The organism is Halochromatium salexigens (assembly GCF_016653295.1).
Taxonomy (GTDB): domain Bacteria; phylum Pseudomonadota; class Gammaproteobacteria; order Chromatiales; family Chromatiaceae; genus Lamprobacter; species Lamprobacter salexigens.
On sequence record NZ_NHSF01000016.1, the window covers coordinates 1 to 45524 of the forward strand.

General features: G+C 64.1%; 36 protein-coding genes and 2 pseudogenes. 18 read left to right on the plus strand and 20 right to left on the minus strand.

The genetic code is table 11. The features are described 5' to 3' along the window. From CCR82_RS02680 to CCR82_RS02695, 4 genes and pseudogenes are all read right to left on the minus strand, one after another. Positions 1-477 (minus strand): annotated as a pseudogene (locus CCR82_RS02680) (hypothetical protein); the annotation flags it as partial. A 2-nt stretch (positions 478-479) separates the two neighbouring features. Continuing rightward, on the minus strand, positions 480-2897 hold the full coding sequence (gene mrcB, locus CCR82_RS02685; RefSeq protein WP_338073086.1) for a penicillin-binding protein 1B: 2418 nt from the start codon (positions 2895-2897) through the stop codon (positions 480-482). Positions 2898-2943: 46 nt separating this feature from the next. Then, positions 2944-3759, minus strand: coding sequence for an ABC transporter permease (locus CCR82_RS02690; RefSeq protein WP_201243855.1), 816 nt, complete (start codon positions 3757-3759; stop codon positions 2944-2946). 32 nt (positions 3760-3791) lie between these two features. Then, entirely contained in the window at positions 3792-4718 is a 927-nt protein-coding gene (locus CCR82_RS02695; protein ID WP_201243820.1) for an ABC transporter ATP-binding protein, read from the minus strand. Positions 4719-4814: 96 nt separating this feature from the next. Here CCR82_RS02695 and CCR82_RS02700 point away from each other — a divergent pair, with 96 nt between their 5' ends. The 6 genes and pseudogenes from CCR82_RS02700 to CCR82_RS02725 all read left to right on the plus strand — a co-directional run. Then, positions 4815-5297, plus strand: coding sequence for a hypothetical protein (locus CCR82_RS02700; protein ID WP_201243821.1), 483 nt, complete (start codon positions 4815-4817; stop codon positions 5295-5297). A gap of 65 nt (positions 5298-5362) precedes the next feature. Next, a complete protein-coding gene (locus CCR82_RS02705) occupies positions 5363-5956 on the plus strand; it encodes an Hsp20/alpha crystallin family protein (RefSeq protein ID WP_201243822.1) in 594 nt (197 codons plus the stop codon). A gap of 25 nt (positions 5957-5981) precedes the next feature. After that, positions 5982-7304 carry a tRNA (N(6)-L-threonylcarbamoyladenosine(37)-C(2))-methylthiotransferase MtaB gene (gene mtaB / locus CCR82_RS02710; RefSeq protein WP_201243823.1) on the plus strand — a complete coding sequence of 441 codons (1323 nt, stop codon included), beginning with the start codon at positions 5982-5984 and terminating at the stop codon, positions 7302-7304. A gap of 20 nt (positions 7305-7324) precedes the next feature. Then, the gene (locus CCR82_RS02715) at positions 7325-8359 is read left to right on the plus strand and encodes a sodium:calcium antiporter (RefSeq protein WP_201243824.1); all 1035 of its coding nucleotides are present in this window, start codon (positions 7325-7327) and stop codon (positions 8357-8359) included. A 136-nt stretch (positions 8360-8495) separates the two neighbouring features. Continuing rightward, positions 8496-10613: a VTT domain-containing protein gene (locus tag CCR82_RS02720; RefSeq protein WP_242513204.1), complete on the plus strand. Its 2118-nt coding sequence runs from the start codon at positions 8496-8498 to the stop codon at positions 10611-10613. Further along, positions 10606-11289, plus strand: a pseudogene (locus tag CCR82_RS02725) (endonuclease/exonuclease/phosphatase family protein); the annotation flags it as partial. The gene CCR82_RS02720 and the pseudogene CCR82_RS02725, both read left to right, overlap by 8 nt. Here CCR82_RS02725 and CCR82_RS02730 read toward each other — a convergent pair. The 3 genes from CCR82_RS02730 to CCR82_RS02740 form a co-directional block, all read right to left on the minus strand. After that, positions 11227-14610, minus strand: a complete 3384-nt coding sequence (locus CCR82_RS02730; protein ID WP_338073087.1) for an efflux RND transporter permease subunit — start codon at positions 14608-14610, stop codon at positions 11227-11229. The pseudogene CCR82_RS02725 and the gene CCR82_RS02730 sit on opposite strands and share 63 nt — an antisense overlap. Continuing rightward, complete coding sequence (locus CCR82_RS02735; RefSeq protein WP_201243827.1) at positions 14607-15695, minus strand: efflux RND transporter periplasmic adaptor subunit; 1089 nt, start codon at positions 15693-15695, stop codon at positions 14607-14609. The genes CCR82_RS02730 and CCR82_RS02735 overlap by 4 nt, the downstream gene beginning before the upstream one ends. Positions 15696-15960: 265 nt before the next feature. Beyond that, entirely contained in the window at positions 15961-17673 is a 1713-nt protein-coding gene (locus tag CCR82_RS02740) for a coiled-coil domain-containing protein (RefSeq protein WP_201243828.1), read from the minus strand. Between the two features lie 98 nt (positions 17674-17771). Between CCR82_RS02740 and CCR82_RS02745 the strand changes: the two genes are divergently transcribed. After that, positions 17772-18470: a DUF502 domain-containing protein gene (locus CCR82_RS02745; RefSeq protein ID WP_201243829.1), complete on the plus strand. Its 699-nt coding sequence runs from the start codon at positions 17772-17774 to the stop codon at positions 18468-18470. A 42-nt stretch (positions 18471-18512) separates the two neighbouring features. Here the strand turns inward: CCR82_RS02745 and CCR82_RS02750 are convergent, their stop codons facing one another. The 3 genes from CCR82_RS02750 to CCR82_RS02760 form a co-directional block, all read right to left on the minus strand. Then, positions 18513-19238, minus strand: a complete 726-nt coding sequence (locus CCR82_RS02750) for an aminodeoxychorismate lyase (protein ID WP_201243830.1) — start codon at positions 19236-19238, stop codon at positions 18513-18515. Between the two features lie 96 nt (positions 19239-19334). Beyond that, positions 19335-20618 carry an alpha-amylase family glycosyl hydrolase gene (locus CCR82_RS02755; RefSeq protein WP_201243831.1) on the minus strand — a complete coding sequence of 428 codons (1284 nt, stop codon included), beginning with the start codon at positions 20616-20618 and terminating at the stop codon, positions 19335-19337. Continuing rightward, positions 20615-20812 carry a hypothetical protein gene (locus CCR82_RS02760; RefSeq protein ID WP_201243832.1) on the minus strand — a complete coding sequence of 66 codons (198 nt, stop codon included), beginning with the start codon at positions 20810-20812 and terminating at the stop codon, positions 20615-20617. The genes CCR82_RS02755 and CCR82_RS02760 overlap by 4 nt, the downstream gene beginning before the upstream one ends. A gap of 136 nt (positions 20813-20948) precedes the next feature. Here CCR82_RS02760 and CCR82_RS02765 point away from each other — a divergent pair, with 136 nt between their 5' ends. Genes CCR82_RS02765 through CCR82_RS02790 form a run of 6 tightly spaced genes read left to right on the plus strand, consistent with a single transcriptional unit; the run spans position 20949 to position 29655 of the window. Next, positions 20949-22073: an FIST signal transduction protein gene (locus CCR82_RS02765; protein ID WP_201243833.1), complete on the plus strand. Its 1125-nt coding sequence runs from the start codon at positions 20949-20951 to the stop codon at positions 22071-22073. A gap of 4 nt (positions 22074-22077) precedes the next feature. Next, positions 22078-24177 (plus strand): putative bifunctional diguanylate cyclase/phosphodiesterase, encoded by a 2100-nt coding sequence (locus CCR82_RS02770; protein WP_201243834.1) that lies wholly within the window; start codon positions 22078-22080, stop codon positions 24175-24177. Next, complete coding sequence (locus CCR82_RS02775) at positions 24174-26918, plus strand: response regulator (protein ID WP_201243835.1); 2745 nt, start codon at positions 24174-24176, stop codon at positions 26916-26918. Before CCR82_RS02770 ends, CCR82_RS02775 begins: the two co-directional genes overlap by 4 nt. Then, entirely contained in the window at positions 26918-28150 is a 1233-nt protein-coding gene (locus CCR82_RS02780) for an EAL and HDOD domain-containing protein (protein ID WP_201243836.1), read from the plus strand. Before CCR82_RS02775 ends, CCR82_RS02780 begins: the two co-directional genes overlap by 1 nt. Before the next feature lie 21 nt (positions 28151-28171). Further along, complete coding sequence (locus CCR82_RS02785) at positions 28172-28465, plus strand: antibiotic biosynthesis monooxygenase (protein ID WP_201243837.1); 294 nt, start codon at positions 28172-28174, stop codon at positions 28463-28465. Further along, positions 28465-29655, plus strand: a complete 1191-nt coding sequence (locus CCR82_RS02790; RefSeq protein WP_201243838.1) for an iron-containing alcohol dehydrogenase — start codon at positions 28465-28467, stop codon at positions 29653-29655. Before CCR82_RS02785 ends, CCR82_RS02790 begins: the two co-directional genes overlap by 1 nt. Positions 29656-29718: 63 nt before the next feature. Here the strand turns inward: CCR82_RS02790 and CCR82_RS02795 are convergent, their stop codons facing one another. From CCR82_RS02795 to CCR82_RS02825, 7 genes are all read right to left on the minus strand, one after another. Beyond that, positions 29719-30117, minus strand: coding sequence for a response regulator (locus CCR82_RS02795; RefSeq protein ID WP_201243839.1), 399 nt, complete (start codon positions 30115-30117; stop codon positions 29719-29721). A gap of 10 nt (positions 30118-30127) precedes the next feature. Then, on the minus strand, positions 30128-30856 hold the full coding sequence (locus tag CCR82_RS19050; RefSeq protein WP_201243840.1) for an Hpt domain-containing protein: 729 nt from the start codon (positions 30854-30856) through the stop codon (positions 30128-30130). Positions 30857-30872: 16 nt separating this feature from the next. Then, positions 30873-31256, minus strand: coding sequence for a type II toxin-antitoxin system VapC family toxin (locus tag CCR82_RS02805; protein ID WP_201243841.1), 384 nt, complete (start codon positions 31254-31256; stop codon positions 30873-30875). Further along, complete coding sequence (locus CCR82_RS02810) at positions 31253-31468, minus strand: DUF2281 domain-containing protein (RefSeq protein ID WP_201243842.1); 216 nt, start codon at positions 31466-31468, stop codon at positions 31253-31255. Before CCR82_RS02810 ends, CCR82_RS02805 begins: the two co-directional genes overlap by 4 nt. 85 nt (positions 31469-31553) lie before the next feature. Beyond that, on the minus strand, positions 31554-33545 hold the full coding sequence (gene glgA, locus CCR82_RS02815) for a glycogen synthase (RefSeq protein ID WP_201243843.1): 1992 nt from the start codon (positions 33543-33545) through the stop codon (positions 31554-31556). Between the two features lie 91 nt (positions 33546-33636). Then, positions 33637-35910 (minus strand): 1,4-alpha-glucan branching protein GlgB, encoded by a 2274-nt coding sequence (glgB, locus tag CCR82_RS02820; RefSeq protein ID WP_201243844.1) that lies wholly within the window; start codon positions 35908-35910, stop codon positions 33637-33639. Between the two features lie 46 nt (positions 35911-35956). Further along, a complete protein-coding gene (locus tag CCR82_RS02825; RefSeq protein WP_201243845.1) occupies positions 35957-36391 on the minus strand; it encodes a BLUF domain-containing protein in 435 nt (144 codons plus the stop codon). A gap of 154 nt (positions 36392-36545) precedes the next feature. On the opposite strand from CCR82_RS02825, the gene CCR82_RS02830 reads away from it, so the two are divergent. Then, on the plus strand, positions 36546-37241 hold the full coding sequence (locus tag CCR82_RS02830; protein WP_201243846.1) for a cytochrome b/b6 domain-containing protein: 696 nt from the start codon (positions 36546-36548) through the stop codon (positions 37239-37241). Between the two features lie 90 nt (positions 37242-37331). Here the strand turns inward: CCR82_RS02830 and CCR82_RS02835 are convergent, their stop codons facing one another. Continuing rightward, entirely contained in the window at positions 37332-37799 is a 468-nt protein-coding gene (locus CCR82_RS02835; RefSeq protein WP_201243847.1) for a c-type cytochrome, read from the minus strand. A gap of 329 nt (positions 37800-38128) precedes the next feature. Between CCR82_RS02835 and CCR82_RS02840 the strand changes: the two genes are divergently transcribed. The 3 genes from CCR82_RS02840 (at position 38129) to hcp (ending at position 42274) form a co-directional block, all read left to right on the plus strand. After that, positions 38129-40174 (plus strand): methyl-accepting chemotaxis protein, encoded by a 2046-nt coding sequence (locus tag CCR82_RS02840; protein WP_201243848.1) that lies wholly within the window; start codon positions 38129-38131, stop codon positions 40172-40174. Between the two features lie 10 nt (positions 40175-40184). Then, positions 40185-40454: a class I SAM-dependent methyltransferase gene (locus CCR82_RS02845; protein ID WP_201243849.1), complete on the plus strand. Its 270-nt coding sequence runs from the start codon at positions 40185-40187 to the stop codon at positions 40452-40454. Between the two features lie 191 nt (positions 40455-40645). Continuing rightward, a complete protein-coding gene (gene hcp / locus CCR82_RS02850; RefSeq protein ID WP_201243850.1) occupies positions 40646-42274 on the plus strand; it encodes a hydroxylamine reductase in 1629 nt (542 codons plus the stop codon). Between the two features lie 104 nt (positions 42275-42378). Here hcp and CCR82_RS02855 read toward each other — a convergent pair whose 3' ends face one another. Both CCR82_RS02855 and CCR82_RS02860 read right to left on the minus strand, forming a co-directional pair. Further along, entirely contained in the window at positions 42379-42621 is a 243-nt protein-coding gene (locus tag CCR82_RS02855; protein WP_201243851.1) for a protein-disulfide reductase DsbD family protein, read from the minus strand. After that, entirely contained in the window at positions 42590-44836 is a 2247-nt protein-coding gene (locus tag CCR82_RS02860; protein WP_201243852.1) for a thioredoxin domain-containing protein, read from the minus strand. The genes CCR82_RS02855 and CCR82_RS02860 overlap by 32 nt, the downstream gene beginning before the upstream one ends. A gap of 212 nt (positions 44837-45048) precedes the next feature. On the opposite strand from CCR82_RS02860, the gene CCR82_RS02865 reads away from it, so the two are divergent. Beyond that, positions 45049-45402 carry a type I restriction-modification system subunit M N-terminal domain-containing protein gene (locus tag CCR82_RS02865; RefSeq protein ID WP_201243853.1) on the plus strand — a complete coding sequence of 118 codons (354 nt, stop codon included), beginning with the start codon at positions 45049-45051 and terminating at the stop codon, positions 45400-45402. Positions 45403-45524 lie beyond the last annotated feature (122 nt).

Sequence of the window (45524 nt, forward strand, 5' to 3'; positions counted from 1 at the left end):
CTCGGGGGCGGGTGGGGCGCTCGCCTCGGTGGCGCCCTGTGTCGGCGGTGTCGTCTCGCGCGGTGCCGGTCGTGCGGTCCGCTCAGCCGGGCGGCTGGGCTGGGCTGGCGCGCGCTCGGGCGCGCGAGCCGGGTCCTGGCTCGGCTCGCGTGCGGCTTGCGCGGGCTCGGCTGGCTGTGGCGGGCGCGCTTGGTCTTGGGACGCGGGCGCGGCTTCGGATGGAGCGGCGGCGTCGCCGTTGGTCGTGGCCTCGGCGCCAGGCTGCGCGTCATTGATCTGCTCGGGTGGGGTATAGGCATAGACGCGCGTCGGTTCCGGCGCGGGGGGCGCTTCGGGCTGCGTCTCGATCGGCACCGGCTCGACGCGGGGGGCGGAGTGGCTCTCGACGATGGGTGCCGGTGGTCCGCTGCGTTCCATCGACGAACAGGCGCTGAGGGCGAGCGCGAGGAGCGTGAGCACAGAAAGAGGCTTGTACATGGTCAGTTGCCGTAGAAATCGCTCATGAAGGGACTGGTATTGCGCGGCTCTTGGCGCTCGCGCGGTGGCGGCGGTGCAGGTTGGGGTTGCGTGTCTTGCCTGTCCTGCGGGCGTTTTGGCGCCGCATCGTCACCGCGAGGTTCGCTGTCGCTGTCGCCGCCACCGCCACAGGTGGTGGCACCGGCATGGCCGCGACTGAAGGGGATGTCGCGCTGCCCGCAGGCATCGGCCAGTTCGATCGAATTCGGGATCTCATCGCTCAGCGGTTGGCTGTCGATCTCGGCCATGATGTCGCCCCAGACGCGCAAGGCCCCACTGGAGCCGGTCAGGCCCATCGGCTTGTTGTCATCGCGCCCGACCCAGACCACGGCCACCCGGTCACTGCTGAAGCCGGCGAACCAGCTATCGCGCATCTCGTTGGTGGTGCCGGTCTTGCCGGCGACCTGCATGCCCTCGGGCAGGCGCTGCTTGAGCCAGGTGGCGGTGCCTTCCTCGACCACCTTGCGCATCGCCCATTGGGTGAGATACGCCGCATCGCTGCTCACGACCGGCTCGACTGCGAGCGGATACCGGTTGAGCGGCTGTCCGTCGGCATTGAGCACCTCGCGAATCGCGCGCAGCGGGGCACGAAAGCCACCGGCGGCGATGCTCTGGTAGACCTGCGCCAGCTCGATCGGTGGCAGCGAAACCGAGCCGAGCAACATCGAGGGCACCACCTGGATCGGACGCACCGCGCCGAGACGCTTGAGCATGCTCGCCACCTCGTCGATGCCGACCTGCAGCCCTAGGTTGATCGTCGCTAGGTTGTACGACTTGGCCAGGGCCCGATAGAGCGGCACGTTGCCGTGGACGCGGCGATTATAATTCTGCGGCGTCCACAGCTGCGTGCCCACGCGCAGGCTGATCGGCCGATCGGCGATGGGGGTGAGCAGCGAGAAGCGCTCCGGCCGCGCCAAGGCGGTGAGATAGATGACGGGCTTGATCGCCGAGCCGACCGAACGCACGGCATCCAGCGCGCGGTTGAAACCGGCGTAGTCGGTCTTGCGTCCGCCCACCAGCGCCAGCACCTCGCCCTGCGAGACCGAGGTCACCACGGCCGCCGTCTCCAGGGTTCCGGCGGGCAACCCGCGCTGAGCATCGAGCTTGGGCATGCGCTCACCGATGGCGGCCTCGGTCTGGGTCTGCATCAAGGGGTCGAGGGTGGTGAAGATGCGCAGTCCCTCGGAGCGCAGATCGGCGTCGCGATAGTCGCGTTGCAACTGACGGCGCACCAGTTGGATGAACGCGGGATAGTCACCGGACGGCCGGGCGCCGCCCTCCTCGATGCCGAGCGGAGCGGCCTTGGCGGCCTCGGCCTCCTCGGCACTGATGACCTGATGGTAGGCCATCAGATCGATGACCAGGTTGCGGCGCTCGGTGGCCTTCTCGGGATGGCGGCGCGGGTTGTATTCGCCCGGCCCCTTGAGCACCGCGACCAACAGGGCGACCTGGGGCACGCCGAGTTCATCGAGGTCGCGGTCGAAATAGAAGCGGCTGGCGAGCCCAAAGCCGTGGATGCCGCGGCTGCCGTCCTGGCCGAGATAGACCTCGTTGGCATAAGCGGTGAGGATTTCTTCCTTGGAGTAGCGGCGATCGAGCAGCACCGCCATGTAGGCCTCCTTGGCCTTGCGCTCGAGGGTGCGCTCCTGGGTCAGATAGAAGTTCTTGACCAATTGCTGGGTCAGGGTGCTCGCGCCCTGCACCGTGCGCCCGGCCAGCAGGTTCTCGTAGGCGGCGCGCAGGATGCCCTTGGGGTCGATGCCGTGATGCTGATAGAAGCGGCGATCCTCGACCGCGAGCAGGGTCTTGATCAGCATCGGGGGGAGCTGTTGGCGGCTCAGCAGGACCCGGTCTTCATTGTGCGTGGGGTAGATGCTGGCGATCAGCGCCGGGTCGAGCCGCACCAGGGCGAGGTCACGGCCGTTGTCGCCCGAGCGCATATCGGTGACGAGGCCATCGGCGATGCGTATCGCGATCCGCTGCTCGGGCTCGGCGCCATCCCAGAAGCGAAACGCCCGCGTGCGGACCAGGATGCGGTCATCGTCGACATCAAAGCTGCCGGCGCGCTCGACCTCGGCCGAGCGACGGTACTTGAGCCGCTCGAGTTCGCCGATCAGCGCCTCCCGCGTGATCGGACGCCCGACATAGAGTTCCAAGGGACGGGCATAGACGCGCGCCGGGAGCGCCCAGCGCTGGCCCTCGAATTTCTCCCGCACGACTTCGTCGAGCTGCACGCCATAGAGCGCGAGCGCCAAGCCGCCCGCGATGAGCATGAGCAACAGGCCGCTGAACACGAAGCCGAGAAACAGGCCAAGCCCAGAGCGGCGCCGCGCTGGGCGGCGACGTTTCTTGGCGGGAGCGGTGATGTTGGGGTTGGCCACGAGGCGTGATTCCTAGGGCAGGTGCGCGCTGCGTCTGCTGCGCAGTTCAATGTTTGATGCCGACGCCGCGCTGCAGCAGGCTCAGACTGTAAACGCCGAGGGCGACGATGAAAAGCGCGATGATCGAGAAGGCGATGCCGAGCGGGATGTCGCTGACACCGAGCAGGCCGTAGCGGAAGGCATTGATCATGTAGAGGATGGGGTTGGCGAGCGAGAGCGTCTGCCAAGGCTCGGGGAGCAAGTCGATCGAATAGAACACCCCGCCCAGATAGGTCAATGGGGCCAGCACGAAGGTGGGGACGATCGAGATGTCATCGAAGCTGTTGGCATAGACCGCGTTGATGAAGCCGCCGAGCGCGAACAGGATCGCGGTGAGCAACAGGATCAATAGGGTCACGGCCAGATTGTGAATACTTAAGCTGGTGAAGAAGGCGGCGACGATCATCACCACGATGCCGACCGTCAGCCCACGCGCGACGCCACCCGAGACATAGCCGGCGAGGATGATCCAGTTCGGGGCCGGTGACACCAACAGCTCCTCGATATAGCGCGAGAACTTACTGCTGTAGAACGAGGAGACGACATTGCTGTAGGCGTTGGTGATCACCGCCATCAGCACCAGGCCGGGGACGATGAAATCGATGTAGGGCAAGCCCTCCATCGGGCCGATGCGATCGCCGATCAGGCGCCCGAAGATGACGAAATAGAGCGTCGTGGTGATCGCCGAGGGCAGGATGGTCTGCACCCAGATGCGCGAGAAGCGCATCACCTCCTTGCTGAACAGGGTCATGAAGGTGATGCGGTAGCGGCGCCAGCGGTTGCCCTCGACCAGCGGGGCTTGCGCTTGCCGGGGATCTTGCATGGACTGTTGGTCGGGATTCTGTCTGATCTTGCTCATCGTGCCGCCTCGCGTCCTGCGTCGACGCGATCGAGAAAGAGCTTCTCGAGTCGGTTCTGTTTGTTGCGCAGGCTGAGCACTTCGATGCCGTGGTGCGAGAGGGCCTCGAACAGGCCGTTGAGGGTATGCTCGCGATCGATCTGCACCTCGAGCGTGCTCTCGTCGATGTGCTCGATCATGAACGCGCCGAGATCGGGCAACTGGCCAAGGCGCCCCTTGAGATTGAGCACGAAGGTCTCGGCATGCAGCTCACCGAGCAGGGTGGCGATATCGGAGCGGGCCTGGATGCGTCCCTGATCGATGATGGCGAGATGGCGGCAGAGGCTTTCTGCCTCTTCCAGATAATGGGTGGTGAGGATGATGGTCGTGCCCCCGGCGTTGATCTCACGCATGAAGCCCCACATGGCGCGCCGAATCTCGATATCGACCCCGGCGGTGGGCTCGTCGAGGATCACCAGCCGCGGCCGATGCACCAGCGCGCGGGCGATCATCAAGCGACGCTTCATGCCGCCGGAGAGCAGGCGCATCTCGGTCTCGCGCCGATCCCAGAGATCGAGCTTGCGCAGCAGCATCTCGGCGCGCTCGCGGGCCTCCTTGCGCGGTACGCCGAAGTAGCCGGCCTGATTCAGCACCACCTCGATCACCGGCAGGAAGAGATTGAAATTGAACTCCTGCGGGACGACGCCGATGTTGGCGCGCACGGCTTGCGGCTCATGGTCCAGATCGTGGCCGAAGACGTCGACCCGCCCACCGCTCTTGCGCACCAGCGAGGTGATGATGCCGATCAGCGTCGATTTGCCGGCGCCATTGGGGCCGAGCAGGGCGAAGAAGTCGCCGGCCTCGACCTCGAGGTCGACATCTTGCAGAGCCTGGAGGCCATTGCCATAGGTCTTGTTGAGGCGGTGGACGCTGAGTGCAGTCATGCGATAAGACGTGTGTGCAAAGCCGCCTACGCTAGCACGTTCAGCCCGATTGGTTGCAACTGCCGTCGCTTGTCCAAGAGAGAGATTGAGGGTCCGATGCTCCATTACCGCGAACACCGTGATGAAATCGACGCGCTGCTGCGCCAGCTCCAACCGCTACAGCCGCTGCGGGTCGAGCCGGGCGCGGCGATTCCGGGCTCCTTTTGGGGCGCGCCCGAGGCCGGCTTGATCAGCCCCTTCATCTATCTGCGCGACGATACGCCGGTGCATTCGGCGCTGCACGAGGCCGCGCATTTCGTCTGCATGGATGGCGCGCGGCGCGCAGCGCTGCATACCGATGCCGGTGGCGATGTCGCCGAGGAGGATGCGGTCTGCGTGCTGCAGGTGCTGATGGCGGAGCAGCTGCCGAGGGTGGGGCCTGAGCGCCTGTTCGCCGATATGGATGCCTGGGGCTACAGTTTTCGGCTCGGCAGCACTGCGGCTTGGTTCGAGCAGGACGCCGAGGAGGCGCGCGCCTGGCTGCGGCACCATGGACTCATCGATGTCAACGCGCGCCCGACCTGGCGGCTGCGGACCTGATGCGAACCGCTATAATCCCTCCCAACCACTTGCCTGCTTTGCGCTTTTTGGGAGGGTTTCCACCGATGACACGCTGCTTGACGACTGCCGCGCTTGGCGCCGGCGGCCTATTCGCCGGACTCCTGCTGCTCACCACGGTCGCCGTTGCCGGCACGCCCTATGGCCCGCCTATGATGCCGGCGCATGGCCCGCTTACGCCGGCGCATGGCCCGCTTACGCCGGCGTATGGCCCGCCCACGCCGGTGTATAGCCCACCCATGCAGGCGTTCGGGCCCGCTGACACGACGGCGAGTAGCGCTGCCCACTCCAGCCCTCGACCTCATCCGGGACGGATTCGGATGCGGCAGGAACGCACCGAGGATCAGTACCTGTTGATCATCGATCTCGAGGGTCTGCCGCCGGAGCATGTCGAGATCCGCCCGTTTGGCCGCAGCCTGATGGTGCGCACCCGTGTCGATGCCCGCACGCATCGGTCCGAGTCGTTCGACGATGGGCGTGGCTATCGCGAGAGCTACCGCATCTCGACCGGCAGCCGCACGCGCCGACTGCCGGTGCCGCCGGATGGCGATCTCGCCAGGCTCGAGCGCGTGGATAGCGAGCAGCAGGTGCGGGTGACGATCCCGCGCGCTGCCGCTCAGGCCGCGCCGTCTTGGCGCTAAGGCGCTCAGCCCTGGATCGACCGACGTGCGCGTCAGGCTGAGTACCCTGGGTTGTCGCCTGAACGAGGCCGAACTCGCGGGTTGGTCACGCGCGTTCGAGGCGCGTGGCTGTCGCCTCAGCGGCGAGGGTGAGGCGGCTGATCTGATCGTGGTCAACACCTGCGCGGTGACCGCCGAGGCGGTGCGCAAGTCACGCAAACTGTTACGTCGGTTGCAGCGTGAGCACCCGCGCGCGCGCACCGTGGTGAGTGGTTGCGCGGTCTCGCTGGAGCAGGAACCGTTCGGTGAGCTGGGCGTCGATCTGGTGGTGCCAAATCAGGACAAGGATCACTTGGTCTCGATCGCGCAGCAGGCCCTGGCATTGCCATTGATGCCCGAGGCCGCGACCGAGCCCGGCGCGGCGGCGTTGTTCGCGCGCGGGCGGCAGCGCGCCTTCATCAAGATCCAGGACGGCTGCCGCTATCAATGCAGCTTCTGTATCACCACCCGCGCGCGCGGCGCCGAGCGCAGTCGGCCGCTCGCCGAGGTCTGCCACGAGATCGACCAGCTCGTGGCCGATGGCGTGCAAGAGGTGGTCCTGACCGGGGTACACGCCGCCGGCTATGGGAGCGATTGCGGCGCGAGCCTGAGCGAGCTGCTGGCCGCCGTACTCGCCGAGACCGAAGTGGCGCGGGTGCGTCTCGGCTCGGTCGAGCCCTGGGGGCTGCCGGAGCACTTTTGGGCGCTGTTCGAGAACCCGCGCCTGATGCCGCATCTGCACCTACCGCTGCAGAGCGGGGCCGACAGCCTGCTCAAGCGCATGGCGCGACGGTGCAAGACCGCCGAGTTCGCGCGCTTGGTCGAGACCGCGCGCGCGGCCGTGCCCAACCTCAATATCACCACCGATCTCATCGTCGGCTTCCCCGGCGAGAGCGATGCCGAATGGGCCCAGACCTTGGCCTTCGTCGAAGCGATCGGCTTCGGCGATCTGCACATCTTCAGTTATTCACCGCGACCGGGCACCGCCGCCGCCGAGATGCCCAATCAGGTGGCGAGCGAGGTAAAACGCGCGCGCGGCCGCGAGCTGCACGCGCTGGCACGCAGGCTTAAGCGAGCCTGGCTAGAGCGGCAGGTTGGTTCGGTACAGCCAGTCCTTGTGGAGGGGTTGGTGAACGGGGACGATGCGTCGTCCCGGGTCGGCTATACACCAGACTATCTTCAGGTACGTCTGGCAACGGCGGGCGCTGATTTGAGTAACCGGATCATTCCAGTACGTATCGATGGGGTGTTGGATCGCCCGGGCGATTGCCTGCTGCGTGGGCTGCCGGTCGAGCAGTGGGTCGTGCGGCATGTAGAGCGGCTGCCTTGAGCGCCCAGGCGCTGGGTAACATGGCCCCCGATCAGCTCTCGCTACCCTTAACGCTGCTGCTGTTCGGCGGTGGCAGCCTGGTGATCGCACTCGTCGGCTCGCGGCTGACGCGCATCGCCGATCGCCTTGCCGACCACACCGGTCTCGGTGAGGCGGTGTTCGGTGCCGTGCTGTTGGGCGCCGTGACCTCGTTGCCCGGTAGCGTCGCTTCGATCACCACGGCTTTGGCTGGGCGTGCCGATCTAGCCGTGGGTAATGCGGTGGGCGGGATTGCGGCGCAAACGGCTTTCCTCGTGGTGGCGGATGTCGTCTACCGGCGTGCTAATCTCGAGCATGCTGCGGCCTCGGTGACCAACATGATCAATGGCGCGCTGCTCTGCGCGCTGCTATCGCTGCCGGTGTTGGCCGCGACCGGCCCGGAGATCAGCCTGTGGGGCGTGCATCCAGCCTCGCTGATCATCCTTTTGCTCTATGCGCTTGGGTTGCGACTCGCCTCCCAAACCCAACAGGCGCCAGGCTGGGCGCCAGTGCGCACGGCGCTGACCCTGGAGGATGAGCCTAGCGAGGCGCCTGCGTCGAGCGCGGATGTGGGCTGGTGCCTTTGGGGCGCCTTCCTGCTCGCGGCGGCAACAGTGGCGGTGGCGGGTTGGTTGGTCGGCGTTTCCGGGATTGCGTTGGTGCGCCACACCGGACTCTCCGAAACCTTGGTTGGCAGTCTATTTACCGCAGTTGCGACCTCGTTACCGGAGCTGGTCACCACCGTGGCTGCGGTGCGACAGGGGGCGCTGACGTTGGCTGTTGGTGGCATCATCGGTGGCAATACCTTCGATGCCTTATTCCTAGTCGCGGCTGATGTTGCCTACCGCGAGGGCTCCATCTATCACGCGATCAGCGCGCAGCCGCTGTTCATCATCAGTCTGACCATCCTCCTCACGGCGATCTTGCTGATGGGACTGATCCGTCGCGAGCGGCGTGGTGTCGCCAATATCGGTTTCGAGAGCGCCGCGGTGCTTGTCTTTTACTTGGCCGGTATGGCCACCTTGGTTGCTTGGTGAGAGGATGCGCTCGGATGGAGGACGCGAGACGATGACGGAATCGAATCCAATGACGTTAGTTCCTGGGCACAACTGCTGGCGCGTCGAGACAGCGTCTCGGGTCGGCCTGTGTGTTGATGGTGAATGCTACTTCAGCATGTTGCGACAGAGCCTAATCGCGGCGCGTCGTTGTATCGCGATCGCGGCCTGGGACATCCACAGTCGGCTCGAGCTGGTGCGTCCGGATCCAGGGGATGGCTGGCCGACCGCGTTCGGCGATCTGCTCACGCGGTTGCTCGATCTGCGACACGAACTCGAGATCTTTATCCTGCTCTGGGACTACGCGCCCATCTACGCGCTCGAGCGCGAGCCACTGTTCTTCGGCGAGGTGCCCTGGCACAAGGATGCGAAGAAGCGCCACCCGCGGCTTCATTTCATCCTCGACGACCAGCATCCGCTGCTCGGCAGCCAGCACCAGAAACTGGTGCTCATCGACGGCGCGCTGGCCTGGTCCGGCGGCTTCGACATCAGTAAATGGCGTTGGGACAGCGAGGCGCATCGCGCCGATGAGCCGCGCCGGCGTGATCCGGACGGCGACCCTTATCCGCCCTTCCATGACCTGCAACTACTGCTTGATGGCGCCGCCGCGCGCGCGCTCGGCGAGCTGTTCGCCGAGCGCTGGGCGCGCGCTGGTGGCGGCGTGCCGAGTGTGCTCCAAGCGCAAGGCTCGCACCACTCGGTGGACACCGAGGCGCGGAGCGATCCCTGGCCCGAGTCGCTCGAGCCACTGCTACGCGAGCAGGCCATCGGTATCGCTCGCACCCTGCCGAGGTTCAAGGAGTACGCCGAGGTGCGCGAGGTCGAGCAACTGTATCTGGACATGATCGCGGCGGCGCGCGAGCTGATCTACATCGAGAATCAGTATCTGACCTCGCGTGCAGTCGCGGATGCGCTACGGTGTTCTCTGTCGCGGCCGGAGGGACCCCAAATTCTGATCATCCTGCCGCGCGAGACCGGCCATTGGCTCGAGCAGCACACAATGGACCTGATCCGCGCCCGGTTACTGAACGAGCTGCAGTCGGTAGATCAGCATGGACGGTTGCATTGCGTTTATCCAGACCTGCCAGCGCTCGGCGATGATTGCCTGATGGTACATGCTAAGCTGATGATCACCGATGATCGCGTGCTGCGACTCGGTTCCTCAAACCTAAGCAATCGCTCGATGGGGCTCGACAGCGAGTGTGATCTCTGTCTGATCGGCGAGAGCGAGGCCGCGCGCACCCAAATCCAACAGTTGCGACGGCGCTTACTCGGCATGTTTCTGTGGCGCTCGCCCGAAGAAGTGGCGCATATCGAGCAAGACGCGGGGGCCGTGGCATCGGGCACGGCCTCGGCGCGGTGGGGGCGGGCGCTCGCGCGTCTCCTTGACGATGAGCAGCCTCCTAAGCGCGCGGAGGCGGGCGATGAGCGCTTGTATCTGCGTGTGCTCGAGCCCGAACTCGACCCGGAATGGAACCGACAGTTGCCCGATGAGCGTCTCATCGATCCGGATCGGTCGCTCTCGCCTGACTGGGTCGGTGATGTGGTCGTCGGTGATGAGCTTGAGCCGCAGGCGCGGTGGCGCGCCTTGTTTGGCATTGGGTTGGTGCTTGCGTTTTTGGTGCTTGCGGCGCTTTGGCGTTGGACACCGGTCGGTGACTGGCTCGAACCGCAACGCCTCGCCGAGACCGCGCGGACTCTGACCCACTCTGCCTGGGGGGTGCCGATTGTGCTCACGGCCTTCGTGATCGCCAGCCTGGTGGCTGTACCGGTAACCCTGTTGATCTTGGTGACCACCCTGGTGTTCGATCCACTGCTCGGCGCGCTGATCGCCCTCGTTGCCTCGGCGATCGCCGCTGTCGGGGGGTATGGTATCGGTCATTACACCGGCGCCAAGACCGCGAAGAAACGCCTCGGCGGACGCCTTGGCGAGCTGCGTGAACGTCTGACCAAGGGTGGAATCTTCACGGTGGTCACACTGCGCATCGTCCCGGTGGCGCCGTTCGCGGTGCTGAATCTGCTCGCTGGCGCGTTGCAAGTGCGATTCCGTGATTACGTCCTGGGCACCCTGATCGGGATGGCGCCGGGGGTGATCGCAATGGCGTTATTTTCGGAAGGGCTGCTGAAGCTACTTGGACGGACCGATATGCGCTCACTGGCGTTGGTCGTGGGCGCGGTGGTGCTCGGCGGTGGTCTGCTCTGGCTTGGACATCGCATGCTACGCAAGCATGTCTAAGGCCAAGCCCGCGCGGGGCGGCGCACTCGGTGCTCAAACCGACTCCGAGATCGTCGTCGTCAGCTATAACATCCATCGTGCGGTGGGTGGCGATGGTTGCAAACAGCCGTTGCGTATCGCTGAGACCATCGCCGCGCTCGATGCTGACCTGATCGCGCTGCAAGAGGTCGAGACGCCTGCCAATGTCGCCGCGCCACGGATCTTCCTGCAACGCCTACACGAGCTTGGTTATGAGGCGGTGCTCGGTCATACCATGCTGCGTGGGCCGCATCACTACGGCAATCTGCTGCTGAGTCGGCTGCCGGTACTGAGCCAGCAACGGCTGGACATCAGCCAACCAGGGCGCGAGCCGCGTGGGCTGATCGATGTGGAGGTGGCATGGTACCCGGATGTGGTTGCCGGCACCGGCGCTACCGGTTTGCGCTGCCTGGCGACCCATCTGGGACTGAGAGCGTCGGAACGTCGGCGCCAGATCGCGGCGATCCTCGCGCATCTTGATGAGGTGGCGGCCCTAACGCGGACGCCTCTGGTGCTCATGGGTGATTTCAACGAGTGGTGGCCTCGTCAGGGCCGGTTGGCGTCGCTCAATCGCCATCTCGGCGCGGCGCCGGCGCTAGCGAGTTTTCCGTCGCGCTGGCCGCTGTTGGCGCTGGATCGACTCTGGTTCGGGGCTGACCTTGAACTCATCGAGACCGAGGTTGTGCGCACCAAGGCCACTCGTGCCGCCTCGGATCATTTGCCCCTGCGAGCGCGGCTTCGGCCCCACCTCGGCGGTGCTGGAGCCTAAGCGCCCTTTCAGGTTGTCGCCTGATGCAGCCTGATCTGGGTGAAGGGAATGGTCCAGCCGTGCTGGTGACAAGCCTCGACCAGGATGCGTTGGATCGCGCCGCGGATGAGTTCGGTGCGGGGCGCGAGTGATAGCCGACCAGGTCGCGAGCTGATCGCCGAGCACCAGCAGGCAGGGTGTTAGCACCAAGGTTAACAGGGTCGCGACGCTGAGTCCGCCGACGATGGCACTGGCGAGCTGCGTCCACCATTGCGTGGAGGGCGCGCCGAAGCTGATCTCGCGCCCCACCAGGTCGATGTTCATCGACAACACCATCGGCATCAGCCCGAGCACCGTGGTAAAAGCGGTCAGGAACACCGGCCGCAGGCGCCGGCGACCGGTTTCCAGGGCCGCATCGATCGCCTCCCGGCCCTCGCGGCGAAGCCGATTGTAGGTGTCGATGAGGACGATGTTGTTGTTCACCACGATACCAGCAAGGGCGATGATGCCAAGGCCGACCATGACGATGCCGAACGGCTGGCCGGTGATCAGCAGGCCCAGCAAGACGCCAGCGGTCGAGAAGACGATCGCCGAGAGCACCAGGATGGCCTGATACAGGCTGTTGAACTGGGTCACCAACACCAGGGCCATCAAGAAGAGGGCGCTGAGGAAGGCCTGGCTCAGGAAGGTCGCCGCCTCGCGCTGATCGGCGTCCTCCCCCTTGAAGCGCAGACTCACCGCCGGGTCGACCGGCTGTTCGGCAAGCGCCTCGCGCAGGCGTCGTAGCTGGCTGTCGACGAGGGCACCCTCGGCGACATCGGCCTGCACGGTGATCGCCCGGCGCCCATCGACACGATGCAGGGTGCCGACCTTGGGCGCCGGCTTGACCTCGACGAAATTGCTGATCGGCACCATCCCATTGGCGGTCGGCACCGTCAGGCTGTCGAGCTGCCCAAGGGTGCGCTCCCCATCGGGAAAGCGCACCCGGATATCGACCTCATCATCACTGTCATCCGGCCGGTACTCGGAGAGCTGGATGCCCTGGGTGACCATCTGCACCGCATTGCCGAGCAGGGCGACATTGGCACCGTAGCGGGCCGCGCGCTCGCGATCCACCTCGAGTCGCCATTCGATGCCGGGCAGAGGGCGGTTGTCCTCGACATCGGCGAAGCCGCCAAGGCGCTCGATGAGCGCGCGCACCTGCTCGACCGCGCCCGGAATGCGGCTGGTCTCGCGGGCACTGAGTTCGACTTGAATCGGCTTGCCCTCCGCGGGGCCGCCCTCGGCCTTGCGCGTCTCGACCCGGATGCCCGGGATCGCGGCGGTGCGCGCGCGGATGTCCTCGAGGATCAGCTCGGCCGGGCGGCGCTGATCCCAATCGGTGAATTCCAGTTGAATGGTGCCGATCAGATCCTCGGCGCCGCCGCCCGCTTGTCCAGAGGCGCTGTTGTAGGAGCGTGCATAGACTGCGGCAAGGCCCGCCAGGCCGAGGATGCGCTGCTCGACCTGCCGCACGATGCGATCCTTCTCGCGGATGGAGAGGTCGCCGCGCGCATGCACCTGCACCAGTGCCATCTCGGGCTCGACCTCGGGGAAGAATTCGACCCCCTTGCCGAACTGCGCGTAGGCCGCATAAGAGCCGATCAGCGCCAGCAGCGCCACCGCCAGGGTCTTGCCGGGATGGCGCAACAGGGGCGCGAGCAGGGCCAGGTAGCGTTGGGTGATGGCGCCGGTCTCGGGAGTGCTGGACGGCATCTGGGGCGCGCGGGCGCTGATCGTCCACCCCAGCACGGGCACGAAGATCAGCGCCATCGCCAGCGAGGCGCTCAGCGCGATCAGCACCGTGATCGGCAGATACTTCATGAACTCGCCGACCAGACCCGGCCAGAACAGCAACGGGAAGAACACCGAGAGCGTGGTCAGGGTCGAGGCCGTGACCGGCCAGGCCATGCGCTTGGCGGCACCGGCATAGGCGGCGGCCGCGGGCTGGCCGGCGGCCAGGCGCCGATCGGCCAGCTCGGTGACGACGATGGCGCCATCGACGAGCATGCCGACGACCAGGATCAGGCTGAACAGGACGACGATGTTGATGGTGAAACCGAGCGCGTTCAGCACCAGGATGGCGCTCAGGAAGGAGCCCGGGATGGCGATGCCGACCAGTAGCGCCGAGCGCGGACCGAGCGCGGCGATGATCACGATCATCACCAGCAGGATGGCCGAGAGCACATTGTTCTGCAGATCACCGAGCAGTTCGCGAATCTGGTCGGACTTGTCCTGCATGTAGGCCACTTGCAGGCTCGCCGGCCAGTGCGCGCGCTCCTGTTCGACGATCGCGCGCACCGCCGCGATGGTCTCGATGATGTTGGCACCGACCCGCTTCTTGATCTCGAGGGTGACCGCCGGTTGGCCGCCGACGCGGGCAAAGCCCTCCGGGTCCTTGAATCCCCGGCGCAGGCTGGCGACATCACCAAAGGTCACCACGCGATCACCGACGGCCTTGACCGGCATCGAGAGCATGTCGTCGATCGACTCGACCACGCCCGGCACCTTGAGCACCAGCCGTCCAGCCCCGGTATCCAGGGCGCCGGCGGCGACCAGGCGGTTGTTGCTGCTGATCAGATCGAACAGCTCGCCATAATCGACGCCGTAGGTCTGCATGATCGCCGGCTCGACGATCACCTCCATCAAGGCCTCGCGATCGCCGCCGATGTCGACCTCGAGCACGCCGGTGAGCGCCTCGATGCGATCCTTGAGATCGCGCGCGATGCGAACCAGCCCACGTTCCGGCAGCGGCCCCGAGAGCGCCACCGTCAGCACTGGGAAGAGGGCGACGTTGATCTCGTGTACGCTCGGCTCGTCGGTCGCGGCGGGCAGCTCGCTCTGGGCGATATCGACGCGTTCGCGCACATCGGCGAGCGCGCGCTTGCTGTCGAAACCAGCCGTGAACTCGAGCTGCACCGAGGCGCGCCCCTCGGCGGCGACGCTGCTCATCTCCTTGACGCCTTCGATCGCTTGCAGCTCCTTCTCCATCGGCCGCACCAAGAGTCGCTCGGCGTCCTCCGGCGAGATGCCGTCATGGGTCATCGCGACATAGAGGATCGGCACCGTCACATCCGGCTCGGCCTCCTTGGGGATCGACTGGTAGGCGGCGAGCCCGGCGGCGAGCAAGAAGAGCAATGTGAGCAGGACCGTGCGGCTGCGGGAGAAGGCCAGCTCGATGAGCGCGTTCACGACGGATCCGTGGTCGCGGTGATCGGCTCCACCTGTTCGCCTTCGGTCACGAAGCCCTGCCCCTGGGTGATGATGTGCGCCTGCGGCGGCAGCCCGGAGACCCACACGCCCTCCATCTCGGTGCGCACCAGAGCGATGGGGTGGAAGTGCACCCGATCCTCGGCATCGACGGCGCGCACCCCGATGCGGCCGCTGTCATCCAGGGTCAGCACCGAAGGCGAGATGAAATGCGCGCGCGCCTCACCGATCTTGATGCGCAGCTCGGCGCTGACCCCACTGGCCAGACGCCGCTCAGGATTCGGGATCTCGGCCTCGACGCGAAAACTTCGGGTCTGCGCATCGGCGACCTGGGAGAGGTAGCTGAGCCGGCCTTCGGCCTGGCTGCCGTCGAGCAGCGTGACGTGCACCGGTTGGCCGGGTTCAAGCGCGCTCGCGCGCTGCTGAGGCACCTGGCCGACCGCCTTCAGGCGGCTGTTGTCGACCAGCTCCAGCACCTCGTCTCCGCGCTGCAGCAGGCTGCCGAGTTCGATCTCGCGGGCCTCGACCACGCCAGCGAAGGGCGCGCGGATCCGCAGCCGCGCGAGTTCGACCCGCAGGCGGGCGATCTCGGCCTCGGCGCGGGCCAGGGCGGCCTGGGTCTGCTTGATCTGGGTGCGCGCCTGCAGGCCCTGACTGCCGAGCGTCTCGGAGGCACTGAGTTCGAGCTGACGGGCGGCAAGTTCGGCCTCGGCGCGCGCGAGCTGCGCGGGTCGATCCTCCTCGGCCAATTCCACCAGCAGCTCGCCGGCGGCGACCAGCGCGCCCTTCTCGGCGTTCAGCCGCACGACCTTGCCGTCGGTCTCGGCGCGCAGCCGGACCCGGCGCCGGGGCTCGAGCTGCCCCTGGATCAGGATCTCGCGCTCCACCGGCGCGGCCTGGCTGTGGGTCACCAGCACCGTCATGTACCGCTGCGTGGCTGCCGCGTCGGGCGCGATGCGGGAGGGGGCGGGCTGCGCGGTGCGCGAGGCGCCGATGAGAGCGCCGGAGAGCATCCAAATGGTGGTGGCTGCCGCCAGTCCAATCGCTAGGATGACTGAGCGATGCATGGTTCCTGTTTAGGACATCCGAAAACGAGAAAGGTTTCTCCAACACATCGCACTCGCCAAGCCGCGCAAGGCGCATGGTCTCCTTGTCGCGCAGCTCCGAAAAGCCGGTGATGATCCCAAGCGTAGCAGACTCCCCCGATAATGGGGGCATCATACGATGCCTTCATCCGCGCTGGGCTTGGATGCGCTCAGCGCCAAGCGGCTTGCGCCCTCGCGCTGACCTCGCGCGCGCTGCGGCGCGCTAGCAGTCAGTCTGAGTGCCCCGTCAGCTCGTCGCCTGATGCAGTGTGATTTGGGTGAAGGGAATGGTCCAGTCGTGCTGGTTGCAGGCCTCGACCAGGATGCCTTGGATCGCACAGCGGATCCGTTCGGCCTGCGGGGCGGCGGTGCCGTCGAGCCGCACCTCGATGCGGTAATCCAGCGCCGAGGTGCCGGCGCGCTCGAGGCTGACGCTGACCGCTTGCAACTGCGTCTCGTCGAGCCGCGTTGGCAGCGCCTCTTCGAGCGCCGCTTGCATCAGGCGCGGCACCTCGTCGGTGGCGATGGCCTGATGCCGGTAGTCGATGCCGAAATGTTCGACGAGACGGAACCCTTCGGAGAGTCGGCGCGGATGCTGCTGCAGGAAGCGGTGGGTCGGATAGACGATCCTGGCGCCGCCGAGGTCGGTCAGGCACACCGTACTTGGGCTCTGATGGCTGATCTGGCCGAGCAGCCCGTCATCGAGTTCGATCCAGTCGCCACGGCGGGTGGGGAACCAGGGCTCGTCCCGACCCGCCGGGCGCGAGTGATAGCCGACCAGATCGCGCACCGGTAGCTGCTGGCTGCCGCCTTCGAGTTCGGGGTTGACCAGTTGCGCGCGAAAGGCGAGCGATTCGACCCGGTAGGGCACCTCGTTGAAGAGGATGCGCTCGCCCTCGCGCACGGTGCCGACATTCAGGATCAGCTTCACCGATTCGATCTGGCTCGGCAGGGTGTTGATGCTGGCCCAGCCAATGCCGATCAGGAAGATGATGATGATGCCGAGCATGAACCAATCGCCGGCCGCGTTGAACACCGCCATCATCGCCAGCAGGCCGCCGAGGACGCTAAAGACATGCAGCAGCAACAGCGCCAGGCGGCTGCTGAGCTGCTTCTCGGCCTTGGGCTTGCGCTGGCGCATGATCTGGGTGGCGATCCAGCGCACGCCGAAGAACACCAGCGCGAAGGCGCCCACCGCCAGCAGCAGGTTCAGGCCGCGGGTCTGGAAGAACTTGCGCGCGTAGGAGGTGGTTTCATCGAGCAACGACTGGCGCTGCTCGAGCCTGTTCTGCAATTGCAGATCGAGCGCGGTGTAGCGGTTGCTCGCCTCGCTGGCGATGCGCTGCCAGTGCTCCAGGCGCGCTTCGAGACGCGTGCGCAAGGAGTCCGATGGCTCCTGCTCGAGCAGCCAGTGCAGGCGCTCCACCGCCTGTTCGGCCAGCTCTTTGCGCTTGCCCAGGGTCTCGAGTTCGGCACGCAGCTCGCCGATGGCACGGGATTCGGCCGTGACGCTCTTCAGCTCGGCCAGGATCGGCTTGAGCAGCTTGCTCAGCTCCTGCTGCCAGTCGAAGGGTTGATCGTCCTCCTCGACGAAGGGGCTCAAGTCGATCTCCAAGGCGAAGCGATCGAACTGGCGGCGATTGTCGGCCAATTCCGCGCGCAGCTCGCGCAGACGCGCGGCCAGGTCCTCGCGGGTGACCTGATCCTGGGCGTTCACCAATTGTTGCTGCACATTGGCGATTTGTTGCTCCTTGCTCGCCAGCGCCCGGTGCAGGGCGTTCAGCGACTGCAAGGCCGAGGGGTCGAGGGACTCGCCGTGCTCGGCATCGAGCCCGGCGGTGAGGCCCGCCGAGGGATCGCTGGGCGTCTCCTGAGCGAACAGGGGAGCCGCGCCAGCGCTCCAGATCAGAAGGAGCAGCAACGTCAACACCGAGGTCGACAGGGGAAAACAGCGGATCATGGGAGCCTCTCGAACTTGGAACTTGAAGTGACGAACACGCCTACAATAGGCGCCCTTTATGTACGCAAAAAGCACATGCTCGCCGTTGGAGCCGACTGATGCAAGACACCTCGCTGCTGACTCGATTGAGGAACTGGTTCCTGCAAGGCATCGCCTTGCTCGCGCCACTGACCATCACCCTGGCGCTGCTGATCTGGCTCGGCCAGTCGGTGGAGGTGTTCGTCGATGGCCTACTCCATCGTCTGCTGCCCGAGGCCTGGTATATCCCAGGCATGGGGCTGGTCGCGGCGCTCATCGTGACCTTGGCGGCGGGGCTGCTGGCGAACCTGTTCCTGGTGCGCTGGCTGCTCGAGCTCGCCGAACGCGTGCTCGACCGGATTCCGCTGGTCAAGAGTCTGTTTCAGGGGCTCAAGGACGTGGCCCGATTCTTTGCGCGCACCGGGGATCAGGACTTGGGGCGGCCGGTCGCCGTGACCCTGCCGGTTGGCGAGACCTCGGTGCAGTTGGTCGGCTTCATGATGCAGGAGCATGCGGAGCTGCCGTTGGTCGATGCCGGGGTGGAGGATGAGTCGCCCGATCTGGTGGCCGTCTATCTGCCGATGAGCTACCAGATCGGCGGTTATACCCTGTATCTCGAGCGCAGTCGGGTGCGTCCGCTGGCGGTTGGTGCCGAGCAAGCGCTGCGCTCGGTGATCACCGGGGGCGCCTTGAATGAGGCTGTGAGCAGCAATGGGCCGTCAGCCTCGGTCACGCCGATCGGGGGCCGGAGTCGAGCGCGCGGCGAGGACGAGTCCTGATCGGATCACCGCCTGGCCAATCGGCAAACCATCCGAAGCGGATCAGCGAGATCCGTGGTGTGCCGCGCCGAGCGGCACCGAGCGCAGCGGCCAGGCGTCGAGATCGCCGCTGACATCGAGCACCCGAAAGCGCACGAAGATCGACTCCGAGAGCCACGCCTCCTGCCGCGCCGCGCGCAGGGTGCGATGGTGCGGGCTCTGCCGGTAGGCGAAGGCGCGCATCTGCTCGGCGTTTTGCCACAGGCTGAAGGTGGCCAGGGTGCGCAGCGGTCCCTCGCCAAAACCGATGTGGAACAGACACCCCGGGGCCTCACGCAGATGCGCACGGATCTGCGGCACCGAGCGCCAGAACGCGCGCAGGCGGTTGTTGTGCACATGCGCGTGGGTGAGCACCGCGAGCGGCCCGTCATCGGCGCGCTCGCCGCTGTAGGCGAACGGTTCGCGCCCATCCCAGGTGCCGTGACCCGAGAGCGGTCGCAGCGCGATATGCAGTTGCGCCTGGCTCGGCCCGGCGATGCGTCGATAAAACCGGCTTTGCCGCAGGCGCTGATCATCATCCGCATCGGGCAGCGCGCTCATCAGGCAGTAGGTGCGCGGGTCGGGCAGGATCGAGAAGCCATCGTTCCCGCCGCAGCCCATCAGCCGGAACTCACCAGCGGGCACATCATCGCCGATGAACAGGCGGCGAAAGCCCATAAAAAGGAAGGCAACTGGACTGTAGCCGAGCGGATAACGGAAGAAGCTGAAGGTGACGCGGTCGGTCGGCATGCGGATAAGATATCGAGTTAGCGATCAAGGACAGCGGCCTTGGCGGTTGGCCAAGCTCGGGGCTGTCCGATGAGCGAGCGATGGCCGGCAACTGACTCAAGCATCCGATGACACCAGCACCCGCGCCATACCGGGCCCAAGCCAGAACTCGAACGGGGCGGGCAGCTCCGCCATCGGCCAGTCCGGCGACAGATCGCGAATCGGCCCCGGGGATTGGAGCAGGTGGTGCAAGTCATCAACATAGAAACGCTGGCGTGCCCAGGGATCTTTGTTGATGACCAATAGCGCCTGCCCCGGCCCCTGGAGGGCGTGCTTGCGCAGGACCAGAATCGCTGGATCGGGATGATCGAGCCACTCGATGCGACCTTCGCCAGCGAGCACTGGCACCGCGTCCTTGATCGCGTTGACCTGGGTGATGAAGTCGCAGAGATCGAGATTCGGCGTCTCCCAATCGTTTGGGGTGGTCTCGACCACGTCGAGGCGACGGCGGAAGCCGAATTCAAATCCGATCGGCATCATCACACCGCTCGCGAACAGGGCCGTGAACAGGTAGCGCTGCCGCAGTGCATCGGCATTGGCATGAAACTCCTCGAACATCCGCCGCGTGTCATGGCTCTCCGGGAAGCCGATCGAGGGCGCGATCTGGCGCGTCAGTTCATACTGCTCGAGCAGCCAGTTGCCATTGAAATCCCACCACTTGGCGCTGTTGAAGATGGCATCGAAGCCGGCCTCGGCGGTCTCGCGGGTCTGCTCGGGGCTGCAGCCGAGGGTCTCGGCGACAAAGACCGCCCCTGGGTGACGGTCGCGAATCCGGGAGATCAGTTGTTCCCAGAGCGCGGTCGGTAGCTGATAGGCCGCATCGCAGCGGAAACCGCGGAAGCCGAGCCCGATCAGATGTTCGACCAGACGCACGAAGTAGGCGAGCAGGCCATGCGGGTCATCGGCCTGCTGCAACGCGCGCTGATGGTCGAACTGCGCTAGATCGCGCCACACCACCTTGTTGCCGTTGGCCTCGACGCAGAACGGGTGCGCGATGCGGTTATTCTGACGCACGAACCAGTCGGGATGCTCGCTCAGCAGGGGACTGTCCTCGGCGCAGTGGTTGATGACCAGATCGATCATCAGCGACAGGCCCTGCTCGCCGGCGCGTTCGGCCATGGCCTGGACCTGGGCCTCCGGCGCTAAGCTCGATTCGGACGCGAGCAGGGCCTCGTTGATGGCGAAATAGTCGGCGATCGAGTACAGGCTGCCGGAGCGCCCAAGCTGCTGGATGGGGTTCACGAACACCCAATCGAAACCCATCGCGGCGGCCCGCTCTAGGTGTGGCGTCCAACGCTCGAACGGCCCGGCTAAGCGCGGAAACAGGTTGTAGAACTTCATTCGGCGGTTTGCTGTTCAGGAGGCTGCTGTGGATCCTTTGACGCGCGTTCCTTTTGATAGCCTTGCTCGAATTCAGCGGCGCCTTTTTCGACGGCGTTGACGGCCTTGCCTGTCTTTTCACCGGCCCAGGAGCAGGCGCCGAGGCTGAGCGACAGGAGCATCAAGGGAAGTGCATGGAAGAGACGTCGTTTCATAGGGGATTGCGAGGGTGATGGCTGGTTTTGAACGTCGTAGAGTATAGCCGCTAAGGCCCAGTCAGGACTCGCAAGCTGATAGACTGGGCGTCCCTGGCGAGGCATCGATCCTGTTCACGAGTAAGAGGCAAGAGCCATGCGCGCGCATTTCGACCCCAGTGGGACCGCCGACGGTCTGCTCGCCGCCCTCCAGGCGCTCAGCGCTGAGGGGGCCATCGGCGGCCTGATGGTGCTCGCCTGTGATGCCAACGGCTGGCAACCGCACCAGCTCGACCCGATCCTGCACGCCTGCCAGATGCCGGTGTTCGGGGGGATTTTCCCGCAGGTCACCCACCAGAGCCAGAACCATGAGCGTGGCACCCTGTTGATCGCCTTCGACGCGGTGCCTGAGGTCGCCTGTGTGCCTGGACTGAGCGATGCCGAAGCGGATTTCGACGCGCGCGTCGAGGCCGCCACCGAGCACTGGCCCGAGCCCCCGGAGGTGACCACCATGCTGGTCTATGTCGATGGGCTCTCGAGCCGGATCAGCGCGCTGGTCGATGGCTTGTTCACCAATTTCGGCCTGGAGAACAACTTCATCGGCGGCGGTGCGGGCTCGCTGAGCTTTCAGCAAGCCCCCTGCATCCTGACCAATGAGGGCCTGCTGGCCGATGTCGCCATCCTCGCGCGCCTGCCGATCCACAGCCGTCTCGGCGTCACCCACGGCTGGCAGCCGATCAGCGCGCCGATGAAGGTCACCGGCTCCCAGGGCAATGTCGTCATGACCCTGGATTGGGAGCCGGCCTTCGAGGTCTACAAGCGCATGGTGGAGGCGCACAGCGGCCAGGTGATGCATGCCGAGGCGTTCTTTGCGTTGGCGAAATCCTATCCCTTCGGCATGACCAAGCTCGACACCGAGATGGTGGTGCGCGATCCCCTGATGGTCGCCGACGGAAGCCATCTGGTGTGCGTCGGCGAGGTGCCCGAGGGGGCCTTTCTGCGGCTGCTCAATGGCACGCCGGACACCCTGATCGCCGCCGCCACCAAGGCGCGCGAGCTAGCCCTCCCCGAGGGGGTCGGCGAGGCGGCGGCAAGCCCGCTGTTCATCGATTGCATCTCGCGCGTGCTCTTCCTCGGTGAGCGCATCGTCGATGAACTCGACGCCGTCGGGCAGGATCAGCCCGTGAATGGGGCTTTCACCCTCGGCGAGATTGCCAATACCGGCGATGCCTTCCTGGAGTTCTACAATAAGACATCGGTGTTCAGCCTCCTGTTCGACTAGTGACATGCAAGAGATTCCCGCCAAGATCCTCCTCGTCGACGACGACCCTGGGATTCGTCTGCTGATCCAACACGGCTTGACCCGCGCCGGTTATCAGGTGACCGAAGCCAGTAATGGCCTCGAGGCCCTGGACGGTTTCGAGACCATCAAGCCCGATCTGATGCTGATCGACGTCAGCATGCCGCAGCTGGATGGCTTCGAGACGGTCGCCGCGATTCGCCAGCGCGACGGCGGCGAGATGATCCCCCTGGTCATGGTCACCGGCTCCGATGACCACGAATCGGTGACCAAGGCCTTCCATGCCGGGGCGACCGATTTCATCACCAAGCCGATCAACCTGCCGATCCTCACCCAGCGGGTGCGCTATGCGCTCGCCAGCGCCGAGCGCGAACAACGCCTGCGCCGCATCCATCTCGAGCAGCAAAGCGCCTGTCAACTGGCAAAGCTGGGCTTTTGGCGGCTCGAGATCGAGACCGAGGCGCTGCAATGGTCGCCGGAGGCCGCCACCCTGCTCGGGCGCTCGGCGGCCATGCCGGGCACGCTCGCCGCGCTCATCGAGGAGGCGCCGGCCGAGCAGCGCCAACGCCTGCAACGCGCCTTCGCGCAGGCCATGACAGGGGCGGCGGGGCTGAATCTGGAGATGCAACTGACGCGCACCGGCAACGCCTGCATCATCACCCTGCAAAGCAGTCCGCAGATCGAGGATGGCGTCATCGTCGGCGCCTTCCAGGATGTGACCGCACTGCGCGCCTTCGAGGATCAGACGCTCTATCTGGTCGAGCACGATGAGCTGACCAACCTGCCCAATCATCGGCTGTTCTCGCGTTTGCTCGCGGATCGGCTCGAGCGCGACGGCGACCGCGACGCGAGCGCGACGACACGCACGGCAATCCTGGTGGCCGATATCAACCGTCTGCATCGCATCAATGACGCCTTTGGTCCGGCGCGCGGCGATGAGGTGATCGTGGCCATGGCCAATCGACTGCGGCAACTGCTGCCTCCCAATAGCCTCCTGTGTCGGCTCGAGTCGGATAGTTTCGGCCTCGCCATCCCCCTGGAGAGCGTCGACCTGGACGCTTTCCAAGCACGACTGCAGACCCAGTTGGAACTGCGCTTGCAGCTCGATGGGCGCGAGATCTATAGCGATTGCAGCCTGGGTCTGGCCATCCATCCCGATGATGCCCAGGAGGCGGCCGGCCTGATTCAGGCCGCCCAAGCCGCCGAGCGAGAGACCAACCGGGATCAGAGCCGTCGCTGCATCCGCTTCTCGGAGATTCGCGCGGCGCGCGAAGAGGGGCGCGTGATCCTCGAAACCGATCTGCGCCGGGCGCTCGAGAAACGCGAATTCTTTCTGGTCTACCAACCCCAGCAGCGTCTGGAGAACCATCGCATCGAGGGCGTGGAAGCGCTGTTGCGCTGGAATCACGCCGAGCGTGGGATCGTATCGCCGGCGGACTTCATCCCCGTCCTAGAGGAAACGGGGCTCATCCATGAGGCCGGTGATTGGATCCTGGAGGAGGCGATTCGCCAGGCCGCCGAGTGGTCGAGGCAGGGGCTGGAGCTGCGCATGTCGGTCAACCTCGCCGCCGCCCAGGTCGAGAACCCGCACCTCATCACGCGCTTGTGTGGCCTGGTGAAGGATTACCAGTTACCGCCCGCGCAGCTCGAACTCGAGATCACCGAGAGCACCGCGATGCGGGTGCCGGAGCAGACGCTGCTCAATCTGCGAAAATTCAAGCAATGTGGGTTCCAAATCGCGATCGATGATTTCGGGACCGGCTACTCGTCGATGTCGTATCTGCTGCAATTTCCGCTCGATACCTTGAAGATCGATCGCGCCTTCGTCAAAGAGATCACCCACGGCAAACGCAATCGCGCCATCGTCACCGCGCTCAGCACCCTGAGTTTCCATCTGGGCCTGACCACCATCGCCGAGGGCATCGAACTGGAATCCCAGCGTGATTATCTCGATGCATTGAATATCGATATGATCCAGGGCTTCATGATCGCTCGCCCGCTCGTGCCGGAACAGTTGCTGGCGTTCATGCGAGCCTACGACGCCGACACCTCAGCGAGCCACCCGTCGGCGCAGGCGTCGTCATGAGCGACGACGATCACCAAAAAGAGATCGAGATCCTCTATGAGATCTCGCTGGCGATCGGTCACAGCCTGGATCTGCAGAGCATGCTCAAGCAGTCCGTGGGCACCATCATGCGGCAGTTGAACTGCCAGGCGGCTGTCGTCTTGCAATACGACACCGACGATGGCGAGGATCCAGCGCCGCCTAGTCGCTCGAATGGGCGCTCGAATGGACGTGCGCACGAACAAGCGCACGAGCAGGCGCACGCGCCTGAAGCTGTGCAGTGGGATGATCTCTATGTGGTGCCGAAGACGGCCCGCAAATCGTCCGAACTGCGGGAGTTCCTGACCGGATTGGACCTACCGGCGAACCAGACGGAATTGAAGGTCTGGCAAGCCGCCGCCGAGGGTGGCGCCTTGCCACAAGCGAGCGAGTTCAGCAGCTCGACCTATTACGCCTTCTATCTGGCCAAGATCGGCGTGTTGATCCTGAAACGGATTGGCCCGAGCATCTCTCGCAGTCTGCTGCTGTCGTTGAATGTGCTGATGGACAAGCTGGCCTACTCGGCGCTCGCCTGCCTGCATGATGCGCAGCTGAAACAGCAGATCGAGGCCGCGCAAGCGGCCAACATCGCGAAAAGTCAGTTCCTCGCCAACATGAGCCATGAGATCCGCACGCCGATGAACGGCGTCATGGGCATGTTGGACATCACGCTCGAGACCGAGCTGCAGCCACAGCAGCGCGATTATCTGCGCCAGGCACGCTTGTCGGCGCAGCATCTGCTCGAGATCATCAACCTGATCCTGGATATCTCCAAGATCGAGGCGAAGAAATTCAAGCTCAAACCAGAGCCGACCGATCTGTTCGAATTCATCGGCGAGCTGATCAAGAGCCAGGTGCCGCATGCACTCTGCAAGCGGCTCAATCTGCTCTACGACGTCGAGCCGACGCTGCCGCGCTGGGTCGAGATCGATCCCACCCGCTTGCGCCAGGTGATGTCGAACCTGATCGGCAATGCGTTGAAATTTACCGATCAGGGCAGCGTCAAGCTCATCGTCTCGCCCTGTCAGCCGCCGGCGCATCTGCCCCCGCAAGAGCAGGCCCAGTGGACATGCATCGAGGTCGAGGATACCGGCATCGGCATCCCGGCCGAGCAATTGCCCACCATCTTCAATGCCTTCGAGCAGGTCGACAGCAAGACGACGCGGAAATTCGAGGGCACCGGCCTCGGTCTGACGATCACCCGCGAGCTGGTCGAAATGATGGGCGGGACGATCCAGGTTGAAAGCGAGGTCGGCCAGGGCACCTGCTTCCGTGTGACTCTGCCGCTGAGATCTGCTCCTAAGCCTGTGGTCGACGATAAGCCGGTGCCGGAGGCTTTGCCCGCCTCGGCCTATCGGGTCTTGGTGGTCGATGATGAACCGCTCAATCGCTCGGTGATCCATCACATGCTCGAGATCCTGGCGGTGGCCTGCGAGACGGCGGTGAGCGCGCCGGAAGGCCTGTTGGCACTGCGCAAGGCGATCGAGGAAGCGCATCCGTTCAATCTGCTGCTGCTCGATGCCAACATGCCGGGCATGGACGGCTACGCCATGGCCGAAGAAGTGCTGCGCGAGGGGTTGCTCTGTCCCGCGCAGATTCGGGTGTTGAGTTCCTCGGCGTTCGCCGTCGAGGAGCAGCGGGACAAAAAGGCCTTCGCGCGCTACCGACAGGTGTGCCAACAGGGCTGTCCGTTCTATAACGGTCGGGCAACGCTCTGTAAGCAATTCCAGCAACAAGACTGCTTGACCAAGCCGGTGACGCTCGCCGACCTGCGCCAACTGCTCTTTCGCCAGGAGCCAGGCGTGGAGCGCACGCTGGGGATCGGCGACTCGGCGCTCGCCGAGCAGCGGCTGAATATCCTGGTCGCCGAAGACAACCCGATCAATCAACAAGTCATCATCGCGCTGCTGAGGAAATTCCAGGTGTTCTACACCATTGCCAATCATGGCCGCGAAGCGGTGGAGTGGGCCTGCAAGGAACGCTTCGATCTCATTTTCATGGATATCATGATGCCGATGATGGACGGCTTGGAGGCCACCCAGCAGATCCGTGACTATGAGCGCCAACAGCAATTACCGCCGGTGCCGATCATCGCCTTGACCGCCAAGGCTATGAAAGGAGATCGCGAGGACTATCTCCAGCAGGGCATGGACGGGTATGTCGCCAAGCCGATCAACTCCAAGCTCCTGTTCGAGGAGATGGAGCGATTGTTGAGCAAGCGCCATGCGCCATTGCCGAGTCAGGCCGACGCCGCACCGGCCTACTCGGATCTGGAGACCTGGCTCGGTGCCGACGGTGGCGGCGATGAAGACGACACCAGGGCGCCAGCTGCCGACGCGTCGCCGCCGCCGGCAACCGTCGACAAGCAGCAATTCGATTGGGCGCAAGCGGTCAAGCAACTCGGCGCGGAAGAGGACCTGCTGCTCACCTTTCTCTCGCGCTTCCTCTCCGATCTGCCGGCCGCCGAAGCGCGCCTGAGAGCGGCCTTGGAGCAGCGCGATGCCGCCTCGCTCAAAATGGAGGCACATACCTTGAAAAGCCTCTGCGCGACCCTGTGCATGGAACAGGCGAGACAGGGGTTCTGGGCGCTCGAGCAGGCCTGTCGCGAGCCCCCGAGCGACTGGGCGGATATCGACTACCAAGTGGATGCGGTGTTCGAGACGCTGCAACGCGTGCGCCCTGTGCTCGATGACAAGCTCGCACGACATGGGGCTGGTGCCTGATGGAACAGCCTGAGCACACCCCGTACTGCATCGCCTTGCAGCCGATTTGCGATCGCAGGCTGCATCATGTCGCCGATAAGCTGCTCTATCGCTCCCATTGTGGTGCCGATGCGGCGTCCTTCGATGACCCGTTCCTGGCCACGGTGCGCTCCTATTCGACGGCGATCTACGAGGTCGGTATCGAGAATCTGGTCGGCGAGCGCATGCTGTTGTTCACCGCGACATCGGAGTGGATCGAGAATACTGGTTTTTTCGAGCTTCCCGCCGAGCAGGTGTTCGCCGAGTTGACGCTGGACTTCTTTGCCTCGTCGACGGCACTCGAAGCCATTGAGCGGCTGCGTTCCATCGGCTATTTGATTGCCGTGCCGCAGACCGTGTTCGAGCAGTATCCCGAGACGCCCATCGAGCTGGTCGATCTCATCAAGATCGACAGCCGGCGCCCGAATTGCCTGGAACTCGCCGCGCGCTTCAAGGGGCAGGGTCCACGGCTGCTGGCGACCTTCGTCGAGGATCAAGCGACCCTGGACCGCGTTCATGGCGCTGCATTCGATTGGTTCATGGGATTCGTGTTCTTGCCGCCGATGCACGTCAAGGAAAGCGGGCGGCAGCGGCGCAGCAACCGCGCCGTGGAGCTGCGTCTGCTCGCCGAGCTGACCCAGCGTGAGCTGCCGTTCGAGCAACTCGAAGCGTTGCTGGCGCAACATCCGCATTTTTGCGTCCTGCTGTTCGCGCAGGTCAACTCAGCGGCCTTTTCGCGCGGCAACCGTCGCATCCAATCCCTGCACGAGGCGGTGGTGCGACTCGGCTTGGAACGCATCAGGACCATGGCGACGTTTCTGTTGCTCAGCCGCAACGATCCGATCGAGGCGGTGCAGGTGCGCATGCTCTTGAATCGCGCCGCGATGGCGGCTCGCATCGCCCAGCGGGTGCGCAGCATTGAACCACAGACTGCCTTCACGCTGGGCCTGTTTTCGCGGCTCGATGCCTTCGAGGGCCTGCCGATGCCGCAGCTCCTGCAAGGCATGCCGTTTTCCGTGCCGGTGCAAGACGCCTTGCTCAAGCGCGAGGGCGAGATGGGCAAGCTGTTGGAGGTGCTGGATGCGCATGAATCCGGTGATCTCTCGCGTCTGAGTCCTGCCGTGGTGGCGCGGCTGAATGAGGATTTCGTCCATGCGGTTGCCTGGACCGAACGCTGGTTGGTGGGGGAGGCGCCCCCACCACCGTCTGTCTAACGCCATTGAGGAGGGGAATCGATGTCAACGACACTCGTCCATATCCAGGTCGTTCCCGAGGCGCGGGACGCGTTCATCGCGGCCACGCGCGAGAATTGCGCCCAATCCCGGCAAGAGCCGGGCAACCTGCGTTTCGATCTGCTGCAAGGGGAGGCCGATCCAAATCATTTCATCCTCTACGAGGCCTATGTCGATGCCGCCTCGGCGCGCGCGCACAAGGAGACGGCCCATTACTTGGCCTGGCGCGAGGCCGTCGCCGAGATGATGGCGCGCCCGCGCGAAGGCGTCGCCTATCAGCTGCTGGTGGCCGACTGATGGCGGGCCTGTCAGCATTCTCGATCGCTCGCTTGCCACGCATCGCGTTCGGCGCCGGCGTGCGCTCGACGGTGGGCGCCTGCGCGGCCGGCTATGGGCGCCGCGCGCTCTTGGTCACCGGCGGCACCTCGCTGCGCGCCGGTCCCTTCTGGGCGGAATTGGAGCAAGCCTTCGCCACCGCTGAGGTGGCTGTCGAGCAGGTCCAGATCGCCGATGAGCCGAGCCCGGATCAGATCGATGCGGCGGTGCGGGCGTATCAGGGCGCCGACATCGATGTCGTGGTCGCCATCGGCGGCGGCAGCGCGCTGGATGCCGGCAAGGCCATCGCCGGTCTGCTGCGGCCTGGCCACTCGGTGCTGGATCACCTCGAAGGGGTGGGGCCGGAGCGGCCCTATCAAGGCCCGGCGCTGCCCTTCGTCGCACTGCCGACCACCGCCGGCACCGGCTCGGAGGCGACCAAGAACGCGGTGCTGAGTCAGCGCGGTGAGGAGGGCTACAAGAAATCCTTTCGCGACGAGGCCCTGGTCGCCCGTGATGCGCTGGTCGATCCCGATTTCCTGCAGACCTGTCCGCGCTCGGTACTCGCGGCCAATGGCATGGATGCCTTGACGCAATTGCTGGAATCCTTCGTCTCGACGCGCTCGAATCCGTTCTGCGCGGCCTTGGCCCTGGACGGGTTGAAGCAGGCGCGGGAGGCGTTGGTGCCGCTCTATGAAGACCCGACCGATGCCGAGGCGCGCGCCGGCATGGCCTATGCGTCACTGCTCTCGGGCGTCTGTCTCGCGCAGACCGGGCTTGGCTCGGTGCACGGCTTGGCCTCGCCGCTCGGTGCCTTCTTCCCGATTCCGCATGGCATGGCCTGCGGCACCCTGGTGGCCAAGGCCACGGAGATCAATCTGAGCGCCCTGCGGGCGCGTGAGCCGGAGAACCCGGCCCTGGAGGCCTATGCCACCGTCGGTCGCCTGTTCGCCGGCGATCAGGGCTTGAGCCGGCACGCCGCCTGGGATGCACTGCTCGAGCAGTTGTGGCGATGGACCGAGGATCTGCAACTGGAGCGCCTGTCGGCCTGGGGCGTCACGCAAGCCGATCATGCGCGTATCGTCGCCAACAGCCGGGGCAGCAGCATGAAGACCAATCCCATCGTGCTGCGCGACGAGGAGATCGCGGCGATCCTCGCGGTGAGGCAATAAGTGGCGGCGACCAAGTGCGGCAATATACGCCGCGGCCCCTCGGTGGCCGCGGCGCGCTCACCGTTAGGCGCAGCGGCTCTTGTGGAAATGCTCCAAGGCCTTTTGGATGCGATCGGGATTCAGCGGCTTGACCAGGAAGCCGTCGACGTTGCGGGCGGCCGCTTGCTGCACATTCTGCACCGTGCTGTGCGCGGTGAGCATGATGATCGACACCGCCTGCTCGCTCTTGCGCAGCGCATCGAGCACCGCGATCCCATTGAGTTCGCCCGGCATCTCGATATCCAGGAACACCAGATGCGGTTGGTCGTCGCGGAAGCGCTCCAGAGCCTCCTCGCCCGAGTCCACCTCGAGCACTGCGGTGTGCTCCAGGGACTCCAGGGTTGATCTCAGGAGTTTTCTTAGCATCGGATCATCGTCCACGATGAGAATGCGGATCTGATTGGGATCACAGGACCAGGGCATTGAGCGACCCTCAATTTGTCGATTGTTGCAGGCGTTCGGCCTCGGCGAGGACGGCCTCGATCTGGGCCGCGACCTCGTCGAGCGCATGTCCCTGGCGCAACAGCCCCTCCGCCGAGGCGGCGAGTGCGCCCAGTTGATGATAGCCAAAACTGCCCGCTGAACCTTTGAGTTTATGCAGGACGGCTTGAGCTTGGCTTGCGGAATGCTGTTCCAGGGCCGATCTCAGATCGTCGAGATAATGGCTATTGAGTGCCTCGATAAAGGCGCTTCGCAACAGGCCTAATCCATCACCCTCCAAGCCCGCGCGCTCAGTCGAGGAAGCCTCTGGAGTCGGTCCTTGCAGGTCGTGCTCGAGCAGCCGCTTCAAGGCCGTCGGGTCGATCGGTTTGTACAGCAGATGCGCATCCTGCGCTGTCAAGCGTGCCTGATCGGACGCCGACAACGGGGTCGTGACAACGATGATCGAGGCCGTCTGTCCCGAGCCACGGATCAGGTGCGCAGTCGCGCTGACGGCATCGAGGCTGGCCTCGGTGCCAACCTCGCTGCCGGCCAGATTGAGGTCGATGAAGACGACTTCAATCGTCGTCGTCAGCAATTGCTCGATCAGTTCCTCGCTGCTACCGACGGCAGTGACGTCCAGGCCGAGGGCCTGCAGGTGCTGACCGAGCCGATCGCGGCTCGCGGGATCGCGATCGGCGAGCAGGGCGCGTTGTTGAGGTTGTTGCCAGAGGTCATTCACAGGCGTTCTTACTGGTTCATAAAACAGGCACGGAATAAGCGCGGATCGCTGGATCGACGGTCGCGAGCGTCAAGCGATGTTGTAGCGCTTGGCAGACCAGCATTCGGTCGAACGGGTCGCGATGCAGGTCGGGCAGGCTGGTCAGGCGCGCCACGCTCGGCTCGTCCAGCGGCAGCGATGCAAGCCGATGCCGGCGGCGCTGTTCGGGAAGATAGACCTCCGGAGAGGCTGGTAACGGAAGCTTTCCGAGCCGATATTTAACGAGTGCTTCCCAGATCGAAACAGGGCTCAGGAAAACCGTGTTAGACGGGTCCTGAATCGCCTCTCGCAGCTCCAGTGACAGTGCCTTTGCGCCGGAGAGGTGCCACAGAAAGACATGAGTATCGAGCAGCAATCTCATTGTTCAAATGTGCGTAGCACATCGTCCGGCAAGGGTGCGTCAAAATCCTGAGGAACCTCGAACTCTCCGGCACACAGGCCAAATGGCCGTGGCTCACTCGGCGTTGCATGCCGATCCTTAATGAAGGCAGCAAAGTCAAGAACCTCGTGCTGCCGGGCCGCTGGCAACGCGCGTACTGTTTCGAGCAGTTGTTCTTCGAGCGTCATCATCATGGATATCACCGCTGATCTGTAACCTCGTTGTTGGGCTTGCGGTTGGTTCGCGTTGGCCGAGTCATGGTGCTATGCGACTCGTCGCTCAGCGATCACGGATAAAGTCATAGATGTTCAAGTAATCCTGGCCCGGATGGTTCCAGGAGTAATCGCTGCGCATCGCGTTCTTCATCAGCTCGCGGAAGTGCTCGGGGTATTGGTAGTAGCAGTCGATGGCGCGGATCAGCGCCGATTCCAACCCCGGCACATCGTAGTTGTCGAAGCGATAGCCGTTGCGCTGGTGCAGCGGGCGGTCGGAGTGGTCCTTGTCGAACACGGTATCGGCGAGGCCGCCGACGGTGCGCACCACCGGCACCGTGGCGTAGCGCAAGGCGATCAGCTGCGTCAGACCGCAGGGCTCGAACTGGCTCGGCACCAGCATGATGTCGGCACCGGCGTAGATCAGGTGCGAAAGATCCTCGTCGAAGCCGATCTCGAGATGACAGTCGGGACTGTCGTTGAGCATGTGCTTGAGGCCCCAGAAATCGTTGTTGATGCCCTGATCGTGGCTGGAGCCGAGCAGCACGAACTGGGCGCCGCGCTCCAGCGTCGAGAAGATGGCGTGGCGCACCAGCTCCAGGCCCTTTTGCGGGTCGAGGCGGCCGATGAAGGCGACGATCGGCTTCTCATTGTCGGCGAGCATGAGCCGGTGGCGCAGGGCGCGCTTGTTCTCGTACTTGGCATCGAGGGTGTCGAGACCATAATGCGCCGGGATGTAGCGGTCGATCTCGGGGTTCCAGACATCGTAGTCGATGCCGTTGACCACGCCGCCGTACTTCATGTGGTGGGTGTGCAGGGTCGGTTCGAGGCCGAAGCCCTGGCCCTGATCCTTGGTCTCGAAGGCGTAGCGCGGCGAGACGGTGGTGACGAAGTTGGCGTAGACGACACCGCCCTTGAGCAGGTTCAAGGCGTTCTTGTGGTGATTGTCGCCGAGCCGGTGCCAGTCGAAGAAGCGCTCGGGCTGGTGCAGGCCGGTGGCGCGCAGCAGCTCGGCGCCGGTGACGCCCTGATGCTTGATGTTGTGGATGGTCAGGCAGGCACGCGGATGGGTCATGCCGAGGCGCTGGTAGAACTCGTAGAGGAACACCGGCACCAGCGCGGTCTGCCAGTCGTGGCAGTGGATGATGTCGGGATGCTTGCCGGCCTGCCAGAGGTACTCGATCGCCGCGCGCGAGAAGAAGGCGTAGCGCAGCACATCATCGGGGAAGCCGTAGATGCGGCCGCGATTGAAGAAGTTGTCCGGCGAGTGCGGTTCGATGAAGAAGCACTTGCGATCATGCACGAAGCCGAAGTAGACCGTGCAGTGGATGGCGCCGTCGTACCAGGGCACCCAGAGGTCGTTGTAGACCGGATGCAGCTCGAAGATGTGGTCGTAGCGCAGGTTGTCGTGCTTCGGCAGGATGATCTCGACATGGTTGCCACGGATCGCCAGCTCCCGACCGAGGCCGAAGACCACATCGGCGAGGCCGCCGATCTTGGCCACGGGCGCCATCTCCGGCGTGATGTGGACGATGAACAGGCTCGGGCGCGGCGGATGGCGAACTGCGGGCGGTTCTGGTGTGGGCTCGGGCTCGGTTGGAGCTGGTACTGGTGCCGGCTGTTCGGCGCTGGGCTGTGGCTCCGATTCCGGGGGTGATGTTGGGGCTGGCTCCAGTGCGCGGGTTGCGCTTGGTTCCGCCGCTGGGATCTCGGGCTCGGCTGCGGGCCACGTCTTGGCCTTCGCCGCGCCGGTTGCCTCAGTGGTCGTTGCGGTGACTCCAGGCTTCGGCTTTGGCTTTGGCCCGGGATCGGCTGTTGAGTCCGGAGTCGATGCAGCCGCCTTGGCTTCGGGAGTGGCACTCACCTGGGCGGATTCGGCTGCCTTGCCGCGTGCCGAGGTCGACTGGGGAGCGGGCGATTGATCCGGGCTGGAGTCGCTGTCGACTTTGGACTTGCGCTCGTTGGTCGCCTCAGTAGTCTTCGCGGATGGCGTCGTGCTCGCACCCTTGCGGCTCGCGGTTGCCTTGGTTTTTTTCGTGGTGGTTGGCTTTTTGGCCATCGCTACTCACCTGCGCAATCGGTGTCATTCGAATGCCGGGCGGCCCCGTGGCCTAACCCGGTCCTCGGCGTACTCGCGGCATGCTGCCCGCTCAGTCGGCCGCCTTGGCTGTCGTCTCGCTTGCCCCGTCTTGTGCGGCAGTGTCCTTGGCGTTGGTTGGCGCGGGTTTGAGCACAATGCCAGCAAGCGGCGGCAGGGTCAGTAACAAGGATTGTGCATGGTTCATCCAGGGCACCGGTTCGGTGCTCAGTGGGGCGTTGCCATTGTCGACGCCGCTGCCGCCAAAGGCGGTCGCATCGGAGTTGAAGACTTCCCGATAATCGCCGGCAACCGGTACCCCGACCCGGTATTCGCGGCGCGGGACGGGCGTGAAATTGAGCGCGACGACGAGATGCTCGGGCACCGAGGTCAACGTCTCGCCCCGCTCTCCATCCTTGTCCGCGGGCTCTGTCTTACGCTGGTAGATGAGCACCGAATTGTGCGCATCATGGCAGTCGATCCACTCGAACCCTTCGCCAATGAAATCGAGCTGATGCAGCGCTGACTCGTCCTGATAGAGTCGGTTGGCTTGGCGCACCAGCTGTTGGATGCCTTGGTGGAGGGGGTACTCGAGCACGTACCAGTCGAGGATGCGCTGGCTATCCCATTCCTCGCCCTGGCCGAACTCGCTGCCCATGAACAGCAGTTTCTTACCCGGATGGGTGTACATGTAGGTGTAGAGCAGGCGCAGGTTGGCAAAGCGCTGCCATTCGTCGCCGGGCATGCGGTAGAGCAGCGAGCGTTTGCCGTGCGTGACCTCGTCGTGCGAGAGCGGCAGCAGGAAGTTCTCGGTGAACGCATAGAGCATGCTGAAGGTCAGCGCGTCCTGATGGTACTGGCGGTGGATCGGGTCTTCCTTGAAGTATTCCAGGGTATCGTTCATCCAGCCCATGTTCCATTTCAGGTCGAAGCCGAGGCCGCCGACATAGGTGGGCCGCGTGACCTGTGGCCAGGAGGTCGATTCCTCGGCCATCACCAGCGCGCCGGGCACTTGGTCGTGGACGATCTCATTGAGTTCGCGCAGAAAGGCGATGGCCTCGATGTTTTCGCGCCCGCCATATTGGTTCGGTATCCACTCGGTGCGCGAGTAGTCCAGATACAGCATCGAGGCAACGGCATCGACCCGTAGCCCGTCGATATGGAATTCCTCGAGCCAAAACAGCGCGCTGGAGATGAGGAAGTTCTTCACCTCGCTGCGACCAAAGTTGAAGATCAGCGTGCCCCAGTCCAGGTGCTCCCCGAGGCGCGGGTCCTGGTGCTCATAGAGCGCGGTGCCGTCGAATTGGCCGAGGCCGTGCGCGTCTTTTGGGAAGTGCGCCGGCACCCAGTCGAGGATGACCCCGATGCCGTTGGCATGGCAATGGTCGACCAGGTAGCGGAAATCGTCTGGGCTGCCAAAGCGGCTGGTGGGGGCATAATAGCCGGTGGTCTGATAGCCCCAGGAGAGGTCGAACGGATGCTCGGTGATCGGCATCAGCTCGATGTGGGTAAAGCCGAGATCCTTGATGTAATCGACCAGACGCTCGGCGAGTTCGCGATAGTTGAGCATCTCGCCCTCGGGGCCGCGCTGCCAGGAGCCCGGATGCACCTCGTAAATGGCCATCGGGCTGCGCTGCCAATCCCGGCTGGCGCGCGCCAGGCGCCAGGACTCGTCGCGCCAGCGGTAGGTGCTTGGCGGCTCGACGAGGGTAGCAGTGCTCGGACGTACCTCGAAGCGCCGACCATAGGGGTCGGCCTTGAGCAGGATGGACCCATCGCGCGCGCGGATCTCGAACTTGTAGAGCAGACCGGGCGGCAGGTCGGGGATGAACAGTTCCCAGATACCATTGCCGTATACGCGCATCGGATGGCAGCGCCCGTCCCAGGCGTTGAATTCACCAACCACGCTGACCCGCGCTGCATTCGGTGCCCAGACCGCGAACAGCACGCCGGCGATACCGCTGGTCTCGTGCACGCGGGCGCCGAGCAGGCGGTAGGCGTGCCAATGCCGGCCCTCGCCGAACAGATGCATGTCGAAGTCCGGCAACTGCGGTGGGAAGCTGTAGGGGTCGTGGGCGATGTGTTCGCGGTGATCTTGGTCACGCCAGATTAGCCGATAGTGCTGGGGCAAATCCTCGCCCGCGCCCCGCCACTCGAAGATGTCGGTGCCGCTGACCCGGGTCATCTCTTGCTGAAGCTCGGCGATGGTGACGGTCTCCGCCTGCGGCAGGATGGCACGCACGCGAACCTCCTCGCCTTCATAATGGCGGCCGAGCACAGCAAAGGGGTCGGCATGAGTGGCTTCGGTCAGTTGTTGCAGCGTGGCGGGGAGTTGGTTGTGGCTCATCCAGGATGCCTCGTTGTCAAGGAAATAGGTCGCGATATCGGGCGCGTTAAAAGATGTCTTTCGCCGGGTCTAGGCCCTGCTTGCGGACGTACATCAGCAGTTCCTTGGCGCGCCCCATAGTCTGGGCGAGGGTGCGCAAATCCTGTGGATTGCTGTCTTCTTGCGGAAATTCCATCCATTCAGTTCCATCCATCGTCTGGAAGCCCATGCTCCAGTCCGGATACTGGCTTCGGGAGACCAGTTCCTCGAACAGCAAGGTGATTTGATGGTGGCGCTCATCCTTGCTGATCTGCTTGAACAGGTTGCGGATCTGATCGGCCTCGCCTTCGAGCACTTGCAGGAAGTGTCCACCTTGGAACAGTAGCAGACCAGTAATGCCTTGTTCGGCGTTATGCTGGCGCGCATAGTTCAGGATCTGGAGTAGATCGTCGCGATTGAGTTCGCGTGTCGCCGTACTGGCGTAACAAAGTTGGAAGGGCATGGCCCGCAACTCCCGTGGCAGATTGTCATCGATGGCTCGATTCTACGCGTTCGCGCGCTCTTGAGCCTCATCGGTCGGGCATAATGTGCGCGCGAGGGGCCGGCGGTTTGGACCGCTGGCGTTGGAGCATCGGGCCGTTGCGGACATCCTGTTTATGCGTATCAAGGTTTGGGATCTACCAACACGCGTCTTCCACTGGACGCTCTTTCTGGCCGTGAGTGCCGCGCTCCTGACCGGTCTGCAAGGCGGCAACTGGATGGTCTGGCATGAGCGCACCGGGCTCATGATCTTGGGGCTGTTGGCGTTCCGCCTGGTCTGGGGGCTGGTCGGCTCGACCTATGCGCGTTTCGCCCAGTTCATGCCGACGCCAGGCAGGGTACTGGCGTATCTACGCGGTCACTGGCAGGGCGAGGGGCATAATCCACTCGGCGCCCTGTCGGTGTTCGCGCTGCTCCTGATCCTGCTGTGGCAGGCCGTCAGCGGGCTGTTCAGCAATGATGACATCGCTTTCAATGGTCCGCTCTATGATCTCGTGACCAAGGCCACGAGCAATGAACTCACCAGCCTGCATCGGCAGGGGCTGTGGGTGATTTTGGCGTTCGTGGGCTTGCACATCCTGGCCGTGCTGTTCTACACGCTGGTGCGGCGCAACAATCTAATCCGACCGATGATCACCGGCTGGAAGCCAGCGCCATCCGATGGTGCGCACGCAGGCTCCGCGCGCGGTGGGCCACTGTGGGCCTTGCTGCTGGCGCTGTTGGTCAGCGCGTTGGTGGTGTGGATCGCCGCCGGCGGTCTGCTACCAGCGCCCCCACCACCGCCTCCACCTGGCAGCGTGCCGAGTTGGTAAGGCCGCATGATCAAAAACGCCAGCGGTATGCGGCGCGAGACCCATCATGGCCTCGCGCCTTGGCTCCTGAAGGAGCCAGCTACGCGAGGATCAGTCCTTGCGGAACTTGTCGTGGCAGCCCTTGCAGCTCTCACCTAGTTCGCCGAAGGCGGTCTTGACCTCAGCCTTGTCGCCAAGCGCGGCGGTCTCGGCCATGTTGTTGGCCGCCTCGATGAAGGCCACGGCGACCTTGCCGACCGCTTCCTGGTCGGTGAACAGCTCCGGTTTGACGCGGGTCTTCACATCACCAATGTCTTGGTCGGTGCCTGGACCATAGAGCGCGCCCATGCCGGAGTTGGCGATACCGGCGATGGCGTCGGCGGCGGCCTGAACCTGTTGTTGGTTGTAATCGCCTTCCAAGTTCGCCTTGATCTTGCCCATGTTCCAGGACATGAACCGATAGCCGGCCTGGCGGGTCTGGATCTGCTCTTCTGGCTTGAGGTCGGCGGCCGTCGCAGCCGTGCCCACAAGGGCAATCGCGATGGTTCCGAGCGCGGCGGCGCGTAAACGAGTGATCATAATGGCTTCTCCTTGGTCGAAGGTTGGCTGATGGGTTGACTTGGCCGACGGATCATAACGGCTTGCGGCCTCGCGTGCACCATGCCGGGCACCGTCGTGGCGACTGTCGCGCCTTGTTCTCGGTCGAGGTCTTCCAATGATGCCGCTTGAGCCTCAGGCAGAGCGCGAGCGGCCTCTCAGGTGATGCATGATGAGCCCTTGGGCATTACCATGAGCCTACAAAATCTGTGCTTATCTCCGTTGAGGCGATGGCTGGTACTCTGCTTTCCCGGCGACTAGCAACTCATTGATTGACCCCGAACGGGTGGCGCGCTATGCAATCACTAAGCTTGAAGGCCAAGTTACTGACCGCCGGGCTCGCGGTGGCCGTCGGCCCGCTCGCGATCGTGGCTGTTTTTTTATATTCTCAGGCCGATGTCATCACCAGTCTGGCAAGAGAGGCGATCGTCGAGCAAGGCCATCAGCAGATGGAGAAGAAGATCGGTGGCATTCTCGACACCGTTGAGATTACACAGGATCTGCTCCAAAAAAACGTCAAGACCCTGCTGAGCTTGGCCTCGGATAAGCTTGAACAGCTCGGTGGTCTTCATTTTTCCGAGCAGCGCTCGGTGGAGTGGAAGGCTGTCAATCAGTACACTGGCGCCCAGCAGACGCTTCAGCTGCCATTGGCACTGATTGGAGACGCTGTCAAGTTGGAGCCGGAACAGTCATTCGATCGCGGGGTGGCGTTGGTTGATGCGATTGGTGAGCTGACCGGTGATACGGCAACCCTGTTTCAACGGATGAATCCCGCTGGCGATATGCTGCGCATCGCGACCAATGTGGAAAAAGACGGTCAACGGGCAGTCGGTACCTTTATTCCCGCGATCAATCCAGATGGTGAGCCAAATCCGGTGCTATCCGAGGTGCTTGCCGGTCGGACCTATATTGGTCGTGCCTTTGTCGTCGATCGTTGGTATGTAACGGCTTATCAGCCCATCGTCGGAGCGTCTGGTCAGGTTACGGGCATTCTTTATGTTGGCATGCCAGAGGCGAGGGCGACACAGCCGCTCCTCGATCAACTGGCAGAGAGGCGGATTGGTGAGACAGGGTATATTTTTATCCTCAATACTCGAGGCGAAGATGCGGGCAGGTATGTGCTCTCAGCCAATCGCGAGCGGGATGGGGAGAACATCCTGAGCAGTCAGGATACCGAAGGCCGTTATTTTATCAAAGAGATGATTGAGCGCAGCCACGGGCTTGAAGCCGGCGAGACGACACTGATCGAGTACGAGTGGCAGAATCCCGGTGAGACAACACCTCGGACCAAGCTGGCCATCTACGCCTATTTTCCAGACTGGGATTGGCTAATCGCAGCCAGTGCTTACGACAGTGAGTTTTATGCTGCTGCGCAAGACGTCGAGCGCTCTATTACCAGCGTCACCAACTGGATCTTCCTGCTGACAGCAGTGATGGCCATTGTCGCGGCTGTCGTCTTCTACCTGCTGACGCGCAGCCTCGCCGGCCCTCTCAGTCGCATTAGCCAGGATCTACAAGCGAGCAGCCTGGAAACTGAGAAGGCCTCCGAACAGGTTTCGGCATCGAGTCAATCGCTTGCGCAAGGCGCCAATGAGCAGGCCGCGTCACTTGAAGAATCCACGGCCAGCATGCAAAGCATGAGCGACTTGTTGACGCACAATGCCGAGCTTTCACGCCAGGCCAGTGAGTATTCGCAAGAAGCGGAAGGGGCCGCCAAGAATGGCGTGTCTTCCATGAAACACCTCAGCGGTGGCGTTCATCAGATTGGTGAGTCGATCACCGAGCTCAATGACGCTATTGCAGATATCCAGTCATCAACGTCCTCTATTTCCCAGGTCATTGACAAGATCGATAACATTGCATTCCAGACCAATATCCTGGCATTGAACGCATCGGTTGAAGCGGCGCGAGCTGGAGCAGCCGGCTCCGGATTCGCGGTCGTTGCCGGAGAGGTGCGTAACCTGGCGGTGAGGGCGACAGAGGCCGCAAAGGAGACAGCGGCGCTGATCGAGCGATCGGTGAACGCCAGCGAGAAGGGTGTGGCGATGAATGCAACCGTCGTCTCGTTGCTGGACGATGTCAAAGGTAAAACGGCGAGCGTCGATTCAGCGCTTACGCACATCGATACAAGTGTTGTTCGTGTCCATGGCGTCATGAATGACATGGATGCTGGTGCAAAGCAGCAAAAAGAGGGCGTCGAGCAAGTCACGATCGCATTGAAGCAGATCAACGATGTCACCCAACAAACAGCCGTCAATGCCGAGCAGGCAGCCGGCGCCTCGGACGAGCTAAGCACTCAGGCCAATCGATTGCGCCAGGCGGTGGAACGCCTGAATGGGATTATACAGGGCGGGTAAGCGGGAAAGCTTGCCTCGCGATGTGCGCCATCTGGCCAAACTGCTGCCTGATGGTGTTCGCTCACTGCTGATCACGCTCGAGTACGATCAATCGCGGATGAAGGGGCCGCCCTTCTCGGTCGCCGAGCGGGAGGTGCGAACCCTGTTCGAGCCCAGCTTCCAGGTCGAGACGCTGAGCGTCTTTGATGCGCTGGCCGAGAGTCCACGGTTTAGGGCGCGCGGGCTCGAGGCGCTTTCAGAGCGGATTTATCGCCTCCAGCGGTGTGCACGAACGCCGTGACCATACAACCCCGAGCGGCGCGGGATCATGCGGGATGCCTCACGAGCGCCCGGTTGAGCAACGTCGACCGACGGCGAGCGCCAGAACCGTCTTGACCATGGTCAAGTCGCATCGCCCTGTCCGCTGGAAGACTGTCCCTGTCGATCGTGGCATCGCCACCCCAACAACCGTCAGCGGACCGAGTCTTTCAAATGAGTATGTTCTGTTTCCAATGTGAAGAGGCCACCAAGGGCACCGGCTGCACCACTAAGGGCATTTGCGGCAAGACCGAGACCATCGCCGTGCAGCACGACCTCTTAGTCTACGTGCTCAAGGGCCTCGCCATTGTCGCTGAAGAAGCGCAACGCCGAGGCCAGCACGATGACTCGATCGGCCCCTTCATCGCCCAGGCACTGTTCGCCACGATCACCAATGCCAACTTCGATGCCGCGCGCTTCAACACGCTGATTGAGGCCACCATCGCCAAGCGCGATGCACTGAAGGCTGCCATTGGCTTCAGTAGCGATCAGGACGAGGTCACTTGGAACGGACCGGTCAGCGCCTATGCTGCCAAAGGCGCCGAGGTGGGCGTGCTCTCGCAGCCCAATGAAGACCTGCGCTCACTGCGCGAGCTACTGGTCTATGGCGTCAAAGGCATGGCCGCCTATACCGACCATGCCGCCATCCTCGGCCTGGAGAAGCCCGAGATCTATGCCTTCATGATCAAGGCGCTGGCGGCCACCACCCGCGAGCTGAGCATCGAGGAGATGACGGCGCTGGTGATGGACTGCGGCGCCGTCGGCGTCGCCGCGATGGCCCTGCTCGATGAGGCCAATACCAGCGCCTATGGCCATCCCGAGATCACCCAGGTCAAGCTCGGTGTCGGCACCCGTCCGGGTATCCTGATCTCTGGCCACGACCTGAAGGACCTGCAAAACCTGCTCGAGCAGAGCGTCGACAGCGGTGTCGACATCTACACCCACAGCGAGATGCTGCCGGCCCACGCCTACCCGGCGTTCAAGCAATATCCGCATTTCGTTGGCAACTACGGCAACGCCTGGTGGCAGCAGGACAAGGAATTCGCCGCCTTCAACGGCCCGATCCTGATGACCACCAACTGCATCACCCCGGTCAAGGCCGCCTATCGGGATCGCATCTACACCACCGGCATGACTGGCTGGCCGGGCGTCAAGCACATCGCCGATCGGCCCGAGGGTGGCGCCAAGGACTTCTCGGCGATCATCGAGCAGGCCAAGACCTGCCCGCCGCCGACCGAGCTGGAGCAGGGCGAGATCACCACTGGCTTTGCCCATGCCCAGGTCATGGCGCTGGCCGATCAGGTCGTCGACGCGGTCAAGACCGGCGCCATCAAGCGCTTCGTCGTCATGGGTGGCTGCGACGGCCGGCACAAGGAGCGCAGCTACTACACCGACGTCGCCCAGGCATTGCCGCAGGACGCGGTGATCCTGACCGCCGGCTGTGCCAAGTACCGCTTCAACAAGCTGGAGCTCGGGGATATCGGCGGCATTCCGCGCCTGCTCGACGCCGGCCAGTGCAACGATTCCTACTCGCTGGCGTTCATTGCGCTGAAGCTGAAAGAGGTGTTTGGGCTCGATGATATCAACGAGCTGCCGATCTCCTACGACATCGCCTGGTACGAGCAGAAGGCGATCATCGTGCTGCTGGCGCTGCTGCATCTGGGTGTGAAGCACATCCGGCTTGGCCCGACACTGCCGGCCTTCCTGTCGCCGAACGTGGCCAAGGTGCTGATCGAGAACTTTGACATCAAGCCGATTGGCAACGTGCAGGAGGATGTCACAGCGATGATGGCGGCTGCGTGAACTGCTGGTCCGGTGGGCTCTGCGATCGCTAGCCGCATCCGCAATCGTCTTAGAGCCTGAGGCCGACGACGCAGGCTATTGCTGATGTGCTCAGGCGGGCGATCTCAGGGGGCCAGGCCTATCGGCACCTGCAGCACCTGCGTCTCCGGTGGCAGGCAGCGATCGTCGCTGCAGGCCTGCAGGCGCAGCTCTACTGGCAGCCAAGCGCTGGTCCGATTGGCCTCTCGAGACAGTGACTCCGATGCTGATTTCAGCACGGCTTTGATCTGCGTTTGCCCTTGATAGACGGCTAACGGCTTGCGTTGGAAGCCAAGTTTAAGGATATCTGCTCCCGGATAGTCCAGCATCTTCGATGCGCCAATACTGAACGCTCTCGGGCAGGTCCAGACGGGTTGCGATCAGCGCCTGCTGCAGCGGCTCATGGGCGTTGATGTGCCAGCCCGGCGCCATGTCGATCGCCAGGCGAAGGGTTGCTGAATCGCCATCGCGCGTCACCTGGCCTTGCAGTCGAATCGCGCCGCGGGCGGCATATTGCGTCGGGCCGGTGTCTCCATGGCGCAAGCGATTCAACGCGACCAGTAGAGATGGAACGGCGCTGGGGCTCTGTTTCACCCGACCCGAGACCGCGCCCAGCAGCTCGCGGGCGCGATTGCCATCGCTCAGGTCATCCGTGCGCTGGTCCAGGGCGGCAAGCAGATGCAGGGCGGCGGAGGTGCCTGATGGCATGGGGCCGTCGCTCAAGTCTTTTGGGCGTGCCATGAGCGGCGTCTCGGTGCTGGCCTCGCCCATGAAGAGCCCGCCACCGTCGGGGTCGGCGAAGCGGCTCCAGAGCGCGTCCGCCAGCTCGCGGGCTCGGCTCAGCCAGCGCGGATCGGCGCTGGCGTCGTAGAGCGCGATCATGGCCCCGCCGAGGAAGGCGTAGTCCTCGAGCAGCCCCGGCTGGGTGGCGCGACCGTCCAAATAGACGCGCTTCAGCTCGCCAGGTGCGACGCGCGCCTTGGTCCAGAGCAGCTCGGCCGCACGCTCGGCGGCAGCCAGGTAGCGGGGCTCGTCGAGGGCATCGCCGGCGTTGGCCAGCGCACCGATCATCATGCCGTTCCAGCCGGTCAGGATCTTATCGTCGCGGTGTGGATGCGGGCGGCCCTCGCGGACCTGATAGAGCGTCTCGTGGATGCGCGCCAGGCGCTGCCGCAACTGGTCGGGAGAGACGTCCTCGGCAGCGGCAAAGGCATCGAGGGCGACCGGCACATGCAGGATGTTGGCCCCCTCGAAGTTGCCCGTCTCCGTGACCCCATGGAAGCGGATGGCCAGATCGGCATCCTCGGCCGGCAAGGCGGCGCGGATCTCACTCGGTGTCCAGAGGAAGAATCGTCCCTCGCTGCCATCACTATCGGCGTCGGTGGCCGAGTAGAAACCGCCTTCGGGTGAGGTTAGATCGCGGAGCACGAAGTCCAGGGTGCGGCGGGCGACCTGCGCGAGCTGCGGATCAGCGGTAAGGCGCCAGCCGCTGAGGTAGACCTGCGCGAGCTGGGCTTGGTTATAGAGCATCTTCTCGAAGTGCGGCACCAGCCAGTCGTTGTCGATCGCGTAGCGGTGGAAGCCGCCGCCTACCTGGTCATGGATACCGCCGCGCGCCATGCTCTGCAGGGTCAAGATCGTGGCCCCAAGCGACGCCTCATCGCCCGTGCGCAGGGCCTGGTCGAGCAGCAGCCCAAGCTTTGGCTCTTGCGGGAACTTGGGGGCGAAGCCGAAGCCGCCTTGCAGCTCGTCGTGGCGCGCGAGCAGCTCGGCCACGGCTTGATCGATGATGGCATCGTCGAGTGCGGCGGCTTGGCCTTGGGTATCGAGCGCCCGGCTCACGGTACGGGCGACCTGTTCCGCCCGAGCGCGCAGCGCTTCGGGTCGCCTTTGCCAGAGGTCCCGCGCGCGCTCGAGCAGCTGGGTGAATTCGGTCGGTGGGAAATAGGTCCCGCCGTCGATGGTGTCGCCGTCCGGGGTCAGGATGCTCGACATCGGCCAGCCGCCACGGCCGGCGAGCAGCTCGACGGCGGTCATGTAGGTCTGGTCGACATCCGGATGGACCTCGCGGTCGACCTTGATGGCGATGAAATGCGCGTTAAGCAGGCGCGCGATGGTGAGATCCTCGAAGCTCTCGCGCTCCATCACATGGCACCAATGGCAGGTCGAGTAGCCGATGGACAGGAACACCAGCTTGTTCTCGCGGCGTGCCTGCTCGAATGCCTCCGGTCCCCAGGGGTACCAGTCCACCGGGTTATGGGCATGCTGCAGCAGGTATGGAGAATCCTCCAGGATCAGACGGTTGGTGAACTGTGGTCGTCCGTCCGAGCGCAGATGCTCGGTGCGCGGCTTGTAATCGGCGCCTTTGGCCGCGAGTGCCGCATCGAGCCGCTGTTGCAGCTCGCGGGGATGGGCGAAGGCGGCATCAGTGACGCTGGAGGCCTCCATTGCCTCGGTTGTCCAGGTCGGGGTGCCGGCGGCAAGGAGCCAGAGCGCGAGCCCGAGCAGGGAGAAAGTGGCCCAGCGACCGCGCTGGCTCGTCATGACGTCATCGGCACGAGTCTGTCTTGGTTTCAAAGGATCAAACCTGTGGTGTTGAGGGGCGCTTGGGCGACCGACTTGGGCGACCGGCAGCGGCCTGAACCGCCCCAGCTCATTGGCCACATAGGCCAGTATCGGTGGCGTCCGCCTTCCGCCGTGTCGCCGATCTCTACATAATGGCTGGCTATGGGGGGACAACAACCGAAGGATCATCCTTGGCTCAGCTAGAACATATCGAAGCCATCGAGCGCCGCCTCTGGTCCGCCGCGGACACCCTGCGCGCCAACTCCAACTACGCCAGCAACGAATACTTTCTGCCCGTCATGGGCCTGGTGTTCTTGCGTCATGCCTACAGCCGCTATCTGGCCGTCCGAGAGGCCATCATCGCCGACCTGCCGAGCCGCGGCGGCAAGACTCGCCCGCTGGCCAAGGCCGACTTCTCCCAGAGGAGCGCCATCTACCTGCGTGAGGAAGCCCAGTTCGACCACCTGGTCGCGCTGCCGGACAGCGCCGACCGCGCCAAGGCCATCATCGCAGCCATGGAGTCCATCGAGAGCGATTACGGGTAGTGCCCCGATCGATAGGATGCCTTGGTTTTGTTACAATCACGTCAACTTGAGATAGAAAATCAGTTTGCCCCATGCACTGTCCCGATTGTCATTCCAAAAAACTTGTCAAAAACGGTTTCAAT

Bases quoted from the DNA above. Each gene is read 5' to 3' on its own strand.
- CCR82_RS02750 (WP_201243830.1), bottom strand. From the start codon at position 19,238: ATGCCGACCGACCGCGTCACCTTCAGCTTCTTCCGTTATCCGCTCGGC.
- CCR82_RS02735 (WP_201243827.1), bottom strand. From the start codon at position 15,695: ATGCATCGCTCAGTCATCCTAGCGATTGGACTGGCGGCAGCCACCACC.
- CCR82_RS02825 (WP_201243845.1), bottom strand. From the start codon at position 36,391: ATGCCCTTCCAACTTTGTTACGCCAGTACGGCGACACGCGAACTCAAT.
- CCR82_RS02705 (WP_201243822.1), top strand. From the start codon at position 5,363: ATGACACGCTGCTTGACGACTGCCGCGCTTGGCGCCGGCGGCCTATTC.
- glgB (WP_201243844.1), bottom strand. From the start codon at position 35,910: ATGAGCCACAACCAACTCCCCGCCACGCTGCAACAACTGACCGAAGCC.
- CCR82_RS02785 (WP_201243837.1), top strand. From the start codon at position 28,172: ATGTCAACGACACTCGTCCATATCCAGGTCGTTCCCGAGGCGCGGGAC.
- glgA (WP_201243843.1), bottom strand. From the start codon at position 33,545: ATGGCCAAAAAGCCAACCACCACGAAAAAAACCAAGGCAACCGCGAGC.
- CCR82_RS02860 (WP_201243852.1), bottom strand. From the start codon at position 44,836: ATGACGAGCCAGCGCGGTCGCTGGGCCACTTTCTCCCTGCTCGGGCTC.
- CCR82_RS02720 (WP_242513204.1), top strand. From the start codon at position 8,496: ATGTTGCGACAGAGCCTAATCGCGGCGCGTCGTTGTATCGCGATCGCG.
- CCR82_RS02695 (WP_201243820.1), bottom strand. From the start codon at position 4,718: ATGACTGCACTCAGCGTCCACCGCCTCAACAAGACCTATGGCAATGGC.
- CCR82_RS02765 (WP_201243833.1), top strand. From the start codon at position 20,949: ATGCGCGCGCATTTCGACCCCAGTGGGACCGCCGACGGTCTGCTCGCC.
- CCR82_RS02700 (WP_201243821.1), top strand. From the start codon at position 4,815: ATGCTCCATTACCGCGAACACCGTGATGAAATCGACGCGCTGCTGCGC.
- CCR82_RS02790 (WP_201243838.1), top strand. From the start codon at position 28,465: ATGGCGGGCCTGTCAGCATTCTCGATCGCTCGCTTGCCACGCATCGCG.
- CCR82_RS02805 (WP_201243841.1), bottom strand. From the start codon at position 31,256: ATGAGATTGCTGCTCGATACTCATGTCTTTCTGTGGCACCTCTCCGGC.
- CCR82_RS02830 (WP_201243846.1), top strand. From the start codon at position 36,546: ATGCGTATCAAGGTTTGGGATCTACCAACACGCGTCTTCCACTGGACG.
- CCR82_RS02690 (WP_201243855.1), bottom strand. From the start codon at position 3,759: ATGCAAGATCCCCGGCAAGCGCAAGCCCCGCTGGTCGAGGGCAACCGC.
- CCR82_RS02745 (WP_201243829.1), top strand. From the start codon at position 17,772: ATGCAAGACACCTCGCTGCTGACTCGATTGAGGAACTGGTTCCTGCAA.
- CCR82_RS02795 (WP_201243839.1), bottom strand. From the start codon at position 30,117: ATGCCCTGGTCCTGTGATCCCAATCAGATCCGCATTCTCATCGTGGAC.
- CCR82_RS02760 (WP_201243832.1), bottom strand. From the start codon at position 20,812: ATGAAACGACGTCTCTTCCATGCACTTCCCTTGATGCTCCTGTCGCTC.
- CCR82_RS02740 (WP_201243828.1), bottom strand. From the start codon at position 17,673: ATGATCCGCTGTTTTCCCCTGTCGACCTCGGTGTTGACGTTGCTGCTC.
- CCR82_RS02715 (WP_201243824.1), top strand. From the start codon at position 7,325: ATGGCCCCCGATCAGCTCTCGCTACCCTTAACGCTGCTGCTGTTCGGC.
- CCR82_RS02780 (WP_201243836.1), top strand. From the start codon at position 26,918: ATGGAACAGCCTGAGCACACCCCGTACTGCATCGCCTTGCAGCCGATT.
- CCR82_RS02775 (WP_201243835.1), top strand. From the start codon at position 24,174: ATGAGCGACGACGATCACCAAAAAGAGATCGAGATCCTCTATGAGATC.
- CCR82_RS02855 (WP_201243851.1), bottom strand. From the start codon at position 42,621: ATGCTGGACTATCCGGGAGCAGATATCCTTAAACTTGGCTTCCAACGC.
- hcp (WP_201243850.1), top strand. From the start codon at position 40,646: ATGAGTATGTTCTGTTTCCAATGTGAAGAGGCCACCAAGGGCACCGGC.
- CCR82_RS02810 (WP_201243842.1), bottom strand. From the start codon at position 31,468: ATGATGATGACGCTCGAAGAACAACTGCTCGAAACAGTACGCGCGTTG.
- CCR82_RS02770 (WP_201243834.1), top strand. From the start codon at position 22,078: ATGCAAGAGATTCCCGCCAAGATCCTCCTCGTCGACGACGACCCTGGG.
- CCR82_RS02755 (WP_201243831.1), bottom strand. From the start codon at position 20,618: ATGAAGTTCTACAACCTGTTTCCGCGCTTAGCCGGGCCGTTCGAGCGT.
- CCR82_RS02835 (WP_201243847.1), bottom strand. From the start codon at position 37,799: ATGATCACTCGTTTACGCGCCGCCGCGCTCGGAACCATCGCGATTGCC.